This is a genomic window from Streptomyces sp. NPDC001204 (assembly GCF_053598035.1).
Window position 1 is genome coordinate 115,344 of sequence record NZ_JBSFJL010000013.1, and the last position, 55,414, is coordinate 170,757.

Annotated in this window: 52 protein-coding genes and 1 pseudogene (1 of these 53 running past the window's edge); 27 read left to right on the plus strand and 26 right to left on the minus strand. The window is 72.0% G+C overall.

Annotation, left to right across the window (positions count from 1 at the left end):
- Positions 1-264: 264 nt before the first annotated feature.
- Both ACWC91_RS19740 and ACWC91_RS19745 read left to right on the plus strand, forming a co-directional pair.
- Positions 265-1,125 carry a metallophosphoesterase family protein gene (locus ACWC91_RS19740; RefSeq protein WP_450639956.1) on the plus strand — a complete coding sequence of 287 codons (861 nt, stop codon included), beginning with the start codon at positions 265-267 and terminating at the stop codon, positions 1,123-1,125.
- A complete protein-coding gene (locus ACWC91_RS19745; protein ID WP_450639958.1) occupies positions 1,122-1,802 on the plus strand; it encodes a 4'-phosphopantetheinyl transferase family protein in 681 nt (226 codons plus the stop codon). Before ACWC91_RS19740 ends, ACWC91_RS19745 begins: the two co-directional genes overlap by 4 nt.
- A 4-nt stretch (positions 1,803-1,806) precedes the next feature.
- On the opposite strand, the gene ACWC91_RS19750 is transcribed toward ACWC91_RS19745, so the two are convergent.
- The 3 genes and pseudogenes from ACWC91_RS19750 to ACWC91_RS19760 form a co-directional block, all read right to left on the minus strand.
- Entirely contained in the window at positions 1,807-2,034 is a 228-nt protein-coding gene (locus ACWC91_RS19750) for a hypothetical protein (RefSeq protein ID WP_450639960.1), read from the minus strand.
- A 358-nt stretch (positions 2,035-2,392) separates the two neighbouring features.
- Positions 2,393-2,550: pseudogene (locus ACWC91_RS19755) on the minus strand (toxin-antitoxin system, toxin component); the annotation flags it as partial.
- On the minus strand, positions 2,550-3,206 hold the full coding sequence (locus tag ACWC91_RS19760) for a helix-turn-helix domain-containing protein (protein ID WP_225077803.1): 657 nt from the start codon (positions 3,204-3,206) through the stop codon (positions 2,550-2,552). The pseudogene ACWC91_RS19755 and the gene ACWC91_RS19760, both read right to left, overlap by 1 nt.
- Before the next feature lie 226 nt (positions 3,207-3,432).
- On the opposite strand from ACWC91_RS19760, the gene ACWC91_RS19765 reads away from it, so the two are divergent.
- Complete coding sequence (locus ACWC91_RS19765) at positions 3,433-4,104, plus strand: MmyB family transcriptional regulator (protein WP_225077802.1); 672 nt, start codon at positions 3,433-3,435, stop codon at positions 4,102-4,104.
- A 236-nt stretch (positions 4,105-4,340) separates the two neighbouring features.
- Here ACWC91_RS19765 and ACWC91_RS19770 read toward each other — a convergent pair whose 3' ends face one another.
- Positions 4,341-5,123: a cache domain-containing protein gene (locus tag ACWC91_RS19770; protein WP_225077801.1), complete on the minus strand. Its 783-nt coding sequence runs from the start codon at positions 5,121-5,123 to the stop codon at positions 4,341-4,343.
- Positions 5,124-5,159: 36 nt separating this feature from the next.
- Positions 5,160-5,894, minus strand: coding sequence for a FadR/GntR family transcriptional regulator (locus ACWC91_RS19775; RefSeq protein ID WP_225077912.1), 735 nt, complete (start codon positions 5,892-5,894; stop codon positions 5,160-5,162).
- A gap of 158 nt (positions 5,895-6,052) precedes the next feature.
- Between ACWC91_RS19775 and ACWC91_RS19780 the strand changes: the two genes are divergently transcribed.
- From ACWC91_RS19780 to ACWC91_RS19825, 10 genes are all read left to right on the plus strand, one after another.
- Positions 6,053-7,090 carry an ABC transporter ATP-binding protein gene (locus ACWC91_RS19780; RefSeq protein ID WP_225077800.1) on the plus strand — a complete coding sequence of 346 codons (1,038 nt, stop codon included), beginning with the start codon at positions 6,053-6,055 and terminating at the stop codon, positions 7,088-7,090.
- Positions 7,091-7,121: 31 nt separating this feature from the next.
- Entirely contained in the window at positions 7,122-8,321 is a 1,200-nt protein-coding gene (locus ACWC91_RS19785; RefSeq protein ID WP_450639961.1) for an ABC transporter substrate-binding protein, read from the plus strand.
- 3 nt (positions 8,322-8,324) lie between these two features.
- Positions 8,325-9,227, plus strand: a complete 903-nt coding sequence (locus ACWC91_RS19790) for an ABC transporter permease (RefSeq protein ID WP_281156290.1) — start codon at positions 8,325-8,327, stop codon at positions 9,225-9,227.
- 38 nt (positions 9,228-9,265) lie between these two features.
- A complete protein-coding gene (locus ACWC91_RS19795) occupies positions 9,266-10,081 on the plus strand; it encodes an ABC transporter permease (RefSeq protein ID WP_450639962.1) in 816 nt (271 codons plus the stop codon).
- 424 nt (positions 10,082-10,505) lie between these two features.
- Positions 10,506-11,504 carry a LacI family DNA-binding transcriptional regulator gene (locus tag ACWC91_RS19800; protein ID WP_225077796.1) on the plus strand — a complete coding sequence of 333 codons (999 nt, stop codon included), beginning with the start codon at positions 10,506-10,508 and terminating at the stop codon, positions 11,502-11,504.
- A gap of 119 nt (positions 11,505-11,623) precedes the next feature.
- Positions 11,624-12,976, plus strand: a complete 1,353-nt coding sequence (locus ACWC91_RS19805) for an ABC transporter substrate-binding protein (protein WP_450639963.1) — start codon at positions 11,624-11,626, stop codon at positions 12,974-12,976.
- A gap of 5 nt (positions 12,977-12,981) precedes the next feature.
- The gene (locus ACWC91_RS19810; protein ID WP_225077794.1) at positions 12,982-13,935 is read left to right on the plus strand and encodes a carbohydrate ABC transporter permease; all 954 of its coding nucleotides are present in this window, start codon (positions 12,982-12,984) and stop codon (positions 13,933-13,935) included.
- A complete protein-coding gene (locus ACWC91_RS19815) occupies positions 13,932-14,807 on the plus strand; it encodes a carbohydrate ABC transporter permease (protein ID WP_225077793.1) in 876 nt (291 codons plus the stop codon). The genes ACWC91_RS19810 and ACWC91_RS19815 overlap by 4 nt, the downstream gene beginning before the upstream one ends.
- Before the next feature lie 30 nt (positions 14,808-14,837).
- Positions 14,838-16,445 (plus strand): glycoside hydrolase family 13 protein, encoded by a 1,608-nt coding sequence (locus tag ACWC91_RS19820; RefSeq protein ID WP_450639966.1) that lies wholly within the window; start codon positions 14,838-14,840, stop codon positions 16,443-16,445.
- A gap of 69 nt (positions 16,446-16,514) precedes the next feature.
- Entirely contained in the window at positions 16,515-18,698 is a 2,184-nt protein-coding gene (locus ACWC91_RS19825) for a discoidin domain-containing protein (RefSeq protein ID WP_225077791.1), read from the plus strand.
- Positions 18,699-18,778: 80 nt separating this feature from the next.
- On the opposite strand, the gene ACWC91_RS19830 is transcribed toward ACWC91_RS19825, so the two are convergent.
- Together ACWC91_RS19830 and ACWC91_RS19835 are read right to left on the minus strand one after the other, a co-directional pair.
- Positions 18,779-19,441 (minus strand): response regulator, encoded by a 663-nt coding sequence (locus ACWC91_RS19830; protein WP_450639968.1) that lies wholly within the window; start codon positions 19,439-19,441, stop codon positions 18,779-18,781.
- A 14-nt stretch (positions 19,442-19,455) separates the two neighbouring features.
- Entirely contained in the window at positions 19,456-20,670 is a 1,215-nt protein-coding gene (locus ACWC91_RS19835; protein WP_450639969.1) for a sensor histidine kinase, read from the minus strand.
- 108 nt (positions 20,671-20,778) lie between these two features.
- Here ACWC91_RS19835 and ACWC91_RS19840 point away from each other — a divergent pair, with 108 nt between their 5' ends.
- Complete coding sequence (locus ACWC91_RS19840; protein WP_281156285.1) at positions 20,779-21,720, plus strand: ABC transporter ATP-binding protein; 942 nt, start codon at positions 20,779-20,781, stop codon at positions 21,718-21,720.
- Positions 21,721-21,722: 2 nt separating this feature from the next.
- Positions 21,723-22,457 (plus strand): ABC transporter permease, encoded by a 735-nt coding sequence (locus tag ACWC91_RS19845; protein WP_450639971.1) that lies wholly within the window; start codon positions 21,723-21,725, stop codon positions 22,455-22,457.
- Between the two features lie 173 nt (positions 22,458-22,630).
- On the opposite strand, the gene ACWC91_RS19850 is transcribed toward ACWC91_RS19845, so the two are convergent.
- The 4 genes from ACWC91_RS19850 to ACWC91_RS19865 form a co-directional block, all read right to left on the minus strand.
- The gene (locus tag ACWC91_RS19850; RefSeq protein ID WP_225077786.1) at positions 22,631-23,008 is read right to left on the minus strand and encodes a hypothetical protein; all 378 of its coding nucleotides are present in this window, start codon (positions 23,006-23,008) and stop codon (positions 22,631-22,633) included.
- Positions 23,009-23,072: 64 nt separating this feature from the next.
- On the minus strand, positions 23,073-23,525 hold the full coding sequence (locus ACWC91_RS19855) for a hypothetical protein (RefSeq protein ID WP_450639973.1): 453 nt from the start codon (positions 23,523-23,525) through the stop codon (positions 23,073-23,075).
- Positions 23,522-24,535 carry a metallophosphoesterase family protein gene (locus tag ACWC91_RS19860; protein WP_225077784.1) on the minus strand — a complete coding sequence of 338 codons (1,014 nt, stop codon included), beginning with the start codon at positions 24,533-24,535 and terminating at the stop codon, positions 23,522-23,524. The genes ACWC91_RS19855 and ACWC91_RS19860 overlap by 4 nt, the downstream gene beginning before the upstream one ends.
- Positions 24,532-24,828 carry a plastocyanin/azurin family copper-binding protein gene (locus ACWC91_RS19865; RefSeq protein ID WP_225077783.1) on the minus strand — a complete coding sequence of 99 codons (297 nt, stop codon included), beginning with the start codon at positions 24,826-24,828 and terminating at the stop codon, positions 24,532-24,534. Before ACWC91_RS19865 ends, ACWC91_RS19860 begins: the two co-directional genes overlap by 4 nt.
- 857 nt (positions 24,829-25,685) lie before the next feature.
- Here ACWC91_RS19865 and ACWC91_RS19870 point away from each other — a divergent pair.
- From ACWC91_RS19870 to ACWC91_RS19890, 5 genes are all read left to right on the plus strand, one after another.
- Entirely contained in the window at positions 25,686-26,282 is a 597-nt protein-coding gene (locus ACWC91_RS19870; protein WP_450639976.1) for a hypothetical protein, read from the plus strand.
- A 98-nt stretch (positions 26,283-26,380) separates the two neighbouring features.
- Complete coding sequence (locus ACWC91_RS19875) at positions 26,381-26,809, plus strand: ATP-binding protein (RefSeq protein ID WP_225077782.1); 429 nt, start codon at positions 26,381-26,383, stop codon at positions 26,807-26,809.
- Positions 26,806-27,507 carry a hypothetical protein gene (locus ACWC91_RS19880; RefSeq protein WP_450639977.1) on the plus strand — a complete coding sequence of 234 codons (702 nt, stop codon included), beginning with the start codon at positions 26,806-26,808 and terminating at the stop codon, positions 27,505-27,507. Before ACWC91_RS19875 ends, ACWC91_RS19880 begins: the two co-directional genes overlap by 4 nt.
- A 575-nt stretch (positions 27,508-28,082) precedes the next feature.
- Positions 28,083-29,843 (plus strand): ABC transporter permease, encoded by a 1,761-nt coding sequence (locus ACWC91_RS19885; protein ID WP_450725992.1) that lies wholly within the window; start codon positions 28,083-28,085, stop codon positions 29,841-29,843.
- Between the two features lie 85 nt (positions 29,844-29,928).
- Positions 29,929-31,311 (plus strand): ABC transporter ATP-binding protein, encoded by a 1,383-nt coding sequence (locus ACWC91_RS19890; RefSeq protein WP_225077779.1) that lies wholly within the window; start codon positions 29,929-29,931, stop codon positions 31,309-31,311.
- Positions 31,312-31,330: 19 nt separating this feature from the next.
- Here the strand turns inward: ACWC91_RS19890 and ACWC91_RS19895 are convergent, their stop codons facing one another.
- Positions 31,331-31,741, minus strand: a complete 411-nt coding sequence (locus ACWC91_RS19895) for an ArsR/SmtB family transcription factor (RefSeq protein ID WP_225077778.1) — start codon at positions 31,739-31,741, stop codon at positions 31,331-31,333.
- Between the two features lie 4 nt (positions 31,742-31,745).
- Positions 31,746-33,596: a phosphatidylglycerol lysyltransferase domain-containing protein gene (locus ACWC91_RS19900; protein WP_450639980.1), complete on the minus strand. Its 1,851-nt coding sequence runs from the start codon at positions 33,594-33,596 to the stop codon at positions 31,746-31,748.
- Positions 33,597-33,837: 241 nt separating this feature from the next.
- On the opposite strand from ACWC91_RS19900, the gene rodA reads away from it, so the two are divergent.
- Positions 33,838-35,022 carry a rod shape-determining protein RodA gene (gene rodA, locus ACWC91_RS19905; protein WP_281156297.1) on the plus strand — a complete coding sequence of 395 codons (1,185 nt, stop codon included), beginning with the start codon at positions 33,838-33,840 and terminating at the stop codon, positions 35,020-35,022.
- 10 nt (positions 35,023-35,032) lie between these two features.
- Here the strand turns inward: rodA and ftsW are convergent, their stop codons facing one another.
- Entirely contained in the window at positions 35,033-36,403 is a 1,371-nt protein-coding gene (gene ftsW / locus ACWC91_RS19910) for a putative lipid II flippase FtsW (protein ID WP_225077777.1), read from the minus strand.
- Positions 36,404-36,549: 146 nt separating this feature from the next.
- The gene (locus ACWC91_RS19915; protein WP_225077776.1) at positions 36,550-36,936 is read right to left on the minus strand and encodes a hypothetical protein; all 387 of its coding nucleotides are present in this window, start codon (positions 36,934-36,936) and stop codon (positions 36,550-36,552) included.
- Positions 36,937-37,081: 145 nt separating this feature from the next.
- Here ACWC91_RS19915 and ACWC91_RS19920 point away from each other — a divergent pair, with 145 nt between their 5' ends.
- Both ACWC91_RS19920 and ACWC91_RS19925 read left to right on the plus strand, forming a co-directional pair.
- A complete protein-coding gene (locus ACWC91_RS19920; protein ID WP_225077775.1) occupies positions 37,082-37,315 on the plus strand; it encodes a hypothetical protein in 234 nt (77 codons plus the stop codon).
- Between the two features lie 146 nt (positions 37,316-37,461).
- Positions 37,462-39,012 carry an LCP family protein gene (locus ACWC91_RS19925; RefSeq protein ID WP_376505964.1) on the plus strand — a complete coding sequence of 517 codons (1,551 nt, stop codon included), beginning with the start codon at positions 37,462-37,464 and terminating at the stop codon, positions 39,010-39,012.
- Between the two features lie 118 nt (positions 39,013-39,130).
- Here ACWC91_RS19925 and ACWC91_RS19930 read toward each other — a convergent pair whose 3' ends face one another.
- Positions 39,131-40,210 carry an LAETG motif-containing sortase-dependent surface protein gene (locus ACWC91_RS19930; protein WP_225077773.1) on the minus strand — a complete coding sequence of 360 codons (1,080 nt, stop codon included), beginning with the start codon at positions 40,208-40,210 and terminating at the stop codon, positions 39,131-39,133.
- A 145-nt stretch (positions 40,211-40,355) separates the two neighbouring features.
- Between ACWC91_RS19930 and ACWC91_RS19935 the strand changes: the two genes are divergently transcribed.
- Entirely contained in the window at positions 40,356-41,177 is an 822-nt protein-coding gene (locus ACWC91_RS19935; protein ID WP_225077772.1) for a phospholipid scramblase-related protein, read from the plus strand.
- Between the two features lie 7 nt (positions 41,178-41,184).
- Here ACWC91_RS19935 and ACWC91_RS19940 read toward each other — a convergent pair whose 3' ends face one another.
- Positions 41,185-42,165, minus strand: a complete 981-nt coding sequence (locus ACWC91_RS19940) for a DMT family protein (RefSeq protein ID WP_225077771.1) — start codon at positions 42,163-42,165, stop codon at positions 41,185-41,187.
- Between the two features lie 318 nt (positions 42,166-42,483).
- Here ACWC91_RS19940 and ACWC91_RS19945 point away from each other — a divergent pair, with 318 nt between their 5' ends.
- Positions 42,484-43,125, plus strand: coding sequence for a TetR/AcrR family transcriptional regulator (locus tag ACWC91_RS19945; protein WP_225077770.1), 642 nt, complete (start codon positions 42,484-42,486; stop codon positions 43,123-43,125).
- 144 nt (positions 43,126-43,269) lie between these two features.
- Here the strand turns inward: ACWC91_RS19945 and ACWC91_RS19950 are convergent, their stop codons facing one another.
- Positions 43,270-44,304 (minus strand): DUF2510 domain-containing protein, encoded by a 1,035-nt coding sequence (locus tag ACWC91_RS19950; RefSeq protein ID WP_450639984.1) that lies wholly within the window; start codon positions 44,302-44,304, stop codon positions 43,270-43,272.
- Positions 44,305-44,488: 184 nt separating this feature from the next.
- Here ACWC91_RS19950 and ACWC91_RS19955 point away from each other — a divergent pair, with 184 nt between their 5' ends.
- A complete protein-coding gene (locus tag ACWC91_RS19955) occupies positions 44,489-47,179 on the plus strand; it encodes an ATP-binding protein (RefSeq protein WP_450639986.1) in 2,691 nt (896 codons plus the stop codon).
- A gap of 279 nt (positions 47,180-47,458) precedes the next feature.
- Here ACWC91_RS19955 and pcaDC read toward each other — a convergent pair whose 3' ends face one another.
- The 7 genes from pcaDC to ACWC91_RS19990 are packed head-to-tail and all read right to left on the minus strand — an operon-like array spanning position 47,459 to position 53,939.
- Positions 47,459-48,574 carry a bifunctional 3-oxoadipate enol-lactonase/4-carboxymuconolactone decarboxylase PcaDC gene (gene pcaDC, locus ACWC91_RS19960; RefSeq protein ID WP_225077767.1) on the minus strand — a complete coding sequence of 372 codons (1,116 nt, stop codon included), beginning with the start codon at positions 48,572-48,574 and terminating at the stop codon, positions 47,459-47,461.
- Positions 48,571-49,923 (minus strand): 3-carboxy-cis,cis-muconate cycloisomerase, encoded by a 1,353-nt coding sequence (gene pcaB / locus ACWC91_RS19965; RefSeq protein WP_450639987.1) that lies wholly within the window; start codon positions 49,921-49,923, stop codon positions 48,571-48,573. The genes pcaDC and pcaB overlap by 4 nt, the downstream gene beginning before the upstream one ends.
- Complete coding sequence (gene pcaG / locus ACWC91_RS19970; protein WP_281155056.1) at positions 49,920-50,525, minus strand: protocatechuate 3,4-dioxygenase subunit alpha; 606 nt, start codon at positions 50,523-50,525, stop codon at positions 49,920-49,922. Before pcaG ends, pcaB begins: the two co-directional genes overlap by 4 nt.
- A 6-nt stretch (positions 50,526-50,531) precedes the next feature.
- On the minus strand, positions 50,532-51,305 hold the full coding sequence (gene pcaH, locus ACWC91_RS19975; RefSeq protein ID WP_450639989.1) for a protocatechuate 3,4-dioxygenase subunit beta: 774 nt from the start codon (positions 51,303-51,305) through the stop codon (positions 50,532-50,534).
- 8 nt (positions 51,306-51,313) lie between these two features.
- Complete coding sequence (locus ACWC91_RS19980; protein WP_450639990.1) at positions 51,314-52,516, minus strand: thiolase family protein; 1,203 nt, start codon at positions 52,514-52,516, stop codon at positions 51,314-51,316.
- On the minus strand, positions 52,513-53,157 hold the full coding sequence (locus ACWC91_RS19985; RefSeq protein ID WP_450639992.1) for a CoA transferase subunit B: 645 nt from the start codon (positions 53,155-53,157) through the stop codon (positions 52,513-52,515). Before ACWC91_RS19985 ends, ACWC91_RS19980 begins: the two co-directional genes overlap by 4 nt.
- Positions 53,157-53,939: a CoA transferase subunit A gene (locus ACWC91_RS19990; RefSeq protein WP_450640021.1), complete on the minus strand. Its 783-nt coding sequence runs from the start codon at positions 53,937-53,939 to the stop codon at positions 53,157-53,159. Before ACWC91_RS19990 ends, ACWC91_RS19985 begins: the two co-directional genes overlap by 1 nt.
- Positions 53,940-54,181: 242 nt before the next feature.
- Between ACWC91_RS19990 and ACWC91_RS19995 the strand changes: the two genes are divergently transcribed.
- The gene (locus ACWC91_RS19995) at positions 54,182-54,646 is read left to right on the plus strand and encodes a MarR family winged helix-turn-helix transcriptional regulator (protein ID WP_225077761.1); all 465 of its coding nucleotides are present in this window, start codon (positions 54,182-54,184) and stop codon (positions 54,644-54,646) included.
- Positions 54,647-54,682: 36 nt separating this feature from the next.
- Here ACWC91_RS19995 and ACWC91_RS20000 read toward each other — a convergent pair whose 3' ends face one another.
- On the minus strand, positions 54,683-55,414 hold the 3' portion of the coding sequence (locus tag ACWC91_RS20000) for a DUF3048 domain-containing protein (protein ID WP_450640022.1). 216 nt of this gene lie beyond the right edge of the window; the window shows 732 of its 948 coding nt (coding positions 217-948); its start codon lies off the right edge, out of view; its stop codon occupies positions 54,683-54,685.

Here is a 55,414-nt window from a genome sequence, read left to right on the forward strand (position 1 = left end):
GCCTTTCGGAGGGTCGCGGGCAGGGCGAAGCGGGCCGAGCCCGGCCAGAGGGGAAGGAGGGACACCAAGCCGCCCTGCATGAAAGGGAGTTGAGGCGGCGGTGTTGGGGTGATCATACGACTTCCGCAGACCGGGTCGTGCCACCCGGAGACAGGGCCCTGCCCGCCGCGGTTCCGCCTTCGCGACCGGCGCGGGCCGCGCTTGTCTCCGTGCCGCCGGATGTGCTCTTGTGGTGCCCATCATGTGGACGACAGGGGGCGAGAGGTGACGGGAAAGGCCGGTGGGACCGGGCGGCTGCTCGCCATCAGCGACCTGCACATCGGCTACAGCGAGAACCGCGCCCTGGTCGAGCGGTTGGCCCCGGAACGCGACGACGACTGGCTGCTCGTGGCCGGCGACGTCGCGGAGACCGTCGCCGACATCCGCTGGGCCCTGAAGACACTGGCGGGCCGGTTCCGCAAGGTCGTCTGGGTCCCCGGGAACCACGAGCTGTGGACCCATCCGCGTGACACCGTCACCCTGCGGGGCGTCGACCGCTACGAGCACCTGGTCGAGCTGTGCCGCGAACTGGGAGTGACGACGCCCGAGGACCCCTACCCGGTCTGGGACGGGCCGGGCGGCCCGGTGGCCGTGGCACCGCTGTTCCTGCTCTACGACTACTCCTTCCTGCCGGCCGGCTGCGCGACCAAGGACGAGGGACTGGCCTACGCGCACGGCACCGGCGTGGTCTGCTCGGACGAGTTCCTGCTGCACCCGGACCCGTATCCGAGCCGCGAGGCCTGGTGCGCGGCCCGGGTCGCCGAGACCGAACGCAGGCTCGCCGCACTCCCCGGCGACCTCCCGACCGTGCTCGTCAACCACTACCCGCTCCACCGGCACCCCACGGACGTCCTGTGGTACCCGGAGTTCGCCATGTGGTGCGGCACCCGGCGCACCGCCGACTGGCACCGCAGATTCCGCGCGGCCGCCGTGGTCTACGGCCATCTCCACATCCCGCGGACCACCCACCACGAGGGCGTCCGCTTCGAGGAGGTGTCGGTCGGATACCCCCGAGAGTGGCGCAAGCGCAAGGAGCCTCCGGGCAGGCTGCGCCCCATTCTTCCCCTGGAGGTCGGAACCCGGTGATCGAGGAGTTGCTTCCGGACTCGGTGGTGGCCGTGGAGGCGTACGCCGACGACGAGACCGACCTGGCCCGGCTCCACCCCGAGGAGCAGGCGGTGGTGGCGCGGGCGGTCGGCAAGCGCCGGCGCGAGTTCGCCGGCGTGCGCGCCTGCGCCCGCATGGCCATGGAGAAGCTCGGCGTGCAGCCGCGGCCCGTGCTGCCCGGTGAGCGGGGTGCTCCGCGCTGGCCGGAAGGGCTGGCGGGCAGCATGACCCACTGCGAGGGCTACCGCGCCGCCGCTCTGGTCCGCGCCACCGACCTGGCCTCCCTCGGCATCGACGCCGAACCGCACGCCCCGCTCCCCGAGGGCGTGCTGTCCACCATCGCCCTGCCCGCCGAGGAGCGACGCCTGACGCGGTTGGCCGCGCTCCACCCCGGCGTGCACTGGGACCGGCTGCTGTTCAGCGCGAAGGAGTCCGTCTACAAGGCGTGGTTCCCGCTCACCGGCAAGTGGCTGGACTTCGAGGAGGCGGACGTCGAGGTGAGCACCGCCGCGGGGCCGGTGCCGCACGGCGGCTTCAGTGCCCGGCTCCTCGTCCCGGGCCCCCTGGTCGACGGACGGCGCCTCGGTCACTTCGAGGGACGCTGGACCGTGGGCCGGGGCCTGGTGGTCACCGCGGTGACGGTTCCGCGCGCCTGACGGGTCACGGCCTCGGGCACCAGCTCTCCAGAAGCCGGAAGAACGCCTCCTCGTTGCCCGTCAGGCCCGCCCGGGCCAGCGCCTGTTCCGCCTCGGCGAGCACGGAGGGCGGGACCACCGGTGGGCGGGCGCCGCCCGGAGGTTCGTCGAAGGCGGCGCGTACCGTGTGGAGGAGCCTGAGATAGGCCTGGACGGCGGTGCGTTCGTGGTTGGTCAGTACGGCGGTGGGCATGGATCGCTCTCCCCGGTTTCGGTGTCACACGGTCGCGCGTCCGGTCGCCCGGACGGCGCACGGCGCCTCCGCACGGCGGTGGCGCGGCCTCCAGCTTGCCGCCCACCACTGACAATGCCCTCGCGCTACGCGCCGGTTCGCCCACTCAGCTCAGGCGAATCAAACCCCGGGCGCCCCGTACCTTTGCGCCTGGCCCGGTTCCCGCGCGGGCCGTCCCCCCCACCCGTCGCCCCAGGTGACTGAGGGACGCCTCGATCCGTCCGGCCGGACGTCGCGCCGCACCGGCGCGCGCAGGGACGAACCCGCCAGCCGCGTACGGCACTTGTCGTCCGGCGGCAGCCGGAGGCCTCCGCCGCCGCCCGAGGATCGCCAACTGGTGTTCATGGGCGGCGCGTTCCTCGACGAGGGCCAGGTCCTGGTCGGTCATGTCGAGCCACAGCCCGCGGCGGTTCCAGGAGGGAAGGCGGCCGTACGGAGGCGGACGGGCCGCCCGCGGCGCACGCCTCTCCCCGGCATCACTGCTCGGGCCGCTTGACACTCTCCAGAAGCATGTCCAGCCACTCGGCGACCTTGTCGCGGTGCTGGTCGGTGGGCAGCTGCGCGGCCCGCCAGGCGATCCCGCGCACGCCGTGGTCCTGGAGCAGCCGCTCCAACGGGTCGTCGGCGGCCGCGTCCGCCTCCCGCTCACGGTCGGCGAGCCGCTGGAGGAGTTCCTGCTCGGTGCGCTGAAGGGCCCCCGCGAGCGCCTCGGGGTCCTCGGCGGTGAGGAATCCGGCGTGCACCCGGAAGAAGCGCTGGATGGCGTCGCAGTGCTCCATGGTGGGGCGCCGGTCGCCGTTGATGAGGGCGCCCGCCTGCTGCCGGGACATGCCCGCGCCGTCGGCGATCTCCTGCTGGGTGTAGCGGCGTCCGTTGGGCTTGAGCCGGGTGCGGCGCAGCAGGTCGAGCCGTTGCAGGAAGCGTGCCTGCACGTCCGGCTCGCCCGCGGACCGGCCGCTCAGGAGGGTTCTGACCACGGGCTCCGGCACGCCGCTGGCCGCGGACAGGCGGCCGACGTCGAAGACCTCCGCCTGGGGCACGCCGAGCCGGTCGGCCAGCGACGTGACGCGTGCGACGACGGCCGGCAGCACGGCCGAGGCCGTGGCGCCCGGATCCTCGATGCCATCCGTCACCGACAGATCTCCTACGTCTCTCACAGGCTTCTCACAAAGGCGGGGTGCCGTGAACTTCCCGGAGAGTAACCGGTCGTTCGAACTCGCATCCAGGTCTCGCCACAACTGTGGCCAATTTCAGCCGTCAATCGGCATGGAATGCCACGATAGTTGACACGCCTCATGGAGGGGAAGCAGGATCAAGGCGCCGCGTGAAGGCCGCAGAGGCAAGAGGGGTGACCTCCCGATGGCACATCAGGCAGGAGGGCAGCGGCCTGCGCCGCGGTCCGTCCCCGTTCGTTCCGAGGCGCAGGCCTACCTCCGGGACTACACCACGTTCCTGGAGGCCGTCCCCTTCCCGTCCCTCGTCGTCGATCACGCCTGGGACGTGGTCCTGACCAACAGCGCTTTCACGTCACTCTTCCGTGGCGTCGGCCCGCATCCGACGGCCATGCCGGGCGACAACTTCCTCCGGTTCGTCCTGTTCCACCCGGACGCGGGCACGGTCCTCGGCGAGCACGAGTCCCGCTGGTGCCTGCCGATGCTGGCGCACTTCGCCGCCACGGTGGAGCGCAGTGGCCACGACCACGGACTTCAGTCCATCCTCCAGGACATCGCCGAGGACCCCATCATGGAGGCCGCCTACCGGCAGGGGCTGCCGCACTGGCTCCGCGCGGTCGGCGAGACGGCGGTCGTCTCCGACGGCTCGGTGCGTCCCCTGCTGCACCCCGACCCGCGCTGGGGCGCCACCGAGTGCCGCATCATCGAGGAGACCCCGGCGACCCTCCAGGAGCTCGGCTACACCCGCCTCACCCTGGTGCTCCGCGAGGCCCGCCGTCCCGCGCCCGTGCGGCGCAGGACGGGTCGTGGCCGCCGTCCGGCCGGCCACCTGAGCGTGGTCTCGGCCCCGGAGGGCTGACCCGGCACCGTCGGCGTTCAGGTCGCCGACGGCGCCGGGCCGTCCCGGCTTTTGCCTCAGCGCCGTGGCCCACGTGGCATCCCGCCCAGCGGCGTGTCCATCCTGATCTGCTTGGATGCGCGGGTGACTGACGGGTTGCGTGACCTGATCGGGCCGCCATGGATCCCGTTCCGGCCGCGCGCGGTTCCCGTTCCGGCCGTCGCGGTCCCGTCCCCGACACCCTGGGCCCGGCCCGGTCACGAGGTCCTGATCACCAGGACGAGGGGCACGCCCCGGCACGGCACCAGGTGGTTTCCGTCGTGGGTTCTGGGGCGGCCCCGTTCCAGAACCGCCGAGAAGTCCGGGCCCCTGGTCAGGGAGCCGGCCAGGTGGGCCGGGTCGGCGGAGGCTGCCACACGGCCCCGGGCGTTCACCAGGTGGGCGGGGCCGGGTAGTTCGCGCAGCAGGGGCAGTACGGCCGCCTCGAAGTGCCGTAGATACACATCCGCCGCGGCCACGCCCGCGAACCGGCCCGCCACCTGGACCGGCGCGGACAGGGTCAGGCTGTACTCGTCGGAGCACAAGTAGTCGACGTAGGGCCCGGCCACGGCCCGCCGCCCGGTGTCACGGGGCAGGACGAACCAGTCCCAGTGCGTGTAGTCCGAGTACGCCGACTGCCGCGGATCCAGGTCGAGCAGCAGCGGCCGTACGTCCCCCCGCGCGGTGCACTGCCACCACTCCAGCCAGGCCGGCACGTCGGCAAGCAGCCCCGGCGCGGCGACGAAACCGGCGCCCGACACGAGCTCCTCGCGGCCCAGCCGCAGATGCAGCCCCGGCCGCAGCGCGGCGAGGTCGGCGCTCACCGGCGCGCGGCCCCCGGCGACCACCCGGGCCAGCAGATCCGCCGTCTCGGCGCGGGTCTCGGCGACCGCGCCGAAGACCGCCTCCAGCGTGCGGCCCACCCGCGCGGCGACACGCTCCCCGGCGCACGCGTCGCGGGTCACGGTCGCCGCCCCGGCGCGTACGCGGCTCGTGCTCATGGCGTCCTCCAGGGGGCAGGTCCGGACGCCGCGTCGTCAGAGGCCCAGCCGCACGGCGATGAGTCGCGCCGCCGACTCCTGGACGCACCGCTCCGCCAGCGTGCGGGCCGGATCACGGGCCCCATCCTGCACGGCGGAGACGACGGCGCGATGACGATCTGCGACTTCTTCACGATATTCGTCGTCGCCGAGCACCAGACAGAGCAGCGCGCCGACCTCCGTCTGGAGCGCGATCTGCTCCCGGGTGAGCCGCGCGGACTGCGCGGCCGCCGCCAGTTCCACATGGAACCGGCCGTAGACCCGGCTGCGGGCCGCCGCGTCCTCGGCAGCCGCCAGCTCCTCGACGGTACGCAGAAGCGGGCCCAGATCGCCGGACTCGGTGCGCTCCGCCGCCAGTCCGGCCGCCGCGCCCGACAAGGCGGCCCAGTGGTCGCTGAGGTCGCGCAGCTCCTCCGTGCCCCAGCCGCGCAGCCGGGTCTTCAGCCTTTCCTCGCCCGGAAGTTCGGGCAGGGAGACGAAGCTGCCGCCGCCGCGCCCCCGCCGGGTGGTGACCAGACCCTGCTGCCGCAGCGCCATCAGCGCCTCCCGCAGGGTCACCGTGGACACGCCGAGCTGCCCGGCCAGTTCGCTCTCGCCGGGCAGCTGCTCCCCCTCGGCGAGCAGACCGAGTTCGATGGCGTCGCCGATCCTGCGCACCACCGTGTCCACCCGCGCCCGGCTGTCCACCGGCGCGAAGACGACTCTGCGGGTGCCGGCCTCACCCGCGTCCACCGTCCCGCGCGGGCTCCCGGCGCCGTTCTCGACGTGTCCCTGCTTCACGGCCACCACCTTGCCAGTTGACCCAACTTTTACCCAGAGGCGGTCTTGAGCTTTGAACTATGACTTCATAGGTTTCCGATCAACGATCACGAGCGTCAGAAAGGTTCCCCATGAAGGGAGTTGCCGTCCGGCTGCAGGGCCTGCGCAGGACGTTCGGGGAGACGGCCGCCGTGGCCGGGGTCGACCTGGAGATCCGGGACGGGGAGTTCTTCTCGATGCTCGGCCCCTCAGGCTCGGGCAAGACCACGGTCCTGCGTCTGATCGCCGGCTTCGAGGCCCCGGACGCGGGCCGCGTCGAACTCGCCGGGCAGGAGGTCACCGGCCTCGCCCCCTTCGAACGGGACGTCCACACCGTCTTCCAGGACTACGCCCTCTTCCCGCACATGACCGTCGAGCAGAACGTCGGCTACGCCCTGAAGATCCGCAAGGTGCCGAAGGCCGAACGGCTCGTCCGCGCCCGCAAGGCCCTCGCCGAGGTGCGCCTCGACGGCTACGGCGGACGCCGCCCGGCCGAACTCTCCGGCGGCCAGCGCCAGCGCGTCGCCCTCGCCCGCGCCCTGGTCGGCCGCCCCCGCGTCCTGCTGCTCGACGAACCGCTCGGCGCCCTCGACCTCAAGCTGCGCGAGCAGATGCAGGTCGAACTCAAGGCGCTCCAGCGGGAGGTCGGCATCACCTTCGTGTTCGTCACCCACGACCAGGAGGAGGCCCTGACGATGAGCGACCGCATCGCCGTCTTCCACCAGGGCCGTGTCGAACAGGTCGGCACCCCCGCCGAGATCTACGAACGCCCGGCGACCCCGTTCGTCGCGTCCTTCGTCGGCACCTCCAACCTCCTCGAGGGCGAGTCGGCCCAGCGGATCCTCGGCATCCCCGGAACGCACAGCGTCCGGCCGGAGAAGATCCGCGTCCTGAAGGAGTCCGCCGTCGCCGACGAACCCGAGCAGGCGACCGCCACGGGCACCGTCGCCGAGGTCGTCTACCTGGGCGACTCCACCCGCTTCCTGGTCGACCTCGACACCGGCGGCCGCCTCACCGCACTCCAGCAGAACCTGGAGACCTCCGCCGAGGACGTCGCCGCCTACCGCGGCACCCGCGTACGGCTGGCATGGCACCGCCGCCACGCCGTCCAGGTCCCCGACGCCCGCTGAGCACCACACCCCCTCACCCATGGAGTACGTCGTGCGCCTGACCCGAACCCTCCAGACGGCCGCCGCCCTCACGCTGCTGCTCGCCGCCACCGCGTGCGGTTCCTCCGACTCGGGGAGCGGTACCTCCGCGACCGGCCTCAACCCTCCCGACCTCAAGGCGCAGTCCGAACTCGGGAAGACCGAGGGCCGGGTCAACGTGATCGCCTGGGCCGGCTACGTCGAGGACGGCTCCAACGACCCCAAGGTCGACTGGGTCGGCGACTTCGAGAAGCAGACCGGCTGCCAGGTCCACTCCAAGGTCGCCGCCAGCTCCGACGAGATGGTCAAGCTGATGAAGACGGGGGAGTACGACACCGTGTCCGCCTCCGGCGACGCCTCCCTGCGTCTGATCGCCTCCGGTGACGCCGCCCCGGTCAACACCGCCCTCGTACCCAACTACAAGGACGTGTTCGACGACCTGAAGATGCAGGCCTGGAACTCCGTCAAGGGCAAGGCCTACGGCATCCCGCACGGCCGCGGCGCCAACCTGCTGATGTACAACACCGAGAAGGTGCGGCCCGCGCCCACCTCCTGGTCGGCCGTCTTCGACGACGCGTCGAAGTACAAGGGCCACGTCACGGCCTACGACTCGCCCATCTACATCGCCGACGCCGCCCTGTATCTCAAGGCCACCAGGCCCGAGTTGAAGATCAAGGACCCGTACGCCCTCGACCAGAAGCAGTTCGACGCCGCCGTCGCCCTGCTGAAGAAGCAGAACGCCGACGTCGGCGAGTACTGGGGCGACTACCTCAAGGAGGTCTCCGCCTTCAAGAGCGGGGACTCCCTGGTCGGCGCCACCTGGCAGGTCATCGTGAACCTCGCCGCCTCCGAGGGCGCCAAGGTGAAGGCGTTCGTGCCGAAGGAGGGCGCGACCGGCTGGTCAGACACCTGGATGATCTCCGCCAAGGCCAAGCACCCCAACTGCGCCTACAAGTGGCTGGACTGGATCGTCTCCCCGAAGACCAACGCCCAGGTGGCCGAGTACTTCGGCGAGGCCCCCGCCAACGCCAAGGCCTGCGAGCAGACCAGCGACAAGGACTTCTGCGCCACCTACCACGCGGCCGACACCGCCTACTGGAAGCAGGTCGCCTTCTGGAACACGCCGATCCCGCAGTGCCTGGACGGCCGCACGGACGTCACCTGCGTGCCGTACGCCAAGTGGGTACAGGCCTGGACCGAGATCAAGGGCTGAACCATGACCGTCACCGCCCAGGCCGCCGGACGGCAAGGCTCCAGGGCCACCGTCCGGCGGCTGGCCGGGATGCTGCACCGCCGCCCCCGGCTGCGTCTCTCCCTGCTGCTGACCGCCCCGCTGCTGTGGCTGGCCGTGCTGTACCTCGGCTCGCTGACCGTGCTCTTCCTCTCCGCCTTCTGGACGACGAACGCCTTCACCTCCGAGGTCGTCCAGGTCTGGTCGGTGGACAACTTCCGTGCCCTGCTCACGACTTCCGTCTTCCACCAGGTGGTCCTGCGCAGCGTCGGCGTGGCCCTGGCGGTCACCGCCCTGTGCGCGGTGATCGCCTTCCCGCTCGCCTTCTTCACCGCGCGCCTCGCCCGGCCCCGGTGGCGCCCCCTGCTGGTGGTCGCCATCCTCACGCCGCTGTGGGCGAGTTACCTGGTCAAGGTGTACGCCTGGCGGCTGATCCTGTCCCAGGGCGGGCTCGCGGACTGGATGCTGAAGCCGTTCGGGCTGAGCGGCCCCGGTTTCGGCCTGCCGGCCGCCCTCCTCACCCTGACCTACCTCTGGCTGCCGTACATGATCCTGCCGATCCACACCGCGCTGGGGCAGTTGCCGGGCAACCTGCTCGACGCCTCCGCCGACCTCGGGGCGCGCCCCTGGCGCACCTTCCGGTCGGTGGTGCTGCCGATGGTGCTGCCGGCGGTCGCCGCCGGGTCGGTCTTCACCTTCTCGCTCAGCCTCGGCGACTACATCACCGTGCAGATCGTCGGCGGCAAGACCCAGCTGATCGGCAACCTCGTCTACTCCAACATCGAACTCAACCTGCCCATGGCCGCCGCGCTCGGCACGGTGCCCGTCGTCGTCATCGTGCTCTATCTGCTGGCGATGCGGCGCACCGGCGCCCTCAGCAGCCTCTGACCGTCCTCGGCAGCCTTCCCAGGGGGGTGTACCACGTCATGCAGCTCTCCCGTGGCGCGCGCGTCGCGCTGCGTGCCGCCGCAGCCTTCGGCTTCGCGGTGATCTACGTCCCGCTCCTGCTGGTCCTCGTCAACTCCCTCAACCCGGACCGCAGCTCCAGCTGGCCTCCGCCCGGCCTGACCCTGCACTGGTGGTCGGTGGCCTGGGGCAACTCGGGGGCGCGGGAGGCCGTCTGGGTCTCGGTGAAGGCGGGTCTGGGCGCCACCGTGATCGCCCTGGTCCTCGGCACGCTCATCGCCTTCGCGGTGGCCCGGCACCGCTTCTTCGGCCGCGACACCCTCTCCTTCGTGGTCGTCCTGCCGATCGCGCTGCCCGGCATCGTCACCGGCATCGCCCTGAACTCCGCCTTCTCCACGGTGCTCCGGCCGCTCGGCGTCGGCCTCGGCCTGTTCACCGTGGTCGTCGGGCACGCCACCTTCTGCATCGTCGTCGTCTTCAACAACGTCGTGGCCCGGCTGCGCCGGACCTCCGGCTCCTACGAGGAGGCGGCGATGGACCTCGGTGCGAACACCTTCCGCGCCTTCGCCGACGTCACCTTCCCTCTGGTCCGCTCGGCCCTGTTCGCCGGGGGTCTGCTCGCCTTCGCCCTGTCCTTCGACGAGGTCGTGGTCACCACCTTCACCGCAGGACCCGGCGTCGAGACCCTGCCCATCTGGATCTTCAACAACATGACCAGACCCCAACAGGCCCCCGTGGTGAACGTCGTGGCGGCCGTACTGGTCCTGCTCTCCGTCGTCCCGATCTACATAGCCCAGCGCCTGTCGTCGGACACGGCGACGGAGAGCAGGATCTAGTGCCCCGACAGGCAACGTTCGCCCCGTCTCGACGCCCGGCACGCACTCTCGCCGCACCGCCCGAAAGCCCAAGTACATCCAGTACGAGGACTTCCGGCCGGCACGCCGAGAGCACGCACCGGACGCCGCTCCTTGACGGGCAAACGTTGCCTGCCGCGGCACTAGTGCTGCGACCGGCAAGGTTCACCGGTTCGCGGCGCCCGGCACGGCACCTCGCCGCGTTGTCGCATCACCCGAGTACATCCAGTACGCGGGCGATGCTCCGCCTTGCGATGCTTCCTCACGGCCTGAACGGCGTGAGAGGTACCCCCAGCACCGGACGCCGCGAGCTTCCCGGCACACCTTTCCGGTCGCAGCACTAGCAGGGCAGGGCCGGCCGTCCTTTACGCAAGCAGCTTGCGTTTCTTGCGCTACGCTTGCGTGTATGACGCGACGACTTGCGGAAGTGGCGAAGAAGGTCGGGGTCAGTGAGGCCACGGTCAGCCGGGTGCTCAACGGGAAGCCCGGAGTGTCCGACGCCACCCGGCAGGCGGTGCTCTCCGCCCTGGACGTGCTCGGGTACGAGCGGCCCACGCAGTTGCGCGGCGAGCGGGCCCGGCTGGTGGGCCTGGTCCTGCCCGAGCTGCAGAACCCGATCTTCCCGGCCTTCGCCGAGGCCATCGGCGGCGCGCTGGCGCAGCTCGGGCTCACCCCGGTGCTGTGCACCCAGACCAAGGGCGGGGTCTCCGAGGCGGACTACGTGGAGCTGCTGCTGCAACAGCAGGTCTCCGGCGTCGTGTTCGCCGGCGGGCTGTACGCCCAGGCGGACGCGCCGCACGACCACTACCGGCGGCTCGCGGACCGCAACATCCCCGTGGTGCTGGTCAACGCGGCCATCGAGGACCTCGGGTTCCCCGCGGTGTCCTGCGACGACGCGGTCGCCGTGGAGCAGGCCTGGCGCCATCTCGCCTCCCTCGGGCACGAGCGGATCGGGCTGGTGCTCGGGCCGGGCGACCACATGCCGTCGGCGCGGAAGCTGGCGGCGGCCCGCGCCCTCGCGGGCGAGCTGCCCGAGGAGTGCGTGGCCCGGGCGATCTTCTCCATCGAGGGCGGCCACGCGGCCGGGGCCAAGCTGATCGACCGCGGGGTCACCGGCATCATCTGCGCCAGCGACCCGCTCGCACTGGGCGTCGTAAGGGCCGCCCGGCGCAAGGGACTCGACGTGCCCGCCCGGATCTCCGTCGTGGGCTACGACGACTCCGCGCTGATGAACTGCACGGAACCGCCGCTCACCACCGTGCGCCAGCCCATCGAGTCGATGGGCAAGGCGGCGGTCGAGCTGCTCAACGCGCAGATCGGCGGCACCTCCGTACCGGCCGACGAGCTGCTGTTCGAGCCGGAACTGGTGGTCCGCGGCTCCACCGCGCAAGCGCCGCGTGTCTGAGATCCAATAGATCCTCTCTCCTGTCAAATAATTACAGATTCTGCGCGACATCTTGCGAAGCGGTGTCGCCGGTGCTTGAGTGTGCGGCGCCCACAGCTCCTGTCCAGAGGGGTCCACCGATGTCAAGCACCGGCTTCCGCCGCACCTTTGTGGCGATCGGCGTCTGTTCCTCCCTTGCTCTCGTCGCCACGGCCTGCGGGTCGTCGGACGACGAGTCGTCCGGCGGCAAGACCCGCATCACCGTCAACTGCGAGCCGCCCAAGAGCGCCAAGGTCGACCGGAAGTTCTTCGAGGAGGACATCGCCTCCTTCGAGAAGCGGAACCCGCACATCGACGTCGTCGCGCACGACGCCTTCCCCTGCCAGGACCCGAAGACGTTCGACGCCAAGCTGGCCGGCGGCCAGATGGAGGACGTCTTCTACACCTACTTCACCGACGCCAAGCACGTCGTGGACATCAACCAGGCCGCCGACCTCACCCCGTACGTCAAGGAGCTGAAGAGCTACGACACCATCCAGCAGCAGCTGCGCGACATCTACACCATCGACGGGAAGATCTACGGCATCCCGCGCACCGGCTACTCGATGGGCCTGATCTACAACCGCAAGCTCTTCGAGAAGGCGGGCCTCGACCCCGACAAGCCGCCGGCCACCTGGGAGGAGGTCCGCGCCGCCGCCAAGAAGATCGCCGGGCTCGGCGGCGGCACCGTCGGCTACGCCGACTACAGCGCCCAGAACCAGGGCGGCTGGCACTTCACCGCCGAGCTGTACTCGCAGGGCGGCGACGTCGTCGACGCAGACGGCAAGAAGGCCACCGTCGACACCGCCGAGGGCCACGCCGTGCTCCAGAACCTGCACGACATGCGCTGGACCGACGACTCGATGGGCAGCAAGCAGCTCCTCATCATCAACGACGTGCAGCAGATGATGGGTTCGGGCAAGCTCGGCATGTACCTCTCCGCCCCCGACAACATCCCGATCCTGGTCAAGGAGAAGGGCGGCAACTACAAGGACCTGGCCCTCGCCCCGATGCCCGGCGGCAAGGGCACGCTCATCGGCGGCGACGGCTACATGTTCAACAAGAAGGACACGCCCGAGCAGATCCGCGCCGGCCTCAAGTGGCTCGACCACATGTTCCTCACCCCGGGCTCCGGCTTCCTCGGTGACTACGCCCGCGCCAAGAAGAACGACGGCCCGGTCGGCCTGCCCGAGCCGCGCCTGTTCACCGGCGCCGCCGACGCCAAGGACCAGGAGGTCAAGAAGGCCAACGCGAACGTCCCGGTGGAGAACTACCAGGCCTTCCTCGACGGCAACAAGAACCTCCAGCTGAAGATCGAGCCGCCGAACGCCCAGCAGATCTACTCCGTCCTCGACGGCGTCGTCTCCGCCGTCCTCACCAAGAGGGACGCCGACATCGACCAGCTCCTCAAGGACGCCTCCGGCAAGATCGACAGCATCCTGGCCCGGAGCTGACGGCGATGACGAAGACGGCAGCGCGGCGATCCGCCCCCGCGGTCGCCGTACGCCCCCTCCCGGCGCCGCCCCCGGCAGGGGACCGGAGGCGGCGGCGACTGCGCGACCAGCTCCACGCCTACGGATTCCTCCTCGGCGGCCTCGTCTGCTTCGCCCTGTTCTCCTGGTACCCGGCGATCCGCGCGGTCGTGATCGCCTTCCAGAAGTACACGCCGGGTTCCGAGCCCGAGTGGGTCGGCACCGCGAACTTCACCCGTGTCCTGCACGACCCGGAGTTCACGGCGGCCTGGCGCAACACGCTCACCTTCACGCTGCTGGCCCTGCTCATCGGCTTCGCCGTCCCGTTCGCCCTCGCCCTGGTCCTCAACGAACTCCGCCACGCCAAGGCCTTCTTCCGGGTCGTGGTCTATCTGCCGGTGATGATCCCGCCGGTGGTGAGCGCCCTGCTGTGGAAGTGGTTCTACGACCCAGGCGCCGGCCTCGCCAACGAGGCGCTGCGCTTCCTGCACCTGCCCACCTCGAACTGGACCAACGGCACCGACACAGCCCTGGTCTCCCTGGTGATCGTGGCGACCTGGGCCAACATGGGCGGCACCGTCCTGATCTACCTTGCCGCGCTCCAGTCCATCCCCGGCGAGCTGTACGAGGCCGCCGAACTGGACGGCGCGAACCTCCTCCAGCGCATCCGGCACGTGACGATCCCACAGACCAGGTTCGTCATTTTGATGCTGATGCTCCTTCAGATCATCGCCACCATGCAGGTGTTCACGGAGCCGTTCGTCATCACGGGCGGCGGCCCGGAGAACGCCACGGTCACCGTCCTCTACCTCATCTACAAGTACGCCTTCCTCTACAACGACTTCGGCGGGGCCTGCGCGCTCAGCGTGATGCTCCTGGTCCTGCTCGGCGCGTTCTCCGCCGTCTATCTGCGGCTCACCCGCTCCGAGGGGGACGCATGAGCACCCGGACCCTGATCTCCCCGGCCGTCCTGGCCCGCCCGCGCGGCAAGGCCGTCTACTGGACCGTGTTCACCGGTGTCGTCCTGCTCTTCGCGCTCGCCTTCCTCTTCCCGGTCTACTGGATGGCGACCGGCGCGATGAAGTCGCCGGACGAGGTCGCGCAGACCCCGCCCACCCTGCTGCCGAAGCGCTGGCACCTCGACGGCTTCACCGACGCCTGGGACCTGATGCAGCTGCCGCAACACCTGTGGAACACGGTGGTACAGGCCGCCGGCGCCTGGGTGTTCCAGCTGGTGTTCTGCACCGCCGCCGCCTACGCCCTGTCCAAGCTGAGACCCGCCTTCGGCAAGGTGGTCCTCGGCGGCATCCTGGCCACCCTCATGGTCCCGGCCCAGGCCCTCGTCGTACCGAAGTACCTGACGGTCGCCGATCTGCCCCTGATCCACACGAGCCTGCTCAACGACCCCCTCGCGATCTGGCTGCCCGCCGTCGCCAACGCCTTCAACCTCTACCTCCTCAAACGGTTCTTCGACCAGCTCCCGCGGGACGTGCTGGAGGCCGCCGAGATCGACGGCGCCGGACGGCTGCGCATCCTGTGGTCCGTGGTGCTGCCCATGTCCCGGCCGGTCCTCGGCGTGGTCTCGATCTTTGCCCTGGTCGCCGTGTGGCAGGACTTCCTGTGGCCGCTGATGGTCTTCTCCGACACCGGCAAGCAGCCGATCAGCGTGGCCCTCGTCCAGCTGTCGCAGAACATCCAACTGACCGTGCTGGTCGCCGCGATGGTGATCGCCAGCATTCCGATGGTCGCCCTGTTCCTCGTCTTCCAGCGGCACATCATCGCCGGGATCAGCGCCGGCGGCACCAAGGGCTGACACGGCCCCCTCGACAGAAAGGCACGCACTGTGGGACAGCCCACCCATGCCCGGAAGCAGACCGACTGGTGGCGCTCCGCCGTCATCTACCAGATCTACGTGCGCAGTTTCGCGGACGGCGACGGGAACGGCACCGGCGACCTTGCCGGAGTCCGCGCGAAGCTCCCGTACCTCGCCGAACTCGGCGTCGACGCCCTGTGGTTCAACCCGTGGTACCTGTCGCCGATGAAGGACGGCGGCTACGACGTCGCCGACTACCGGGCGATCGACCCGGCCTTCGGAACCCTCGCCGAGGCGGAGAAGCTGATCTTGGAGGCGCGGGAGCTGGGCATCCGCACCATCGTCGACGTCGTACCGAACCACGTCTCCGACCAGCACCCGTGGTTCCGCGCCGCGCTCGCCGCGCCGCCGGGCAGCCCGGAACGCGAGCTGTTCCACTTCCGCCCCGGACGCGGCCGGCACGGTGAACTGCCGCCCAACGACTGGCCGTCCCAGTTCGTCGGCTCCACCGAACCGGTGTGGACCCGGCTGCCCGACGGCGACTGGTACCTGCACCTGTTCACGCCCGAGCAGCCCGACCTCAACTGGGCCCACCCGGCGGTCCGCCAGGAGCACGAGGACATCCTGCGCTTCTGGTTCGAGCGGGGCGTCGCCGGCGTCCGCATCGACTCGGCCGCCCTGCTCGCCAAGGACCCAGCGCTGCCGGACTTCGTCGAGGGCCGCGATCCCCACCCGTTCGTCGACCGCGACGAACTCCACGACGTCTACCGCTCCTGGCGGGCCGTGGCCAACGCCTACGAGGGCGTCTTCGTCGGCGAGGTGTGGCTGCCCGACCCGGAGCGTTTCGCCCGCTACCTGCGCCCCGACGAACTCCACACCGCCTTCAACTTCTCGTTCCTGTCCTGTCCCTGGGACGCCGGTCGGCTGCGGGACTCGATCGACACGACGCTCGCCGAGCACGCCCCGGTGGGAGCGCCCGCCACCTGGGTGCTGTGCAACCACGACGTCACCCGCACGGTCACCCGCTACGGCCGCGCCGACACCGGCTTCGACTTCGCCGCCAAGGCCTTCGGCACCCCCACCGACCTGTCCCTCGGCACCCGGCGGGCCCGCGCGGCCGCGCTGCTGTCCCTCGCCCTGCCCGGCGCGGTCTACGTGTACCAGGGCGAGGAACTCGGCCTGCCCGAGGCCGACATCCCCCTCGACCGCGTCGAGGACCCGATGCACTTCCGCTCCGGCGGCACCGACCCCGGCCGCGACGGCTGCCGGGTCCCGCTGCCGTGGGCGGCCGACGCGCCCCACGCCGGCTTCGGCTCCCACGAGGAACCGTGGCTGCCGCAGCCCGCCGACTGGCCCGCGTACGCCGTCGACCGGCAGCAGAGCGACCCCTCCTCCATGCTCACCCTCTACCGCGAGGCGATCCGCCTCCGCCCGGCCTTCGGCGACGCCCCCCTGACCTGGCTGCCCGCCCCCGAAGGCGTCCTCGCCTTCACCCGCGCCGACGGCACGACCTGTGTCGTCAACCTCGCGGCCACCCCCGCCGAACTCCCCGGACACACAGAACTCCTGCTGAGCAGCGGCCCGTTGGACGAGACCGGCCGCCTCCCGCAGGACACGGCGGTCTGGCTGCGCGCCTGAGTCCACGCAGCCCGGCCGCCGCGACGCACCGCGCTATCCCCGTATCCCCCACCACGAAGGGATCAGCACATGCACGCGAACACCAGGGCCAGATCAGCCCGGCGCCTGCCGGCCATCGGGGCGAGCGTCGCCCTCGCCGCCGGCATGCTCGTCACCCTCGGCGCACCCGCCGCCCACGCCGCGGCGGGCGCCACCCTGCCCTTCACCTCGGTCGAGGCCGAGTCCGCGACCACGAGCGGGACCAGGATCGGGCCCGACTACACCCAGGGCACCCTCGCCTCCGAGGCCTCCGGACGCCAGGCCGTCCGGCTGGCCACCGGGCAGCGTGTGGAGTTCACCGTGCCGCGCGCCGCCAACGCCGTGAACGTCTCCTACAGCGTCCCCGACGGCCAGTCCGGCACGCTCAACGTGTACGTCAACGGCACGAAACTGAGCAAGACGCTCGCGGTCACCTCGAAGTACTCCTACGTCGACACCGGCTGGATCGCCGGCGCCAAGACGCACCACTTCTTCGACAACACGCGGCTGCTGCTGGGACAGAACGTCCAGCCCGGCGACAAGGTCGCCGTGGAGGCCGCGAACGTCCAGGTCACCGTGGACGTCGCCGACTTCGAGCAAGTGGCCGCGGCCGCCTCCCAGCCGGCCGGATCGGTCTCCGTCACCTCCAAGGGCGCCGACCCCAGCGGCCAGGGCGACTCCACCCAGGCCTTCCGGGACGCCATCTCCGCCGCGCAGGGCGGCGTGGTGTGGATCCCGCCGGGCGACTACCGGCTCACCTCCTCCCTCGGCGGCGTCCAGAACGTCACCCTCCAGGGCGCGGGAAGCTGGTACTCGGTCGTGCACACCTCCCGCTTCATCGACCAGTCCAGCTCCTCGGGCAACGTGCGCATCAAGGACTTCGCGGTCATCGGCGAGGTCACCGAACGCGTCGACTCCAGCCCCGACAACTTCGTCAACGGCTCGCTCGGACCGAACTCCTCCGTCTCCGGCATGTGGCTCCAGCACCTGAAGGTCGGCCTGTGGCTGACCGGCAACAACGACAACCTCGTCGTCGAGAACAGCCGCATCCTCGACACCACCGCCGACGGCCTCAACCTCAACGGCACCGCCAAGGGCGTGAAGGTCCGCAACAATTTCCTGCGCAACCAGGGCGACGACTCGCTCGCCATGTGGTCGCTGTACGGGCCGGACACCAACAGCAGCTTCGAGAACAACACCATCTCGCAGCCGAACCTCGCCAACGGCATCGCGATCTACGGCGGCACGGACATCACGGTGAAGGACAACCTGATCTCCGACACCAACGCCCTCGGCAGCGGCATCGCGATCTCCAACCAGAAGTTCCTCGACCCCTTCTCGCCGCTGGCCGGCACCATCACCGTCGACGGCAACACGCTCGTGCGCGCCGGCGCGATGAACCCCAACTGGAACCACCCGATGGGCGCGCTGCGCGTCGACTCCTACGACAGCGCCATCAACGCCACCGTGCGCATCACCAACACCACGATCACCGACAGCCCGTACAGCGCCTTCGAGTTCGTGTCGGGCGGAGGTTACGGGTATCCGGTCAAGGGCGTCACCGTCGACGGCGCGACCGTGAAGAACACCGGCACGGTCGTCGTCCAGGCCGAGGCACAGGGCGCGGCGACCTTCCGGGGCGTGACCGCCACCGGCGTGGGCGCGGCGGGCATCTACAACTGCCCCTACCCGGCCAACTCGGGCAGCTTCGCGCTGACCGACGGCGGCGGCAACTCCGGCTGGACCTCCACCTGGTCGGACTGCTCGACGTGGCCGCAGCCCGGCCAGGGCAACCCCGACCCCGACCCGGGCCGCAACCTCGCCAAGGGCCGGCCGGCCACCGCCACCGGCTCCCAGGACGTCTACACCCCGGGCAACGCGGTGGACGGGAACGCCAACACCTACTGGGAGTCCACCAACAACGCCTTCCCGCAGTCCTTGACGGTCGACCTGGGCTCGAACCAGGCGGTCCGCCGGCTGGTGCTGAAGCTGCCGCCGTCGTCGGCCTGGGGCGCCCGCACCCAGACGATCACCGTGCAGGGCAGCACCGACGGCTCGTCCTACTCCACCGTGGTCGGCTCCCAGGGCTACCGCTTCGACCCGGCGAGCGGCAACACGGCCACCGTGTCCCTGCCGAGCACCACCAACCTCCGCTGGCTCCGCCTGACGGTCAGCGCCAACACCGGCTGGCCCGCTGGCCAGTTCAGCGAAGTGGAGGCCTACCTGACCCCGTGACCGCAGGTGTCCCGCGCTTCGCCGCACGGAGCAGGGCCAGGCTCCGCCGCGCGCCGAAGCGCGGGACCACCCGTCCCGTCTCAACCCGGGGCGACGAACCCCGACTCGTACGCCGCGATGACCGCCTGCGTGCGGTCGCGGGCGCCGAGTTTCGCCAGCACGGAACTCACATGGGACTTGACGGTCTCGGTGCCCACCACCAGACGCGCGGCGATCTCCGTGTTCGACAGGCCGCGGGCCATGAGGCGCAGCACCTGCCCCTCCCGTTCGGTCAGCGCGGCGCGCTCCATGGCCGTCCGGGCCGCGGCGTTGCCGTGGTCCTCGCCGTACCGGGCGGCCAACTCCCGCAGTGCCGCCGGGAACAGCAGCGAGTCGCCCGCGGCCACCAGCCGTACCGCGTGCACGATCTCCGCCGGCCGCGCCCGCTTGAGCAGGAAGCCGTCGGCGCCCGCGCGCAGCGCCCCGTACACGTACTCGTCGTTCTCGAAGGTCGTCACCACCACGATCTTCGGCGGGTCCGGCACGGTGCGCAGCACGGCGCGGGTGGCCTCGATGCCGTCCATCAGCGGCATCCGAACGTCCATGGCCACGACGTCGGGGCGCAGTTGCCGCACCAGGGGGATCACGGCGGCCCCGTCGGCCGCCTCGCCCACCACCTCGATGTCCGGCTGCGCCTCCAGCACGGCGCGCAGGCCCGCCCGTACGAGCGGTTCGTCGTCGACGAGGAGAACGGTGATCGGCATCCGGTCAGCGTAGATCACCGCAGCGGCAGGTCGACGCGCACCAGCCACCATCCGTCGTCCTGCCCCGCCTTGGCCTCGCCGCCGAGCAGCGCCGCCCGCTCACGGATCCCGCGCAGCCCGCGGCCGCCACCCGCGCCGGCCGCCGAGGTCGCCCCGGTCAGCGGATTGCGCACCTCCAGCCGCAGCCGTGCCTGTTCCACGGCGATGCGTACGCGGACGTGGACGGGCCCCGCGTGCCGCAGCACGTTGGTGAGCGCCTCCTGGAGCATCCGGTAGCCCTCGCGGGAGACGGGCCCGGGCACGTCCTCCAGCGGCCCGGTCACCTCGGCGTCGACCCGCGCGCCCGAGGACCGCGCGGATTCCAGCAACCGGTCCGCCTCACCGAGAGCGGGACGGGGGCCGGCCGGCCGTCCCGTGTCCCGCAGCATGAGCAGGACCTGTTCCAGGTCCTCCAGCGCGGCCCGGCCGGTCTCCTCGATGGCCTCCAGCGCCCGGTCGGTGAACTCCGGGTCGGCGGCCGCCCGTGCGGCACCCGCCTGGACCACGGCCAGCGTCAGCGCGTGGCCGAGGGAGTCGTGCAACTCCTGCGCGATCCGGTTGCGTTCCAGCAGCCGCTCGGTGCGCTCCTCCAGCTCCGACAGACGCTCCCTGACCGACGGCCCGAGCAGGCGGCGGGCGGCCTGGGCCATGAGAGCACCCGCTCCGGCGGCCCCCGCGAGCAGTACCAGCACGGGTACCGGTACGAGGAGGGCGCACCACCAGCCGTGCCCGGGAACCTGCAGGAGCGGGTCGGCGACGCTGGGATCCCCGAAGGCTCCGCCGACGAGCGACAGCGAGAGCGCCATCAACTGGCCCGACACCAGGGCGACCGCGAGCCCCGCCTCCATGCGCAGCACCATCCAGGCACCCGTTCTGGCCCGGTCGGTCCACGAGGTGGACGGCGCTGCGGAAACCTCCGGATCCTCGTCGCTCCGCACCCGCGCGTGCGGTCCGGGGAACAGCATCAGCCGCGCCTGGAGACCCTCCGCGCGGCGCATCGAGGGCACCATGGCCGAGGCCAGGACCAGCGGGACGGGAAGGACCGCGATCAGTGCCCAGTCGCCGGGCGTCGGGGCGACCAGGCCCGGGTAGACCATGGCGCAGACGAACGGCACGATCGCCCCTACCAGCAGGTGGAGCCAACGGGTGTAGGTGACCGCACGCGTCAGCGGCGACAGCAGGCCTGGCATGCCGTCATCCTGACAGAGCGGGCGGGACCGTCGGCTCCCCCGCACGGGGGAGGCAGTCTCCTCCCGCGGGGGAGGCCAGGCACCCGCCCGCGCGGCCACGCTGAGGTCATGAACAGCATCCACGTGCGAGGCCTCACCAAGGAGTACGGCGGCACCCGGGCCCTCGACCGTCTGACGTGCACCATCGAACCGGGCCGGGTCACCGGGTTCCTCGGCCCCAACGGCGCCGGGAAGTCCACCACCATGCGGCTCGTCCTCGGCCTCGACCGCCCCACCGCCGGCTCCGCCACCGTGGGTGGCCGCCCCTACACGGCCCTGGGCGAGCCCCTGCGCACCGTCGGCGCGCTGCTGGACGCGCAGGCGGCCCACGGTTCCCGTACCGCCCGCGACCAGCTGCGCTTCCTCGCCGTCAGCAACCGCATCCCGGCCCGTCGCGTGGACGAGGTGCTCCAGGAGACCGGTCTCGCCTCCGTGGCCGGCCGCCGCATCCGCGCCTTCTCCCTCGGCATGCGCCAGCGCCTCGGCGTCGCCGCCGCGCTCCTCGGGGACCCGCCCGTCCTCATGCTGGACGAACCCGCCAACGGCCTCGACCCGGAAGGGATCGTCTGGATCCGCGAGTTGCTGCGCCGGCTGGCTGGGGAAGGCCGCACGGTCCTGGTCTCCAGTCACCTGATGAACGAGACCGCGGCCTTCGCCGACCATCTCGTCGTGCTCGGCCGGGGCCGGCTCCTCGCCGACACCCCCATGGAGGACTTCATCGAACAGCACAGCCACCCGCGCGTCCGGGTGCGTGCCGGCGCGCCCGCCCGGCTGCGGGCCGTGCTGCTGGCCGAGGGATACACGGTGGCGGACGGCGACGGCGGCCCGCTGGTGGTCGACGGCGCCAGAGCCGAGCAGGTCGGAGCCGTCGCCGCCCGCGAAGGCATCCCAGTTCTCGAACTCAGCGACGAACGGGCCTCCCTGGAGCAGGCCTATCTCGCCCTCACGACCGGCGAGGCCGAGTTCGCCGCCGCGGCCGCCGTGTCCCCGACCACCCCGCAGGAGGTGTGACCATGTCCGTCACCGCCGTTCTCCACTCCGAGTGGATCAAGATCAGGTCGGTCCGGGCGAGCTTCGGCTCGCTCGTCGCGGTCTTCGCCGCCACCCTGGCCATCACCCTGCTCGTCTACTCCACCGTGGGCCAAGCGGAGGCGATGGGCGGCGAGGACCTGCTCTTCGGAGCCTTCTACGCGATCAACTTCGCGCAGATCGCCGCCATCGCGTTCGGGGCCACCGCCGTTTCGTCCGAGTACGCGGGCGGCGGCCTGCGGATCTCCCTGTCGGCCGTGCCGCGCCGGGGCCTGTTCTGCGCGGCCAAGACGGCGGTCGTGGGTTCCGCCGCCCTCGCCGTGGGGCTCGCGACCGGATTCACCACCTTCTTCGTGGGCCAGGCGTTCCTGGGGGAGTACGCCATCGGCCTCGGCGCACCGGGGGCGCTGCGGGCCTGCGTCGGCGCCGGGATCTACCTCGCCCTGATGGCCCTGTTCGCGGCGGGACTCACCTTGCTGCTGCGCAGCGCCGTCGCTGTGCTCAGCCTGCTCATCCCGTTCATCCTGATCGTGTCCTTCGTGATCGGGGACATCGCCGAGGGCGCCTCCCGCTATCTGCCGGACCGGGCCGGACAACAGGTCCTGCACCAAGAGGCGGCGGGCGGCCTCGGCCCCTGGACGGGGCTCGCGGTGACGGCGCTGTGGGCGGCGGCCGCGCTGCTGGCCGGCTGGTGGGCGGTGCGCCGGCGCGACGCGTGACACCAGGGCCCGGGGCCCCGACCGCAGCCTTTCCCAACCTGGGTCCGCGCCGGCCGGACGCAGGCAGAGGGCGGCTCGGACGAGGCTCGTGACGCGGGCGGTGGAGCACCCGAGCTTGCGGAGGAGCCGCCGTCCGCGCGGGTTCGCGAAGTCGGGCACGGCGTTGGGGCCGGTCAGTCGCCGCTGGGATTTCCAGCGCCGCCACTTCGCCGCGACCGCCTTCCTGCCCGCCGTGACACCGCCCGACCGCACACCGCGGGGCGGCAGCACGGTTCCGGTCGGTTCGGCGGGTGGTGGAGCAGGGCGGCCCGTAGGTCGTGCTCGGTGATGCGGTCGGCGGGGCGGTGGAGTGTCCAGCGGTGGGCCTCGCCGTCCATGGGCAGCACGCTGACGACGGTCTCCAGCGGTGGGTGGCCGGGTTCGGTGTACGTGAACTGGCGGATGATGACGGCGGTGTCGTCGTCCAGGCCGAGCACGGCGCGCACGGTGTCCCTCAGCTCACGCAGGTGCGGACTCGGCCGGGCGGTTGCGGGGCGCGGTTGCGGTGGCATGGGTGGATACTCCTTGGTTCCGGGAACGCCCAGGGGTTCGGCATTCCGGGCGGCTTCGCGGTGGTCACCTGGGCGGTGTGCGGGTAGTGCCCCAGTCCCAGGCGGGTGCCCTGAGCGGAGGCCGGGCAGCGCGGTGTTGCCTGGTCACGACTGCCTGCTGGACGGCGAGGAGCAGCAGCGTGGCGGTTTCGGCCAGGATGCTGAGCAGGGCCTGTGGAGCGGGCTGCAGGCCGTGTTCGGTGAATCCGAAGACGCCCACGGTGCGGGAGGCGGCGAAGCCGCCGAGGGCGCCCAGCGCCACACCCGCGGCGGCGAGCCTGAGCAGCGGTGGCATCCCGATCAGCAGCAGCGCGGCGACCGCGAAGGAGACGCTCGCCTGGAGCAGGAACAGGGGGCCCACGACGTGGATGAAGCGGTACTCGTCGATGTAGAGGCGGGCGTGGATGTAGCCGCTCCCGGCGAGCGTGGCGGCGATCGCGACACGCAGGGCAGGGGCGAGGAGCCTTCCGATGGTCATGCCAGCCTCTCGTCCTTGATCGCCAGGTTCCGGTCGCCCTGCCGGTAGCCCACGGTGCGGATGCCGAGTGCGTCCTTGAGCTGCCGGGCGGGCACGACCTGCGGAGTCGGGGCGGGGGCCCGGCCGGGCTTGGGCAGCGGATAGGCCGTGGTGGTGGCGGAGTGGAAGGTGATGTTGCCCTCCGTCTTGGTGAACAGCTGGTGGACATGCCCGTTGAGACAGGTCACGGAGGAGAAGCGGCGCAGGAGCGCGATGACGCGCAAGGCGTCGTCCGTGCTCCAGCCCCACTGCGGGTACATGGCGAACAGGGGGATGTGGCTGAAGACCACGATGGGTGTGTCCGGCGGCAGTCCCGCGAGGTCCCTGCGGACGAACTCGATCTGCTCGTTGCCGAGATGACCGAGCTTCTCCAGACTCAGGGTGTTGACCAGGGCGATGAAGTGCACGCCGTGGGTGTCGAAGCTGTACCAGCCGTCGCCGAGCGTGCCCTTGCCGAAGGTCTGCCGGTAGGCGCGTCCCGCGTCGCCTATGGAGTCGTGCTCGCCGGGAACGGTGAAGACGCGGTCGGTCTGCATCCTCGTCATCATCTGCCTGACCTGGTCGAACTGCGAGGACGTGGACAGGTGGGTCAGATCCCCGCTGTGCATGACGAAGTCGGGCCGGAAACCGAGCGAGTTGACCTGGTGGATCGCCTCGGAGAAGGAGCCGGCCACGTCCATGTTCGCCGGACCCTGGAAGCCGATGTGGCTGTCGGAGACCTGCACGAACCGCAGTGCGCCGCTGGTCGTCCTGCTGGCTCCCGCAGCCGCGGTTCCGGCGGTGGTTCCGGCGGTGCCGCGGGTGTCGGCGATGTGGCTGATCACTTCGCCACTGGCCACGGTCAGCACCACGGCCCCGCCGAACCACCCGGCGTGCCGGAGGAGTTGGCGCCGGGACATGCCGTTTTCGGGTACGGGCGGTTCGCTGCCGCCGAGCGGTGATTCTGGGTGAGGGTCGCGGTACTCGGTCATCGGGTCACCTCCACGGTGGCGGTCATGAACGGATGGATGGTGCAGAGGTAGTGGTAAGTGCCGGGCTGTGTGAACCGGTGGCTGTACGTGGCGTGAGTGGCCAGGGCGGCCGAATGCAGCGGGCCGCCCGATCCGGCGCTGGTGACGGTGTGGGCGTCGGTGTCCTGGTTGGTCCAGGTCACCGTGGTGCCCGCTTTGACCTTCAGCGTGGCCGGGGCGAACGCGAAGTTCTTGATCGTCACGGCGTTCCCGGCCACCGGCGAGGTCGGTGTACTGGTGCTCGGAGGGCTCATGGGCATGCTCATGCTGGGCGTGGGCGAGGCGCCGGGAGCGGAGCCCGCCGCGTGTCCCGGCCCGGAGGCGCCGGGCATGCCGGCCGCCTGGTGCTGACCCTGTCCCGGTGTGATGGCACCGGCATGGGTGGACGAGGAGTGCGACGACTGGCCGCATGCGCTCAGGAGCCCCAGCGCGCCGACGGTGGCCACGGTGGCGACGGCAAGCCCAGCCGCAGCGCGTGATCGCCGGCCTGGTGTACGAAGGTGCGGGTACATGCTGTTCGTTCCTCACGATCAGGTTGAGATGGGGACTGCGTGTGCCGAGTGCGCGCAAGCGGAGCGAAGTCGCGGGTGGCAAGGGGCAGTTCCCCGTCCCCGGGCCGAGAACGGCTTGGGGTGTGGGCGACAGGTGTCGCGAATGTCGGCCTTTGTCTGACTTCACGGGCGGCGGGCGGCGTACGGTTCGGTCGATACGCACTTTTCGCGGCACTTTCTTTGGGTCGCCGCAGATCGGCCGTCCCTCCGGCGTTCCGGCGCGTGTGGCCCTGGCGGCGCTCACGGAGGGTCACGATTCTGTGCGCTGCGCCACAAGGTGAAGCGGCGGATATGGGCAATGATCGTTCTATGCCCTGGAGCTCCCGAAAACGTGGCCCAGGGGCCGATCCGGATCGCTCCGCGGACCGTGCCTCTGGTAGGGGGACCCGTCACTGGGCGGAGGATGTCGTGCGGGAGACGCTGCTGCGAGCCTGGCGGCACCCCCGCCGCGTTCGATCCCGCACGAGGCCCGGACCGGGCATGGCTGTGTACGGTCGCCCGGTGCCTGGTCGTCGATGTGTCCCGCTGGGCAGCGTGACGCAGGAGGCGCCGAGTGCCAGGTGGAACGCGCGCGGCTGGCGGGACTGCCCGCACTGCTGGCGACGGTGAGCGCCGCCGAAGCCGCAGGTCAGAGGGTGCCGGTTGTGGACGCGGATCTGGCCGATCGGCTGGTGGCGCGGGCAGTCGGGAGCGCACAGGGCTCTGCGCTCGCACGGCCCGCCGCGGCTGGGGCGCCGAAGGCGCGTGAGGCGGGGGTGCTGGAGGGGCTGCTGCGGCAGGCCGCGGCCCGGCGCCGCAAGACGTGGCGGCTGCAGCTGGCGGGCGCCGCCGCCTCCGTGACGCTCCTCGCGGGAGCGGTCTGCGGTACGTGGTCGGCGGTCATCGGGGCCGTGGACAGTGAGGCCACGCCGCCCGGACCGACCATGCCGGCTCCGTCGCGCACCTTCTCCGGACACGATCCCGCCACCGGCGTCACCGCGCAGTCGAGGCGGGCACGCTCCCGGTCGCCGGTCGCCCAACGGGCGGTGTCCTCGGTCCTCCTGGGCAAGGTGGACGAGTGCGCCCCCGCGTCGGTCCTGACCTGGCCGGCGAGAAGTGGAGCAAAAGGCGCGAATCGCTCGAACCGTTCGACAGACGCCGGCCGTGGAACTGAGTGAACGCTCCGATGCAGGATCCGGCACACCGACCGCCCCTCGAATGCGTCGGCGGCCTCCGGATTCCGGTCTCCGCACATGCACAGAAGAGTCAGAAGACCATGTTCGTAACCGATTCCCCCCGCCTGAGCCCACCGGTCTCACGGCATTGCCGCCACGAGGCGGTGCTCGCCCTGCCCGCGCAGGAGGCGCACGTCTCCGCCGCCCGTCACTTCGCGGCCGATCTGCTGGAGACCTGGTGCGTCCCCGAGAGCGAGCGGGACTCCGCCGTTCTCATCGTCGACGAACTCGCCGCCAACGCCGCCCAGTACGGCCGCGAGCGCATGACCCTGCGGCTCGTCCTCGACCGCGGCACCCTGCACATCGTGGTCAGTGACTCCGGAACGGCCGTGGAGCGCCGTCGCCCCGACATCGCCCCGGACGAGCACGGCCGCGGCACCGGCATCGTCCAGTGCCTCGCACAGTCGACCGAGGTCCACCAGACGCGCGGCGGACGCGAAGTCCGCGCCTGCCTGAGGTGCTCGGCATGACCGGCCCCGAGTTCCCGTGCGAGCCGCCGCCCTTCGCCGGGCCGGGCGCCGCGGCGATGCGTCGGCTGCCGGTCAGCGGGGGCCGCCACGGCGCAGGGTCACCCGAGGACCTCCGCGAGTGGGCCTTCGCGACCCACAAGCCGTGCCCCGTCGACGACGGTCCGGCCCCGGCCCGGGGGCCCGTACGGTCCCCGGCGAACCCACCGGCCCTCGATCGCGGTGACCTGGACCACGACACGGTGCCGTGTGCACGCTGTGGCGCCCGCCGCGGCGTATCGGGGGAGGACGTCGCCCCGAACACCGGCGAGGACATCGACGCCCCGCCCCCGCACGAGGCGTACGCGAACGCGCCCGACCTGCGCCGTGAAATCCACCAGGTGCTTGCCCTCGGGGCAGAGCACGACGTCCGCCAGGCCAGGACCGTCACCGGCCCTCTGGTCGACGCCGCGGTCGCCGAACGCGCCCGGCTGCTGCGCCGGGCGGCCCTCATGGACCGTATGGCCCTGGAGAGCCCCGACCCCGGCCGGGTCGGCGCCGCCGCGCAGACCGCCGAACAGCTCCTGCGGCACGACCGCCGCCGACCCGACCTGGTGGCCGGGCCGCATCAGCCCGACGCGATCACGCTCGGCCCCGGCCGTCGCCGCTACGTCCGCCAGGAGTACGCCGCCTGGGTGTCCACGGGGCGGCCCGGCACCTGAACCGCTCCGATTCGACAGTGAGAGGCGCCGCGAAGTCGCCGCCGTGGGGGCGCCGTTGGCGGAGCCAGTGGCCGAGCGCCCGTTCGACGATCCTGTTGACGATCAGGATCCTGGCGACCAGCTGGTAGCGCGCAGGGTGCCCGTGCCGATCTCGCGGCTGGTGGACCTGACCGGCCTGGGAGGGTGCGGCGAGGACATCCGCCAGGACCGCACTATTTGCGTATCGACGCAATAAGCGGCACACTACCTGTCGGCACCCGCCTGTCGCGCCGTGCGCGAGGCCCGTGCTCCCCGACGGAACCGCATGACTGAACGGAGGCACTCGTGGACATCGACCCACCCAGTCCGAGCGGCCTCTCCGGCAGTCTCTGACCGCCACCCCGGTCGTCCGCTTTCTTCTTCCGTTTCTCTTTCTTCCTTCTTCTCCCCCTCTTCTCTTCTTCTTCTCTTTTCGCCGCTTTCTCGCCGTACCCTGTCATGCCTGCCCTGGTGCGAGTGCCGCCGCCTCGCGGTGCGCTCGCACCAGGGCAGGCATGTGCCGCAGTCCGGGCGGAGCGCGGTTGGAGGTGTCTGTGATGTCGTTCCGGACGAGTGCGCCCGCCACGCGGTCGCGGGCCTCGTTCCCCGCTCGGTTCGCCGGCGGTCTTACCCGGATGACCTGGGTGGACCTGGTCGTCGCCGCCGCGGTGGTGGTACTGCTGTACGTCACCCTGCGGGTGGGGAAAGGGATCACGCTCTCGTTCTCCACCAGCCAGTCCGCGCAGGTGGACACCAGTGTCGGTCAGCTGCCCTACGACGCCGCCCGCTCGCTGCTGCGCATGTTCGTCGCCCTGGCCCTGTCCACGGCGTTCACCTTCGGCTACGCCTACGCCGCCGCCAAGAGCCGCCGTCTGGAACGGATCCTGATCCCGGCGCTGGACATCCTTCAGTCCGTGCCGGTGCTGGCGTTCCTGACGGTGGCGGTGACCGGGTTCGTCGCCCTGTTCCCGGGCTCGATGCTCGGCCTGGAGTGTGCGGCGATCTTCGCCATCTTCACCTCCCAGGCGTGGAACATGACGTTCGGCTTCTACCACTCCCTCACCTCGCTGCCGCGCGAACTGGACGAGCTGTCAAGGTCGTTCGGCTTCACCCGGTGGATGCGGTTCTGGAAGGTGGAGCTGCCCGCCGGGATGATCGGCCTGGTCTGGAACGGCATGATGAGCTTCGGCGGCGGCTGGTTCTTCCTCGTCGCCTCCGAGGCGGTCACCCTCGGCCACACCGACTACGCCCTGCCCGGGGTCGGCTCCTACGCCGGGGCCGCGATCGCCGACGGCGACCTGACCAAGGTCGGCTGCGCCATCCTCACCATGGCGGTCATGGTGATCGGGGTGAACTTCCTGTTCTGGCGGCCGCTGACCGCCTGGGCGGAGAAGTTCAAGATCGAGCAGTCCGAGGCCGGCGAGGTCCAGCGGTCGGTCGTCCTGGACTTCCTGCGCCGCTCCGACTGGCCCCGGCTCGCCGGCCGCCTGCTGCGCCCGGCCGGCCGTGCGCTGAGCCGGGCCGGGCGCGCCTTCGGCACCGACGACCGGCCTCTCGTGGTGCAGCGGGGCAGGCAGCGCGCCGGGGACGTGGCCTTCGCCCTGGTGGCGGGCGGGCTGATCGTCTGGGGCCTGGTCGACCTCTGTCTCTACCTGCACGACCACACGGGCCTGGGCGTGTTCGGCGAACCGCTGCTCCTCGGGCTCGCCACCCTGGCCCGCGTCGCCGTCCTGGTCGCCGTGGCCACGGTGGTGTGGGTGCCGATCGGCGTGAAGATCGGTTTCTCGCCCAGGCTGACGAGGATCGCCCAGCCGGTGGTGCAGGTGCTGGCCTCGTTCCCGGCGAACTTCCTCTTCCCGCTGGCGGTGTGGTTCTTCATCAGGACCGGCCTGAGCATCGACATCGGCGGCATCTTCCTGATGGCGCTCGGCGCCCAGTGGTACATCCTCTTCAACACCATCGCCGGCGCCATGGCGATCCCCACCGACCTGCGCGAGGCCATGGACGACCTCGGGGTGAGAGGCCGGCAGCGCTGGCGGCGGCTGATCATCCCCGGCATCTTCCCCTCCTACGTCACCGGCGGCATCACCGCCTCCGGCGGCGCCTGGAACGCCTCCATCGTCGCCGAGGTCGTCACCTTCGGCGGCACCACGCTCACCGCCACCGGCCTGGGCGCCTACATCGCCCGCGCCACGGAGCAGGGCGACCACCCCAGACTGATCGCCGGCGTGGTCGTGATGAGCGTCTACGTGGTCTGCCTCAACCGCTTCCTCTGGCGGCCGCTGTACCGGCTGGCCGAGACCCGGTACTCCCTGTGATCCCCTCCCGTCCGCACCCCGGGCCCCACCCGTGCTCCGCACCCCGGCCCCACCCGTACTCCGCACCCCACAGCTTGGACCTGCCATGGCGATGAACACCCTTCCGGCCACCGAGAACACCCGCCCGGCCGACGGCGAACCGCTGCTGGAGACCGTCGGCCTGACGAAGTCGTACGCGGGCGCCGACGGCGAACTGCCCGTGCTCTCCGGCATCGACCTCGAGATCCGCGCCGGTGAGGTCGTCGCGCTGCTGGGCAAGTCCGGCTCGGGCAAGTCGACGCTGCTGCGCTGTCTGGCCGGACTCGTCCCGGCCAGCTCCGGCACCGTCAGCTACAAGGGCGCCGCGCTGACCGGCGCCAACCCCGGTACGGCGATGGTGTTCCAGACCTTCGCGCTGCTGCCCTGGCTGACCGTGCAGCAGAACGTCGAACTCGGCCTGGAGGCCAAGGGCGTGCACCCCGTGGAGCGCGCTGAGGCCGCCCGCCTGGCCATCGACCTGATCGGCCTGGACGGCTTCGAGTCCGCCTACCCCAAGGAGCTGTCGGGCGGCATGCGCCAGCGCGTCGGCTTCGCCCGCGCGCTGGTCGTCGAGCCGGACGTGCTGATGATGGACGAGCCCTTCTCCGCCCTGGACGTGCTCACGGCGGAGAACCTGCGCGGCGAGCTGATGGAGCTGTGGGAGTCCGGCCAGTTCCCCACCAGGGCCATCGTGCTGGTCACCCACAACATCGAGGAGGCGGTCCTGATGGCCGACCGGATCGTGGTGCTCGGCTCCCGCCCCTACGGCACCATCCGGGAGGTCTTCGAGGTCGGTCTGGACCGGCCCCGCGACCGCAACTCCGCCGCCTTCGAGGACATGATCGACCGCGTCTACCGCACCATGACCGGCCGGCAGAAGGAGGGCCGTACCCCCGGCCGCCAGGAACCGGCCGACCTGGAGAGGCGGACGGTGGCCAACACCCCGTTGCCGCAGGCGAGCGTGGACGGGCTGTCGGGCCTGGCGGAGCTGGTGCTGCACCGCGGCGGGCGCTGCGATCTCGCCGGTCTCGCCGACGACCTCGGCCTCGAGGTCGACGACGTCATGCCCCAGGTCGACGCCTTGGACCTGCTCGGCTTCGCCGGGTTCAGCGGCAACGACCTGCTGCTCACCGACACCGGCACCGCGTTCGCCGGGGCCGACGTCCAGGAGTCGAAGACCATCTTCGCCCGGGCCGCGATCCAGCTGCCGCTGGTCAAGGTGATCACCAGCAGCGTGCGCGGCAAGGCCGACGGCACCGCGCGGGCCGGATTCTTCCGCGATCTGCTGGCCCATCACTACACCAGCGAGCAGGTCGACCAGCAGCTGGAGACGGCCACCGACTGGGGCCGCTACGCCGAGTTGTACGCCTACGACGCCGGCCCCGAGGAGTACCGCCGCGACGACACCGGCGACGCCTCCGGACCCACGGGCACCCAGTGCCCCGCCTGAGCACCGCGGGGCCGCCGCCTCACGGGGTGCCGCCCAGGGCCGGGCGGCGTGAGAGCACCGGGTTGGCGGCGGCGGCCCGCCGGGGTGCGAGCGCGCTCTCCTCGTCGCCGGAGCCGCCGGTTCCGGGACCGCCGCCCTCGGTGCCCGTGAGGTGCGCGGCCTCCAGCAGGGGCCGCACCCCCGCGGCCCGGTAGAAGATGCGCGTGCCCTCCCGGCGTGTGGTCACCAGACCGGCCGCCCGGAGTCTGGCCAGGTGCTGGGAGGTCGCGGCCACGTGGGCGCCCAGCATCCGGGCCAGCTCGCTCACCGGCTGTTCACCGTGGCTGAGCGCCCACAGCAGCCGGTAGCGGGAGGGGTCCGCCACCGCCTTGAGCACCGCCACCGCCCGGTCCGCCGCCTCGGCGTCCCACACCTTTCCTTGCACATCCATGCAACTAGGGTACCGGCGGTCCTCCGGGCGGTTCGAACGCGGCGGGCTCCGCCCCGGCGGGCGTCACCTCGGCGGGCACGGGCGCGGGCTCCGGCCGCCGGGGCTTCCGCCGCCACGGTGCGGGCCAGGACAGGTTGAGGAACGCCTCGGCCTGGAGCGCGGCCAGGCTGATGCGGAGCAGGTCCCGGGCCGTGGGATAGACCAGGAACCTCGGCTCCCACCGGGGCTGGAACTTGGCGTTGAACTTGTACAGCGACTCGATCTGGAACCAGCGGGAGAGGAAGAGCAGCAGGCCGCGCCAGGCGCGCAGGGCCGGTCCGGCGCCCAGGCGTTCACCGCGGGCGAGGGCGGCGCGGAACATCGCGAAGTTCAGCGAGACCCGGCCGACACCGAGGCCGGGGGCCTGCTGGAGGGCCTTGACGATGAGGAGTTCGTTCAGACCGGGGTCGGCGGTGCGGTCGCGGCGCATCAGGTCCAGGGAGATCCCGTCCCGGCCCCAGGGCACGAAGTGCAGGACCGCGCGGATGTCCCCGCCGGGCGCGGGGGCGCCGGCGTCCGGTTCCTTGTGGGCGGTGACGACGACGCAGTCGCCGTCACCGGCCTCGCCGAAGCGCCCGAGGGCCATGGAGAAGCCGCGTTCCACCTCGGTGCCGCGCCAGGCGGCCGCCGCCGCGCGGATCTGCTCGGTCTCCTGCTCCGACAGGTCGCGCACGCGGCGGATGCGGCAGCTGTAGCCGCCCCGTTCGATGCGGTTGACCATCTGCCGGACATTGCGCATCGGCCGCCCGGACAGGGTGAAGGCGCCGGTGTCGACGACGGCCTCGTCGCCGATCTCCAGGGCGTTCAGGCCGGCTTCGCGGGTCCACACCTCGCCGCCGGTCTCGCTGCACCCCATCACCGCGGGGACCCAGGCGTGCCGGGCGGCGGTGTCCATGAACTCCTTGATGGCGCCCGGCCAGGCCTCCACGTCGCCGATCGGGTCGCCGCCCGCGAGCATCACACCGGACACCACCCGGTAGGCGATCGCCGCCTTTCCGGTGGGGGAGAAGAGCACGTTCTTGTCGCGGCGCAGCGCGAAGTAGCCCAGCGAGTCCCGCTCACCGTGCCGTTCCAGCAGGGCGCGCAGCCGCCGCTCCTCGTCGTCGCCGAGCACGGGTACGGGTGTGGAGGGGCGCAGCGCGAGGTAGAGGGTGGTGGCCGCGGTCAGCAGGCCGAGCCCGGCGAGCGAGAAGTACACGAGGTCGCTGGTGCGCTCGCTGGAGTAGTGCACCGGTCCCTCGATGCCGACCAGACCGTAGGCGACGTGCTGGATCCGGTCGGACAGCGAGGCCGCGACGACCTTCCTGGGGTGGGCGCCGACGATCAGCAGTCCGGCGCCGAGGCTGAAGGCGCTCAGCAGGAGGAAGTTCCACACCGCCCGCCACCGGGTGCGCGGGTCGGACAGCGCGTAGAACTCCCGGCGGGCGACGAGCAGCAGCACGAACAGCAGCACCGTGACGGCGCCGGGCACATGCTGGTGCCAGCGCAGCAGTTGCAGTGCCGCGCCCGTGGGAAGCAGGATCATCACCGCGCGCCAGGCCCGCCGTTTGCGGCGCCGCAGGGCGTGCGCCAGCATCACCATCAGCACGCCCACGATCAGCGAGGCGGCGGTGGCCAGGGTGGACACGGCCCCGGGCAGGGCCACGGCCAGGGTGTGCACCCGCCCGTGCCGCATGCGCGGGAAGATCGCCCCCGCGACGTCGAGCACGCCCACGAGCAGGCACAGGTAACCGGCCACGGCGGGCACCCGGCGGTACGAGACGGCGCGAAGACGGTTCCGCGAGGAGCCTTCGTCGGTGGTCACGGAGTCCTTCACGAGGGGCCAGCGTAGGGCCTGCTGAGCAGGCGTGACCACGGGAGGGGGCGGGTGAACGCGCCAACCTTTCGGCGTGCTTCACTCAACGGATTGCGCAACTGGGCGATGATGACGTCCCGCGACGTGCGGGACCCGGGACAACCTGCCGGGGCGCGGCCGGAGCGAAGCGCCGGAGTGCGCCGGATCGAACCAGAGCGAACCAGGGCGAAGGAGAGCCGCGATGGACGTCGGGAACGGGCTCATGGGGCCGGGCGCCACCCGGGGGACGGTCCGGCGCGCGGGACCCTGGCCGCGCACGGCCTTCCGCTCCGTCCTGCGGCGGCTGGACTGGCCGCTGCTGGGCGCCGCGTCGGCGCTGTCGGTGCTCGGCGCGCTCCTGGTGTACTCCGCGACCCGCGGCCGCACCCAGCTGACCGGAGGCGACCCGTACGCCTTCCTGACGCGGCATCTGGTCAACACCGCCATCGGGATCGCCCTGGCCGTCGGCACCGTGTGGCTGGGCCCGCGCAGGCTGCGGGACCTCGTCCCCGTCCTGTACGGCGTCACGCTCCTGCTGGTCCTCGCGGTGCTGACTCCGCTGGGCGCCACGATCAACGGGTCCCGCCGCTGGATCATGATCGGCGGGATGTCCGTCCAGCCCGCGGAGTTCGTCAAGGTCGCCATCGTTCTTGCCATGGCCGTACTGCTGGCCACCAAGGTGGACACGGGCGACCGGCCGAGGCCGGACAGCCGCAGCGTCCTGGAGTCCCTGGCGGTGTCCGGCGTGCCCGCCCTGCTGGTCCTCCTCACGCCGGACCTCGGGCAGTTCATGGGCATCGGCGTGATCGTGCTCGGGGTGCTGCTCGCCTCCGGTGCCTCCGCGCGCTGGGTCACCGGGCTGCTCGCGGCCGGAGTCCTGGGTGCGGTGGCGGTGTGGCAACTGCACCTGCTGGACCAGTACCAGATCAACCGGTTCGCGGCGTTCGCCGATCCCGCCCTCGACCCGTCCGGGGTCGGCTACAACACCAGCCAGGCCCGGATCGCCATCGGGGCCGGCGGCCTGCTGGGCCAGGGGCTGTTCCACGGAGCGCAGACCACCGGGCAGTTCGTGCCCGAGCAGCAGACCGACTTCGTCTTCAGCGTGGCGGGGGAGGAGCTGGGCTTCCTGGGTGCCGGGGCGCTGATCGCCCTGCTCGGCGTGGTGCTGTGGCGTGCGCTGCGCATCGCCCGCGCCTGCCCCGACCTGTACGGAACGGTGGTCGCGACCGGCATCGCGGCCTGGCTGGCCTTCCAGGCGTTCGAGAACATCGGCATGAACCTCGGCATCATGCCGGTCACGGGACTGCCGCTGCCGTTCGTCAGCTACGGCGGCTCGTCGATGTTCGCCGGCTGGATCGCCGTGGGCATCCTCCAGGGCATCCGTCTGCAACGCCCGCTGTCCGCCTGACCGCAGAGCCTCAGCGGCGGCGCCCGGGGAGGCCCGGCAGGGTCGAGCGGACCCGGCGCCAGCGACCCTCGAGCGCCGTGCGCACAGCGGGTTCGCCGCGGGCGGCGGCGAGCAGGAGCCCCACCGCGTACAGGGTGGCGATCAGCGAGCTGCCGCCGTAGGAGAACAGCGGCAGGGGCACGCCCGCGACGGGCACCAGCCCCAGGACGCCGCCGAGGTTGATGAAGGTCTGCGCCGCGAGCCAGGTGACGATGCCGCCGGTCGCCAGGCGGACGAACGGGTCGTCGCGGCGGGTGGCGATGCGCAGGCCGCCCGCGAACAGCGCGGCGAACAGGGCCAGTACGGACAGGGTGCCGAACAGACCCAGTTCCTCCCCGGTGACGGCGAAGATGAAGTCGGTGTGCGGCTCGGGCAGTTGGCCCCACTTCTCCACACTGGCGCCGATTCCGTTGCCGAACAGGCCGCCCGTCGACAGCGCGTACAGGCCGTGCACCACCTGCCAGCACTGGTCGTTCGGGCCCGGGTCGCTCGCGCCGAGGCAGGCGAACCGCGACACCCGGTGCGGGGCGGTCATGATCAGTACGGTGGCCAGGAGCGCCGTGCCCGTCAGGGCGGCCCCGAAGAGCCGCAGCGGCGCACCGGCCAGCCACAGCAGACCGAACAGCACGGCGCACAGGATGACCGCGGTTCCCATGTCCCCGCCGAGCATCATCAGTGCCAGCAGCAGCAGGGCACCGGGCACCAGCGGCACGAGCAGGTGCTTCCACTGGCCCAGCAGCCTGTGCTGCTGCTTGCGGGCCAGCAGATCCGCGCCCCACAGGATGAAAGCGGCCTTGGCGAACTCGCTGGGCTGGAGCACGAACGGTCCGCCCAGGTCCAGCCAGTTGGTGTTGCCGTTGACGGTCCGCCCCAGCGCCGGCACCTGCACCAGCGTCAGCAGCAGCACGGACCCGGCCAGCAGCGGATAGGCCAGCCGCCGGTGCGCCTTCACCGGCATGCGGGCGGCCGGCACCGCCAGCGCCGCGCCGATCACCGCGGCCACGATCTGCCGGCGCAGGTAGTAGGTCGGCGGCAGACCGGAGCGCAACGCCTGGATCTGCGAGGAGGAGAACACCATCACCAGCCCCAGGCCGGCGATCAGCGCGGCACTGCCCGCCACCAGGTAATAGCCGGTGAGCGGCCGGTCCCAGGCCCGCCGCAGCCGCGCGAGGGCGCGGCGCGGGAGCGCGGTGGGGCCGGGCGCCCGCCCAGCACGCCCGCCGCGCGGCCGGCCCGCCGGTTCCGGGGCCCGCGGCGGGGCCTGCCGGCGTCCACGCGCCGGCGGGGCGGCCTGGGCGTCCGGCACGCGCTTCTCCGCGCGGACACTCTGTGAATTGCGCATGTGCGCAACCGTAGAGCCGCGGGAGCGGTCCATCGGGGCGCGGCGCTCCGGTGCCGGTGGCGAATCGCCGTTTCGCGGCACGCGTGAGTGGGCCCGCGGCCCCGGCCGCGCGGAACGTGCTGTCATCGTGGTCGTCCGCCGTCCCGTCAGGAGTGCGGCGCGCGACCGCGCCGGAACGGGTTCCGGAGCCGGCGCGGTCCGCGGTCCGCGGCCCGTGGCCCGCCGGCCAGCAGGAGACGGGCGGTGTCCTCGGGGCCCAGCGGGGGTCGGCCGGGACGGCGGGCCCAGAAGCGGGCCAGGTGGCGTTCCAGTTCCTCCCGGCCGTCCTCCTCGGTGCGCGCGACCAGGACCGGACCTTCCTCGCCGTCGGGGGCGCGCAGGTCGACGAGACGCCCCTCGACGGTGAAGGCGGCGTACTCCCCGTCCGCCACGTCCATGGCCTCCAGCCCCGCCTCCGTGGCCCGGAGAGAGGGGAAGACGGCAAGTTCCTCGTCCCGGTCGAAGACCATGACGATGTCGGCAGGATGGCTCACGCCGCCCATCTTCCCCGGTCAGGCCCCCAATTCGCCAGCGGGGCAAGGGGGATGGCTGATCATGGGTCCGACGGCTCCCCGCCAAAGCCCCGTGGGCGGGAAATCTCCTCGGGTCAACAATTGCGCAACCCTTAAACTGTCCCGCATGGAATCTGGTGGTGGCGTGATGGGGCAGGAGGCCGCGGTGCTCGTGGGCGGGCCGGCGGACGGTTTGCGACTCAAGGTCGCCGGGCGGCCGTGGGTGCTCCAGGTGTCGTTCCCCTGCCAGACGGAGGCGCCGCGTGGAGGCGTACGCGTGGAGGCCGTGTACGTCTACCGCCGCGACCCGCGTGTGAAGAGCGAGCCCCTGCGATACGGCTTCGACGTGGCCAGCCCCTGACCGGTCCCGCCGGATCGGGGTGCGGGCCCGCCGCGCACCCCGTCGCGGAGTCCTCTCATCGACTATTGCTACATTGCGCAAACGTACAACCATTGGGTGGGGCCAGTCGTCCCCTCTGTACGAGTACGACGGATGAGGGTGCGCGCATGACGACCAGCCACAAGACCGCTCCTTCGCGCCGCCGGAGCAGGGGCGTCCCACCCCAGCGCCGGGGCGGTTCCCGCCGCCGCGCCTCCGGCGGCCGCGGCGGCCGCAGTCGCGGACGGACGGTCCTCGTCGTGGCGCTGTCCCTGGTGGTGCTCGGCACGGCGGGTCTGGGCTGGCTCTATCTGAAGCTCAACGGCAACATCAACACCTTCGGCGCCGACGGCCTGTCCGACAACCGGCCCGAGGCCGGCTCGTCCAAGGGCGAGAACGTCCTGGTCATCGGCTCCGACGCGCGCGTGGGCGGCAACGACGCGCTCGGCGGCGGCAGCAAGGACGACATAGGCCGCTCCGACACCGCGTTCCTGCTGCACGTCTACGCCGACCACCGGCACGCCCTCGCCGTGTCCATCCCCCGGGACACCCTGGTCACCATCCCGCCCTGCAAGCTCCCCGACGGCGGCTGGACCGAGTCGCGGCCGAACACGATGTTCAACGCGGCGTACTCCGTGGGCAACACCGCCGAGGGCAACCCCGCCTGCAGTCAGAACACCGTCGAGCACCTCACCGGGCTGCGCGTGGACCACACCGTCGTCGTCGACTTCAAGGGATTCGCCGCGCTCACCGACGTGGTGGGCGGGGTGCCGGTGTGCGTGCCGCAGGACATCTACCAGAAGGACCTCAACCCCAACCGGGCCAGCCGCGGCTCGCTGCTGTTCGGCAAGGGCGAGCAGAAGGTCTCCGGGAAGCAGGCGCTGGACTGGGTCCGGATCCGGCACGGCATCGGCGACGGCTCCGACATAGGCCGGATCAAGCGCCAGCAGGCGTTCGTCGCCAGCCTCATCAAGAAGGTCAAGGCCGACGGGTTCACCCCGACCAAGCTGTTCCCCCTCGCCGATGCCGCCACCAAGTCGCTCACCGTGGACCCCGGCCTGGGCACGGCCGACAAGCTGCTGTCGTTCGCGATGTCGCTGAAGGACGTCGACCTGCACAACACCAAGTTCGTCACCATCCCGTGGCGCTATGAGGGGGCGCGGGTCGCCATCGTGGAGCCGGACGCCTCGGAGCTGTGGGCCGCGCTCAGGGCCGACCGCACCATCGACGGCAAGGACGCGGGCGGCAAGAAGAACAAGAAGGGCAAGGCGGCTGCCTCCGCATCCCCGGACGCCGGTCAGGGCGACCTGGGGAAGGGCATCGACGTGGGTGTCTACAACGGAACCACCACCCCCGGCCTCGCCACCCGCGGCGCCTCCGTCCTCACCGGCCGCGGCTTCACCGTCACCGGCACCGAGAACGCGGGCAGCCAGAACCACGCCATCACCATCATCCAGTACGGTCCCGGCCGGCAGGCCGAGGCCGAGACGGTCGCCAAGCTCTTCCCCGGGGCCGAACTCCAGGCCCTGACCGGCCCGGGCATCAACGTGGTCCTGGGCGAGGACTTCACGGCCGCCGCGGACGGTGCCTCGGCCGAGCCGACCTCCGTGCCCACGTCGGTGGCGGCGGACGCCCGCTCGGCCGACGACGACCTGTGCTCCAACTTGTCCTACGGGTAGGGCGGGCGCGCCGGTACGGCGCCGAGTCCGCCCGGCAGCCGGCCGGACACCGACGGCGAAGGGCCGCACCCGCTCTCGCGGGTGCGGCCCTCGTGATTCAGCGCGTCAGGGACGCGAATCAGGCCGTGGCAGCGCCGCTGCCGGCCTTGCGGCGACGCACGACGAACACGGCGCCCGCGCCGACGGCGACCGCGGCACCGCCCGCGAGCGCGATCATCGGCAGCGCCGAGCTGGAGCCGGTCTCGGCGAGGTGGCCCTGCGGGACGATCTGCTTGTCGCCGGCGGGCTTGGCCGGCAGCGGCTTCCGGCCGCCCTGCGGCTTGGCGTCGCTGGGCTTGCCCGCGTTGGTGCCGGCCGCGAGGACGTCGAACAGGTAGAAGTCGTCGTCGGTGGCGAAGACACAGTTGCCCTTGTCATCGGCGTACATGCCGATGGAGATGGCGACGCCCATGCCGGCCGGGGCCTTCTTGTCCACGTTCAGACGCAGGTCGATGGAGAAGGACTCCTTCGGCTTGACGTCGGTGTAGCCGACGTAACCGATGGCGTCATCCCTCTCGTCCAGGGAGATGTTCTCCCACGTGCCGGTGACCGGGTCCTTGAACTGCAGGGTGAGGTGGCTGCTCTCGTCGGTGAACTCCTTCTCCCCGACCAGGGCCGCGAACACGCCCATGTCGACGCGCTTGTAGGAGTTGTCGCCGGAGTTCGTGACGTTCAGCTTGAAGTTGTGGAACCCGCTGCCCGCGACGACCTTCGAGGGCAGGCCGGTCAGGCTGGTGCGCAGGTTCTTGTCCTGCTTCTGCTCCTTGCCCTCCTTGCACGCCTGGGGGCCCGGCGTCTCGGACGGCGAGGCGCTGGGGGTGGGGGTGGTCGACTCCTTGTCGGTGGTGCCCGCGTCCTTCGAGTCGGATCCCGTGTTCGCGGACTTCTCGCCGGTGTCGTCCGACTTGTTGTCGTCGCCGGTGGTGGTGTCGTCGGCGCTCTTCGACGGGTCCTCGGCCTCGGTGGTGTCGTCGGCGCTCTTGGACGGGTCCTCGGGCTCGGTGGTCTGGCCGTCGGCGCCGGTGGAGCCGCCCTCGGTCGTCTCGGTGACCGCCGGGGTCGGAGAGCCCGTGGCGAAGGCGGCGGGGGCCGCAAGAAGCACAGCGGGTGTGATGGCTGCCGTGGCTGCTGCGAGCGCCAGAGAGCGGCGAATCTTCATGCGATCCTCGAAAATCAAGTGGCCAATGTATTCGCAAAGGAGATCGCCGAGGGCCGTAAAGGGTTGCCCAGAAATCCGCAGGTCAATGTGTGGCGTGTGTCACTCGCGCGCATGGGTTCCGCCTGCCCGGCGGTAGTGTGCGCCGGTGAGTACGTATTCGAACACACCGGCGGGTTGGTACCCGGATCCGCACGGAGCGGCCCAGACGCTGCGTTACTGGGACGGTTCCCAGTGGACGGAGCACACCCACGCCGACCAGCAGGCCTACGTCGCGCCGCAGGTGCCGCCGCAGCCGGCCGCCCCCGACCCGCGCGTGCAGCGGCAGGTCCAGCACCAGGCCGGGGTCGCTCCGGGCGCCCAGGGCGGCGGCTCGCTGTTCAGCGAGCCGGTGCTCGTGGTGAACCAGAAGGCCAAACTGATCGAGCTGACCAACGAGTACGAGGTCTTCGACCAGCACGGCAACCGGATCGGCACGGTCACCGAGGTCGGGCAGAGCGCGCTGAAGAAGGCGATGCGGTTCGTCTCCAGCCTCGACCAGTTCATGACGCACAGGCTCGAGATCCGCGACGCCTACGGCACGCCCCAGTTGGTGCTCACCCGGCCGGCGAAGGTCTTCAAGTCGCGGGTGGTGGTGTCCCGTCCGGACGGCTCGGAGATCGGCGAGATCGTCCAGCAGAACGTCTTCGGCAAGATCAACTTCGCGATGAACGTGAACGGGCAGCAGGTCGGCGCGATCAAGGCGGAGAACTGGCGCGCCTGGAACTTCGCCATCGTCGACCACGCCGACAACGAGGTCGCCCGGATCACCAAGACCTGGGAGGGCCTGGCCAAGACGATGTTCACGACCGCCGACAACTACGTCCTGCAGATCCACTACCAGCTGCCCGAGCCGCTGCTGAGCCTGGTGGTCGCCACGGCGCTGACGGTCGACACGGCGCTCAAGCAGGACTCGCGCGGCTGGAACTGACCGCAGTTCACAGCGGGGTGAGGTGTCCCGGTCCCAACGGCCGGGACGGCAGCGCCGGTTCCTGCGCGGGCGGTTCCGACTCCAGGGCGAGCACGGCGGCCACGGGATGGTCCGGGTCGCCGTCCGGGGCGATGTGCCCCGGGCCGGGTACGGGGTTGGCGTCCGTGGGTCGCGGGGTCGCCCGAGAGAGCGCCACGACCCCCCAGGAGGCGAGGACCGCGCCCGCCGACGCCAGCAGCACGCCCGTCGCGCCGCCCCTCAGCCCCTGGCCCAGCAGGGTGAGCCCGATCAGCGCGGCCGCCGCCGGGTTGGTCAGTGTCAGCACCGCGAGCGGGGCGCCGAGGCCGTCCCGGTAGGCGGTCTGCGACAGCAGCAGGCCACCGGTCGCGAAGGCCGCGACGAGCAGCGCCACCATGATGACGTGGGCGCTGAGCAGGGGGCCGGAGTGGTCCGTGGCGGCCACCGTCACCGTCTGGGTGAGCGCGGAGGCCACGCCCGAGGCGACCCCCGACGCGGTCGCGTGCCGCAGGCCCGGACGCGCGCCGGGCCGTGACAGCGCGCCGATCAGGACGGCCGTGGCACCCGCCACCGACAGTGCCTCGAGGGGGCTCAGTACACGTACCGGGGCCGGCCCGGAGGCCGCGAGGAGCAGGGCGGCCAGTCCGAGCAGCGTGCACGCGGTGCCCCGCCACTCGGCCGCCGCGACCCGCCGCCCGGCCATCCGCGCCCCCAGCGGCACGGCGGCCACCAGGGTGAGCGCGCCGAGCGGCTGGACCACGGTGAGCGGACCGTACTTCAGGGCCGCCACATGCAGCAGGGCAGCCGATCCGTTCAGTGCGACGGCCCACCACCAGGTGCCGGCGCGGAGCAGTCCGCGCACCCCCGTTCCGCGGGTGCGCGCGGCGAGCCGTTCCTGGGCGACCGCGGCGGTCGCGTAGGCGACGGCCGAGAACAGCGACAGGACGACGGCCGTCAGGGCCGCGTTCACCGGCCCGCCTCCGCCGGGGCGTTCCCCTCGGCCGGCCGGGACTCGTGGGCGAGCGGGTGCCGCGCCGGTCCGTCGGGCTCCGCTTCGGCGGCCTCGCTTCCGGGTGTCATGCCAGGCCCTCTCTCATGGTGGTGCGTCGGGTGGTGCTGTCCGCACCCGCGTCGATGTACGGTACATCGACACGAGAGCGTACCGATACGACAGTGTACCGATACGCGTGCGTACCGGTACACTGTCGTATCGATGGACCTTCGCCACACTGGAGAGCGGCCCGGAGTCCGGGCCTGATCTCCCGGGACACGAGTGAGGAGCGCAGCGATGACATCGCAGGCCGCGGACGAGCCGGAGACGGTTGTCGCCCCGCGCCGCTCCAAGCTCACGCCGGAGCGTGAGCAGGAGTTCTTCGACGCCGTGCTCGAACAGATCCGCGAGCACGGCTATGACGCCGTCACCATGGAGGGAGTCGCCGCCAGCACCCGGTGCAGCAAGTCCACGCTCTACCGGCAGTGGCGGACCAAGCCGCAGTTCGTGGCGGCCGCCCTGCGGTCCAGCGGCCGCTGCCGCTTCGCCGGCATCGACACCGGCTCGCTCGCCGAGGACCTGCGGCGGGTCGCACTGGCCACGGGCGAGTGGTCGGGGCGGGACACCCGCCTCCTCCAGGCGCTCGGGCACGCGATCACGCTGGACCCCGAGCTGAAGCGGGCGCTGCGCGAGACGCTGGTCGAGCCGGAGATCGCCGCGCTGCGGGAGATACTGCGGCGCGGGGTGGAGCGCGGCGAGGTCCGCGCGGACAATCCGGCACTGGAGTTCGTGCCCGCGCAGCTGTTCGGCGTCCTGCGCATCCGGCCGGTGCTGGAGGGGGAGTACGCCGACCCGGACTACGTGGTCCGGTTCCTGGAGGCCGCGGTGCTGCCCGCACTGGGTCTCGGTTCACGACTCAGGCCGCCGTCCCCGGGATGACCGGGCGGTGACCTGTCCGCGCCGCACCGTGGGGACGGGGGCGGCGCGCACCCCCGGCCGGGCGGGGTACCTCTGGAGCGGAGAGGTGCCCCGCCCGGTCGCTTCGGGTCCCGGTACGGCTCGGACGCCGGCTCAGGCGTCGGCTCAGACGCTCTGGCCGTTGCCGCCGCCCGAGGACGCCTCGATGCCCCGGGTGATGTCGTCGATCACGGACTGCGGCTCCCCGACGTCGAGGCCGAAGCGGACGACGACGAGCTGCCGGGAGTCGTGGGGCGAGGGGAAGGCCAGCGACTCCACGTACCCGTCGGCGCCCTTGCTGGTGACGGCCTTCCAGCGGACCAGGTAGCCCTTCTGCCCGGCCACGGTCACCGCCTTGGAGGCCAGCACCTGGTGGGAGGTGATGCCGCCGTAGGCCTCGCCTCCGTAGGAGTCCTCGGCGTTCGCCGATATGTCGGCCTTGGCGACCTGCTCGGGCGTGCTCCCGCGGACGCCCAGCGCGAGCGCGGGCGCCGAGTAGGCGCCGCCCTTGGTGCAGTCCTTGGAGGTGTCGCCGGGGCACTTGTAGGAGTCGTTCGACGTGACCTGGGCGCCCACCCCCAGCTCCTGGCCGTACCAGCCGTCGGGCACGGGCAGGCTGATGCCGCTGACCGCGTCGGTCACCGAGCCGCTCCTGATCTTCGGCGCCTCGGACGGCCCGCCATCGGACCCACCGGGCCCGCCGGACCCACCGGAGTCGCCCGAGCCCCCGCCCGGGCCGCCGAAGGGGCCGCGTTCCTCGCCCGTGCCGCCCCGGTCGTCCGAGCCCTGCCGGGACGAGCCGGCACGGCTGTCCTTGCCGCCGACGTCGTTGGCCAGCGCGTACACGCCGACACCGATGCTCGCCAGCACCGCGGCCGCCACCGCGACGGCGATGCCGATACGCAGGCCGCGGCGCCCGGAGGCGGGCGGCCGGCCCGGATGTCCTGGGTGCGCCGGATGGCCCGGGTATCCCGGATACCCCTGCTGGGCCGGGTACGGCCCGGGGGCCGCCTGCTGCGCCGGGGAACCCCACACGGCGGCCGATCCGACGGGACGGGTCTGGTCCGTCCATGCCCTGCCGTCCCACCAGCGCTCGGTGGCGGGGCCGTCACTTGTCTGCCCGGGATCGGGGTACCACCCGGGAGGAGTCACCTGCGTCATGTGCCTACCGTATGAGGCGTCGGTGAAAGCCCGATGAGAGGACCCCGGTCCGGCTCCCGGCGCAGCACGCTTTATCGCAGGTCACCCGTCGAGGCAACAGGTGACGGGACGGGCCGCCGCATCGGCCGCTCGGGGGCTACGCTCGAAGTCTGCATGCCGTCGTGCGACTTGGGGAGGTAGCGGGATGACGGAGGTACGGCCGGGCACGGCCGCCTCGGGCTCGCTGTGGGAGCGTGACGAGGAACTCACCGCCGTCGTACGCGCGATCGACGTCCTGTGCGCCGACCGCGCGTCCTCGGGAGGGCTGCTGGTCCTGGAGGGGGAGGCCGGTCTCGGCAAGACCGCCCTGCTGACCGAGATCCGCCGTATCGCCGGGGACCACGGCTGCGCGGTGTGGTCGGCGCGCGGCGGGGAGACCCTGCGCTCCGTCCCCTTCAACGTGGTGCGGCAGCTGCTCCAGCCCGCGCTCCTGTCGCTGATGCCCGAGGAGACCCGCGAATACCTCGGCGACTGGTACCACATCGCCGGCCCCGCCCTCGGCATCGCGGAACCCCGGGACGGGCGGGCCGACCCGCAGGGCGTGTGCGACGGACTGGTCGCCGCCGTGCGCCGGCTGGCCGAGCGCGAGTGGCCGCTGGTGCTGCTGATCGACGACGCCCACTGGGCCGACGTGGAGACGCTGCGCTGGCTCGCCGCGTTCGCCGAGCGCCTGAAGGACCTGCCCGTACTGCTCGTGGTGACCCGCCGGCCCGGCGAGTTCGGCGGCGAGGGCGCCCGGTGCCTGGACGCGGCCGTCGCCGCCGCGGGTGTGCACACCCTGAGCGCCCTGACCCCCGAGGCGACCGCCGGGCTCACCCGCACCACCCTCGGCCCGCACGCCGACGCCCCGTTCTGCCGCGAGGTCTGGGCGGTCACCGGCGGCAACCCGTACGAGACCGTCGAACTGCTCGCCAAGGTGCGCGACAGCGAACTCGAACCGGTCGAGGCCCAGGCCGCCGAACTGCGCGCCCTGAACCGCTCGGCCCGCGGCGGCGGCCTCGTCGCCCGCCTGGAGGAACTCGGCATCGACGCCACCCGGTTCGCCTGGGCCGCCGCCGTCCTGGGCACCGGCATCTCCGTGGAGCTCGTCGCCCGGCTGGCCACCATGAACCCCGACGACGCCGAGCGCTGCGCCGGACTGCTGCGCCGCGCCCGCATCCTCACCGAGCCGGACCCGGCGACCACCCGGGGCGGCGGCGGGGACCTGGAGTTCGTGCACCCGCTGATCGCCACCGCCGTCTACAACTCCATCCCGGACGCCCTGCGCACCGCCATGCACGGCATCGCCGCCCAGGTGGTCGCCGACTCCGGGTTCGGCGCCGCAGCGGCCTCCCGGCACCTGCTCCAGGTCCACCCGGACGACGACCAGGAACTCGTCGAGCAGCTGCGCCGGGCAGCCCGCGAGCACCTCGCCGTCGGCGCGTCCGACGCGGCCCGCCACTGCCTGGAGCGGGCCCTGCTGGAGCCGCCGGCCCCCACGGCGCACGCGCGCGTGCTCTACGAACTGGGCTGCGCCACCCTGCTGACCGCGCCCGCCACCACCATCGAGCACCTCCAGCGGGCGCTCGCCATGCCCGGCCTCGACGGTGCCACCCGCGTGGACGCCGTGTGGCGGCTGTCCCAGGCCCTGCTCCACAACGACCAGCTGGAGGAGGCCGTCCGCACGGTCGAGGCGGAGGCCGCCCGCCACGAACCGGGACCCACCCGCATGCGGTTGCAGGCCGTCCAGTACATGTGGGAGGGCCTGTACACCGGCGGTACCAGCTCCCCGGACCGCTCCGAACGGCTCGCCGGACTCGCCGCCGGCTGCACCGGACGCGACAACTCCGAGCGCGCCCTGCTGATCCTGCGCGGCTTCGACGCCATGACCCGCGGCGAGAGCGCCGAGGAGGTCGTCGAGATGTGCGACCGGGCCCTCGTGAACGGCCGCCTCGCCCCCGGACTCGGCTGGACCGACACCGAGTGGGGCATCGAACTGCTGCTGATGCTCGCCAGCGCCTACGCCTACTGCGACCGCCTCGACCGGGCCGAAACCCTCTACACCGAAGCCCTGCGTGCCTACGAGACCGCCGGCTGGAGCGGCGGCCACCTCGCCCTCGCCCACGCCTACGTCGGCCTCGGGCACCGCAGACGAGGCCGGCTGCGGGAGGCGGAGGAGGCCCTGCGCGCGTCGCTGCGCCTGGCCGAGCGCATCGGCCGCGGACTGCCCCTGTACTGGACCGCGACCTGCAACCTCGTCGACACCCTGCTCGCCCGCGGCCATGTCGAGCGGGCCTGGGAGGTCGCCGAGCAGCACGCCTTCGCCCCGCCCTACCCGTCCACCATCGTGCTGCCCGATCCGCACAGCGTGCGCGGCCGGCTGCTGCTGGCCCTCGGCCGCACCGAGGACGCCGTCAACGAACTGGAGGCGGCCGAGAAGGCGGCGGCCGCCCGCGGCCACCAGAACCCGGTGACGGTGCCCTGGGCGGCCGACCTGGCCCGGGCGCTCGCCGCCGAGGACCCCGAGCGGGCCGGCCGGCTCGTCGCCGACCTCCGCCGCCAGGCCGAGCGGTTCGGCACCGACACCGCCATAGGAGAGGCTCTGCGCTGCGCCGCGGCCCTGGAGACCGGGCAGCGCGCGGTCCGGCTGGCCGCCCAGGCCGTCACCTACCTGGAGGCCTCCCCCTGCCAGTACGAACACGCCCTCGCCCGCGTCGAGTTCGGCATCGTCTCGCGCTCGGCCGCCGAGCTGGGCCGGGGCCTGGCACTGGCGCGCTCGTGCGGCGCGGACGGCCTGGCGGAACAGGCGGCGCGGCTGCTGGAGTCGGAACACGGACTGGGCCGGCCCCCGTCGTAGTGCCCGTCCGGCGGACCATGCCAGGTGCGCGGGGTCGGGTACGCCCGTCCGCGCCTTGCGGACGCACGCACCGGACCCCGCGCACCTGGGCCGACGGTGACTGTCGCCGACCCGCGACTCGATCCGACGGCGGGTGCCGGCTCACACACCCGGGAGCCGGCGCCCGGGAGCCGGCCCGCCGCCACCGATGTCCGCGCCGGCGTCGGCGGACGGCTGTCCGGGCCGCTGACGGTGCCGCGGCCCGCCGGGTCACGCCTCGTCACCTCTCGTCACCTCTCGTCATCCCGACCCGGATTCCTCCGCCAGCACCCGCTGGGCCACCGCGAACGCCGAGTTCGCCGCCGGGACCCCGCAGTACACGGCGCTCTGGAGCAGCGCCGCGCCGATCTCCTCGGGGGTGAGCCCGTTGCGGCGCGCCGCCCGTACGTGCATGGCCAGTTCGTCGTAGTGGCCGTGCGCGATCAGCGCCGTCAGGGTGATCAGGCTGCGCTCGCGGCGGCTCAGCGTCGGGTCGGTCCAGATCTCGCCCCAGGCGTAGCGGGAGATGAAGTCCTGGAAGCGGGCCGTGAACGGGGTCTGCCGGGCCTGCGCCCGGTCGACGTGCGCGTCGCCGAGCACCTCGCGGCGCACCTCCATGCCCCGCCGGGGAGGACCGTCGAGGTGGGTGCGCAGCGCCGCCAGGACCGCCTCGGGGCACTGCGCGGGCGCCAGGTGCGAGGCGCCGGGGATCTCCACCAGGGCCGCGCCGGGCACCGCGTCGGCGATCTGCCGCAGATGCGCGGGCGGGGTGGCCGGGTCCTCGCGGCCCGCGACGAGCAGTGTGCGCGCGCCGACCCTGGGCAGCAGGTCGGTCAGATCGAAGGCGGCCAGCGCGTCGCAGCAGGCGGCGTACGCCTCCGGATCGGCCTCCCGGTGGTCCTGCACCAGCTCCGGCACGGTGAAGTCACCGGCGAACCACCGGGCGTCGGCGCTCTCGGCCAGCCAGTCCAGCCCGTCCCGCCGGACCCGCTCGGCCCGCTCCTGCCACGCCTTGGCGCCGTTGAAGTGGGCCGAGGAGCAGAGCACGGCGAGCGCGTCGACACGTTCGGGGTGGTGCACGGCGAGGTGCAGACCCACCGCACCGCCCAGCGACACCCCGGCGTACGCGAACCGTTCGATGCCGAGCGAGTCGGCGAGCGCCAGCACCAGGCCGGCGAGGTCGCCGACGGTGGCGCCGGGCCTGATCAGCCCGGCCGGCGAACCTCCGTGCCCGGGCAGGTCCCAGCGGACCACCCGGTGGGAGATCGCCAGCTCGGGCGCGACCTTGTCCCACAGCGCGTACGACGTGCCGAGGGACGGCCCGAGCAGCAGTGGGGGAGCGGAGGCGGGGCCTTCGAGAAGGTGGTGCAGGGTCAACGTCGCTCCAGGGCACGGTCGGTGAGGGTTCCGGCGGAGCCGGTGTAACGGGCCGGGTCGGTGAGTTCGCCCAGATCCACGTCCTTCAACTCGGGCTGTTCTGACAGAAGTTCGCTCAGGTTCCGGTTCTCGGTGTAGGTGCGCCGGGCGAGTTCGGTGAGCAGCTCTTTTGCCCGGGCGCGGCCGAGCAGCGGGGCCAGCTCGGCCGACAGCCGCTCGGAGACGATCAGCCCGTGGGTCAGCCCGAGATGGGCGCGCATCGCGTCCGCGTCCACCCGCAGCCCCTCGGTCAGCTCCGCGGCGTCGCGGGCCGCGCCGCCGACGAGCCGCAGCAGCTCCCGCAGCGGCTCCCACTCGGCGTGCCAGGCGCCGGGCGGCCGTTCGTCCTGCGCCGCGAGCGACCCGTAGAGGGTGGCCGCGAGTTGCGGCGCGCGCCGGGCGGCGGCCGCGATCAGCGTGGACCGCACGGGGTTCGCCTTGTGCGGCATGGCGGAGGAACCGCCGCCACTGCCCTCGGCGAGTTCGGCGGTCTCCGTGCGGGTCAGGCCCAGCACGTCCACGGCGATCTTGCCGAGCGCCCCGGCGGTGAAGGCGAGGCACCCCGCGAGGTCGGCGACCGGGGTGCGCAGAGTGTGCCAGGGCAGCAACGGCTCGCGCAGGCCCAGTTCACGGGCGTACGCGGTGACGAGCACGGTCGGGTCCTCGGCGCCGTACGCGGTGAAGGCCGCCAAGGTCCCCGCCGCGCCGCCGAGTTGGACTGGCAGGGAGTGCCGCACCCGGGTCAGGCGGTCCCGGGCGTCCAGCACGAGCGACCGCCACCCGGCCGCCTTCAGTCCGAACGTCGTCGGCACGGCGTGCTGAGTCAGCGTCCGGCCCGGCATCACCGTGTCGCGGTGCTCGGCGGCCGTCCGGGCCAGCGCCTGTTCGGTGCGGGCCAGGTCGGCGAGGACCAGGTCCAGGGTGCGCACGGCGACCAGCATCGTCGCCGTGTCCATGATGTCCTGGCTGGTCGCGCCCCGGTGGACACAGGGTCCGTACTCCTCGCCCACGGCCTCGGTGAGGTCGGCGACCAGCGGGATGACCGGGTTTCCGCCGCCGCGGGCGCGCTCCGCGAGCGCCCGCACGTCGAAGCGGCCCGGATCGGCCGCCCGGGTCACCGCCTCGGCCGCTCGGCCCGGGACGAGGCCGAGCGCGGCTTGGGCCCGGGTGAGCGCCGCCTCCGCGTCGAGCAGGGCCCGCAGATAGGCGGAGTCGCTCGTCGCGGACGCGGCGGGGGAGCCGGCCCAGCCAGGACCGAGGAGACCCACGTCGAGACCGACGGCGGCGGGATCAGCGGCAGGTGGTGTCACCGGAACTCCAGGAAGACCGTCTCGCCCTCGCCCTGAAGGCGGATGTCGAAACGGTATGCCCCACTGTCCTCCCGCGCGGCGATCAGCGTGCCGCGCCGCTGCTCGTCCAACTGGGCGAGCAGCGGGTCGGCGGCCAGCGCGGCCTCGTCATCGGGCAGGTAGATCCGGGTGAACAGGTGCACGAGCAGTCCGCGGGCGAATACGCACACGCTGAGGTAGGGGGCGTTCCGTCCGCGCGCGCCGGGCCGCAGCGTCCGCGCGTACCAGTGGCCGTCGACGTCGGTCTGGATGCGGCCGAAGCCGGTGAACTCCACGCCGTTGCGGCCGAGGTGGTCGCCGGAGGCCGGGTCGCGCCGCATCGAGCCGTCCACGGCCGGCAGGTTGCCGTCCGGGTCGGGCCCCCACACCTCCACCAGGGCGTCCGGCAGGGGCCGCCCCTCGCCGTCGTACACGTATCCGTGCACGGTGACCGTCTCCGGGTGCCCCAGGGGCGCGATCTCCTCGCCGCCGCGGAAGGGGAGCGCGTAGCCGTAGAAGGGGCCCACCGTGTGCGACGGAGTGGGCAGCACGTTCTCGGGGCTGCTCGTGTCGATCTTCGTCATGGCAGGTCAGCGTCCTTCTTCGATCCAGGTGGCGTGCGGGCCGTCCAGCACGATGTCCCAGTGGTAGCCGAGCGAGAACTCCGGCACCGACAGGCTGTGGTCGTAGGTGGCGACCAGCCGCTGCCGTGCCGCGTCGTCCGTCACGGACTGGAGGATCGGGTCGTACGGGAACAGCGGGTCGTTCGGGAAGTACATCTGCGTCACGAGCCGCTGCGTGAACGCCGTGCCGAAGACCGAGAAGTGGATGTGCGCCGGACGCCAGGCGTTGACGTGGTTGCGCCACGGGTACGGGCCCGGCTGGATCGTGGTGAACCGGTAGAAGCCGTCCGTGTCGGTCAGCGTGCGGCCGACGCCGGTGAAGTTGGGGTCCAGCGGGGCGTCGTGCTGCTCGCGCTGGTGGGCGTAGCGGCCCGCGGAGTTGGCCTGCCAGATCTCGACGAGCTGGCCGCGCACGGGCCGCCCGTCGTGGTCGAGCAGCCGCCCGGAGACGGTGATCCGCTCGCCGATCGGCTCCCCCGTGTGCTGGCGGGTGAGGTCGTTGTCGATCCCGGTGATGTCCCGCTCGCCGAACGCGGGCGAGGACAGCTCGACCAGCTCCGGGTCCTTGGCGGCGTCGATGGCGACCAGCGGCTGCTTGGGGTGGCGCAGCACCGAGGAGCGGTACGGCGCGTAGTCGCGGCGCGGCTGGTGCTCGACCGGCGCGCCGTCAGCTACGCGCTTCTCGTACGCGGCGTGCTCGGCCGCGATCTCCTGGTCGATGTCGTGCTGAGTGAGAGCCATGGGGTTTCCTAGCGTTCGAGGACGAGGGCGAGGCCCTGGCCGACGCCGATGCAGAGGGTGGCGACGCCGACTCCCGCGCCCTTGCGGGCGAGTTGGTGGGCGACGGTGCCGGCGAGACGGGCGCCGGAGGCGCCGAGCGGGTGACCGAGGGCGAGGGCGCCGCCCTGGGGGTTGAGGATGTCGGGGTCGAACTCGGGCCACTCCGCGACGCATCCGAGTACCTGGGCCGCGAACGCCTCGTTGAGTTCGAGGGTGTCGAGGTCGGCGAAGGTCCGGCCGGCCCTGGCCAGCGCGCGGTGGACGGCTTCGACGGGGGCGAGTCCGAAGTAGTGCGGGTCGGTGGCGCTCACGCCGCTGGCGGAGATCCGGGCCAGGGGTTCACGGCCGGTGGCCTTCAGACCGTCCTCGTCGGTGAGCAGCAGGGCGGCGGCGCCGTCGTTCAGCGGGGAGGCGTTGCCCGCGGTCACCGTGCCGTTCTCGGTGCGGAACGACGGCTTGAGCTTGGCCATCGCCGCCAGGGACGTGTCCGGGCGTACGGATTCGTCGGCGGCGAGGACGACCGGGTCGCCCTTGCGGCGGGGGACCGGCACGGGGGCCAGTTCGGGGTCGAACAGGCCCTCGGCCTGCGCCCTGGCCGCCTTCTGGTGGGAGGCGAGCGCGAACTCGTCCTGCTGCTCTCGGCTGATCTTGTGTTTCTCGGCGATGAGTTCGGCCGACTCGCCGAGTGGGACCGTCCACTGCGGTTCCATCCTGGGGTTGACCATGCGCCAGCCCAGGGTGGTCGAGTACGTCTCGGCGTGTCCGGCCGGGAACGCCCGGTCCGGCTTGGGAAGCACGTAGGGGGCGCGGGTCATGGACTCCACACCGCCGGCCACGGCGACGGAGGCGTCGCCCAGCGCGATGGCGCGGGCGGCCTGGATCACCGCCTCCAGGCCGGAGGCGCACAGCCGGTTGACGGTCACGCCGGGCACGGAGGTCGGCAGCCCGGCCAGCAGGCCGGCCATGCGGGCGACGTTGCGGTTCTCCTCGCCCGCGCCGTTGGCGTTGCCGAAGTAGACGTCGTCGATCCGGACCGGGTCCAGGCCGGGGGTGCGAGCCATGAGTTCACGGATCGCGTGGGCGGCGAGGTCGTCCGGGCGGACGCTCGCCAGGGCGCCGTTGTAGCGGCCGATCGGGGTGCGTACCGCGTCGACGAGGTAGACGGTCTTCACAGGAGGTCCTTTGCGACGGTCAGCTCGGCGTCGGTCCGGGCGACGACCTCGTCGACGTCGACGCCGGGGGCGGTCTCGACCAGGACGAGTCCGTCGTCGGTGACGTCCAGGACGGCGAGGTCGGTGATGATCCGGTTGACGCACGCCTTGCCGGTCAGGGGCAGCGCGCACTGTTCGAGGATCTTCGGGGAGCCGTCCTTGGCGGTGTGGGTCATCACCACGATGACCGTGCGGGCGCCGTGGACGAGGTCCATCGCCCCGCCGATCCCGGTGATCATCTTGCCCGGGATGGCCCAGTTGGCCAGGTCGCCGCCGGCGGAGACCTGCATGGCGCCCAGCACGGCGACGTCTATGTGCCCGCCGCGGATCATCGAGAACGACAGCGCCGAGTCGAAGAAGGAGGCGCCGGGCAGGACCGTGACAGTCTCCTTGCCCGCGTTGATCAGGTCGGGGTCGACCTGGTCCTCGGTGGGGTAGGGGCCGGTGCCCAGGATGCCGTTCTCCGACTCCAGGATCACCTCGACGCCGTCGGGCAGGTAGTTCGGGATCAGCGTGGGCAGACCGATGCCCAGGTTGACGTACTGGCCGTCCCGCAGTTCCCGCGCGGCACGGGCGGCCATCTCCTCACGGCTCCAGGCCATCAGCTGCTCACCGTTCCTCGGGCCGAAGGCGCCGAAATCGTGCGCTGTTCGATCTTCTTGTCCGCCGCCTGCTCCTCGGTCAGCGCCACCACGCGCTGGACGAAGATGCCCGGCAGGTGCACCGCGTCCGGATCGAGCTCACCCGGCTCGACGAGTTCCTCGACCTCCGCGACGGTCACCCGGCCCGCCATGGCGGCCAGCGGGTTGAAGTTCCGGGAGGACTTGTTGAACACGAGGTTCCCGTGCCGGTCGCCCTTCGCCGCACGCACCAGCGCGAAGTCGGTACGGATCCCGCGTTCCAGCACGTACTGGGTGCCGTCGAACTCGCGGACCTCCTTCGGCGGCGACGCCAGGGCCACGCCGCCCTCGCCGTCGTACCGCCACGGCAGACCTCCCTCCGCCACCTGGGTGCCGACCCCGGCCGGGGTGTAGAAGGCGGGGATCCCGGCCCCGCCGGCCCGCAGCCGCTCGGCCAGCGTGCCCTGCGGGATCATCTCCACCTCCAGCTCACCGGCCAGATACTGCCGCGCGAACTCCTTGTTGGCACCGATGTAGGAGCCCGTCACCCGCGCGATCCGTCCCGCCGCCAGCAGGACCGCCAGACCCGACTCCATCGCACCGCAGTTGTTCGACACCACCGACAGTCCGCCCACCCCGCGCTCGTACAGCGCCTGGATGAGCACGGTCGGCACACCGCTCAGCCCGAAACCGCCCACCGCGAGCGACGCGCCGTCCGATACGCCGGCCACCGCCTCCACGGCTGTGGCGACCACCTTGTCCATCGAATCAAGCCTCATCTCTGCCGAGCATCCAGCAACCGCAGATAGTCAGGGCACTGACTATTTTGTTGGGTCCTCTCACGCTGCCACTTGGGGCGTGCGCAGTCAATACCGTTCTGACCAGGATGAGCAGGATGGTCGAGGTGTCGGAGAATCCGTGGTGGACGGGTGGCTCGTCGACGGTATCGTTCAGTGCACCTACAGAACGCCATGGACGGCACGACGGACCGACGCGAGGAGCGCACATGGGCGCCGTGGACCTCTCGACCCACCCCGGGCATCTGGCCCGGCGGTTGCAGCAGGCGCACTACCTGCTGTGGAACACGATGGTCTCCGAGGAGATCACTTCGCCGCAGTTCGCGGTCCTGAACGTACTCGTCGCCGAGCCGGGGCTCGACCAGCGCACGGTGGGGGAGCGGGTGGGGCTCGACCGGTCCACCATCGCCGAGGTGATCAGCCGCCTCGGCCGCCGCGGGCTGCTCGACAAGGTGCGTGACCCGCAGGACGGCCGCCGCTTCCTGCTGCGGCTGACCGGGGAGGGGGAGCGCACTCACCGCAAGCTCACCGTGCGCACGGCCCGGATGAACCAGGTCTTCCTGGGGCCGCTCAGCGCCGACGAGCAGGCCCTCTTCTTCGACCTCATCCGGCGGGTCGCGGACGCGGCCGAGGGGCTGCGCCATCCGGCGCAACCCCTCGCCGCGCAGTCCTGATCGCGTCCCCCGCCGTCGCCGTTCACCGCCGCCAGGTCACCGGGCCGGGGTGAAGACCACCCAGACCTGGCCCCGGGCGAAGTTCACGTCCGTGCCGTCGGCGGCCGTGAACCGCGTGCCGCCGGCCGCGCTCGGGCGCTTCCAGGTGGCGTCGTACACCCGCCCGTCGCGCAGCACCTCCGCCTTCCCCGAACCGACGGTCTCGGTGTACGGGGTGTAGTTGCCGAGCACGTCGTGAAGATCGGACTTGCGTACCTTCACGTGCTGCACCACGACCGTCGCGGGCGCCACCTGCTGCCCGTCGGTCGTGACGGTCCGGCGGCCGTCCATCGCCACCGTCCAGCCGTGCCGCCCAGCGGACCAGGTGAAGGTGAAGCGGGCCGCCGGGTAGCGGACGGTGCGCGAGGTCTCGGCGCGGCCGCCCGCGGGTGCCGGGCCGTAGTGGAAGCCGGTGGTCAGCGCGTCCGCCCCCGGGGCCGAGCCGAGGAGCTTGCCGGGACGCAGGTAGAGGTTGTGCGGGGCCGGCTTGGCGGTGCCCCGGAAGTACGCGGCGGGCTTGTTGTCGGGTGTTCCGGGGGACAGCGGGGCGGCGTCGATCAGCGGCAGCAGCTTCTTCTGGGCACCGGAGAAGGCGAGCGTGGGACGGTCGAACTGGCGCAGCAGTTCGAGGTCGGCCTCGCGTGCGCTGCGCACCGGCCCGACGACCGGGGGCAGCCGGGTGGCGTAGACCGCCATCAGCCGGCTCAGCCCGCCCTCGACCTGTTCCGC

What these genes read in the sequence shown, in the direction of transcription:
- ACWC91_RS19765 (WP_225077802.1), top strand. Translation starts at nt 3,433, where the DNA reads ATGGCACATCAGGCAGGAGGGCAGCGGCCTGCGCCGCGGTCCGTCCCC.
- ACWC91_RS19990 (WP_450640021.1), bottom strand. Translation starts at nt 53,939, where the DNA reads ATGGACAAGGTGGTCGCCACAGCCGTGGAGGCGGTGGCCGGCGTATCG.
- ACWC91_RS19995 (WP_225077761.1), top strand. Translation starts at nt 54,182, where the DNA reads ATGGGCGCCGTGGACCTCTCGACCCACCCCGGGCATCTGGCCCGGCGG.
- rodA (WP_281156297.1), top strand. Translation starts at nt 33,838, where the DNA reads ATGGGGCCGGGCGCCACCCGGGGGACGGTCCGGCGCGCGGGACCCTGG.
- ACWC91_RS19780 (WP_225077800.1), top strand. Translation starts at nt 6,053, where the DNA reads ATGAAGGGAGTTGCCGTCCGGCTGCAGGGCCTGCGCAGGACGTTCGGG.
- ACWC91_RS19950 (WP_450639984.1), bottom strand. Translation starts at nt 44,304, where the DNA reads ATGACGCAGGTGACTCCTCCCGGGTGGTACCCCGATCCCGGGCAGACA.
- ACWC91_RS19865 (WP_225077783.1), bottom strand. Translation starts at nt 24,828, where the DNA reads ATGAGCCCTCCGAGCACCAGTACACCGACCTCGCCGGTGGCCGGGAAC.
- ACWC91_RS19955 (WP_450639986.1), top strand. Translation starts at nt 44,489, where the DNA reads ATGACGGAGGTACGGCCGGGCACGGCCGCCTCGGGCTCGCTGTGGGAG.
- pcaG (WP_281155056.1), bottom strand. Translation starts at nt 50,525, where the DNA reads ATGACGAAGATCGACACGAGCAGCCCCGAGAACGTGCTGCCCACTCCG.
- ACWC91_RS19890 (WP_225077779.1), top strand. Translation starts at nt 29,929, where the DNA reads ATGGCGATGAACACCCTTCCGGCCACCGAGAACACCCGCCCGGCCGAC.
- ACWC91_RS19790 (WP_281156290.1), top strand. Translation starts at nt 8,325, where the DNA reads ATGACCGTCACCGCCCAGGCCGCCGGACGGCAAGGCTCCAGGGCCACC.
- ACWC91_RS19880 (WP_450639977.1), top strand. Translation starts at nt 26,806, where the DNA reads ATGACCGGCCCCGAGTTCCCGTGCGAGCCGCCGCCCTTCGCCGGGCCG.
- ACWC91_RS19800 (WP_225077796.1), top strand. Translation starts at nt 10,506, where the DNA reads ATGACGCGACGACTTGCGGAAGTGGCGAAGAAGGTCGGGGTCAGTGAG.
- ACWC91_RS19860 (WP_225077784.1), bottom strand. Translation starts at nt 24,535, where the DNA reads ATGACCGAGTACCGCGACCCTCACCCAGAATCACCGCTCGGCGGCAGC.
- ACWC91_RS19770 (WP_225077801.1), bottom strand. Translation starts at nt 5,123, where the DNA reads ATGAGCACGAGCCGCGTACGCGCCGGGGCGGCGACCGTGACCCGCGAC.
- ACWC91_RS19825 (WP_225077791.1), top strand. Translation starts at nt 16,515, where the DNA reads ATGCACGCGAACACCAGGGCCAGATCAGCCCGGCGCCTGCCGGCCATC.
- ACWC91_RS19850 (WP_225077786.1), bottom strand. Translation starts at nt 23,008, where the DNA reads ATGCCACCGCAACCGCGCCCCGCAACCGCCCGGCCGAGTCCGCACCTG.
- ftsW (WP_225077777.1), bottom strand. Translation starts at nt 36,403, where the DNA reads ATGCGCAATTCACAGAGTGTCCGCGCGGAGAAGCGCGTGCCGGACGCC.
- ACWC91_RS19920 (WP_225077775.1), top strand. Translation starts at nt 37,082, where the DNA reads ATGGAATCTGGTGGTGGCGTGATGGGGCAGGAGGCCGCGGTGCTCGTG.
- pcaH (WP_450639989.1), bottom strand. Translation starts at nt 51,305, where the DNA reads ATGGCTCTCACTCAGCACGACATCGACCAGGAGATCGCGGCCGAGCAC.
- ACWC91_RS19925 (WP_376505964.1), top strand. Translation starts at nt 37,462, where the DNA reads ATGACGACCAGCCACAAGACCGCTCCTTCGCGCCGCCGGAGCAGGGGC.
- ACWC91_RS19855 (WP_450639973.1), bottom strand. Translation starts at nt 23,525, where the DNA reads ATGACCATCGGAAGGCTCCTCGCCCCTGCCCTGCGTGTCGCGATCGCC.
- ACWC91_RS19945 (WP_225077770.1), top strand. Translation starts at nt 42,484, where the DNA reads ATGACATCGCAGGCCGCGGACGAGCCGGAGACGGTTGTCGCCCCGCGC.
- ACWC91_RS19830 (WP_450639968.1), bottom strand. Translation starts at nt 19,441, where the DNA reads ATGCCGATCACCGTTCTCCTCGTCGACGACGAACCGCTCGTACGGGCG.
- ACWC91_RS19895 (WP_225077778.1), bottom strand. Translation starts at nt 31,741, where the DNA reads ATGGATGTGCAAGGAAAGGTGTGGGACGCCGAGGCGGCGGACCGGGCG.
- ACWC91_RS19750 (WP_450639960.1), bottom strand. Translation starts at nt 2,034, where the DNA reads ATGCCCACCGCCGTACTGACCAACCACGAACGCACCGCCGTCCAGGCC.
- ACWC91_RS19795 (WP_450639962.1), top strand. Translation starts at nt 9,266, where the DNA reads ATGCAGCTCTCCCGTGGCGCGCGCGTCGCGCTGCGTGCCGCCGCAGCC.
- ACWC91_RS19815 (WP_225077793.1), top strand. Translation starts at nt 13,932, where the DNA reads ATGAGCACCCGGACCCTGATCTCCCCGGCCGTCCTGGCCCGCCCGCGC.
- ACWC91_RS19805 (WP_450639963.1), top strand. Translation starts at nt 11,624, where the DNA reads ATGTCAAGCACCGGCTTCCGCCGCACCTTTGTGGCGATCGGCGTCTGT.
- ACWC91_RS19875 (WP_225077782.1), top strand. Translation starts at nt 26,381, where the DNA reads ATGTTCGTAACCGATTCCCCCCGCCTGAGCCCACCGGTCTCACGGCAT.
- ACWC91_RS19985 (WP_450639992.1), bottom strand. Translation starts at nt 53,157, where the DNA reads ATGGCCTGGAGCCGTGAGGAGATGGCCGCCCGTGCCGCGCGGGAACTG.
- ACWC91_RS19845 (WP_450639971.1), top strand. Translation starts at nt 21,723, where the DNA reads ATGTCCGTCACCGCCGTTCTCCACTCCGAGTGGATCAAGATCAGGTCG.
- ACWC91_RS19810 (WP_225077794.1), top strand. Translation starts at nt 12,982, where the DNA reads ATGACGAAGACGGCAGCGCGGCGATCCGCCCCCGCGGTCGCCGTACGC.
- ACWC91_RS19885 (WP_450725992.1), top strand. Translation starts at nt 28,083, where the DNA reads ATGTCGTTCCGGACGAGTGCGCCCGCCACGCGGTCGCGGGCCTCGTTC.
- ACWC91_RS19840 (WP_281156285.1), top strand. Translation starts at nt 20,779, where the DNA reads ATGAACAGCATCCACGTGCGAGGCCTCACCAAGGAGTACGGCGGCACC.
- ACWC91_RS19930 (WP_225077773.1), bottom strand. Translation starts at nt 40,210, where the DNA reads ATGAAGATTCGCCGCTCTCTGGCGCTCGCAGCAGCCACGGCAGCCATC.
- ACWC91_RS19835 (WP_450639969.1), bottom strand. Translation starts at nt 20,670, where the DNA reads ATGCCAGGCCTGCTGTCGCCGCTGACGCGTGCGGTCACCTACACCCGT.